Consider the following 57671-nt stretch of genomic DNA (forward strand, 5'->3'; position numbering starts at 1 on the left):
TGACCAAAAATATATTGATCGACAAACATATTATTCTTTTAAACCATTTCAAGTAAAAGTAAAACCATTTGAACCAATGAGTGATTTTGAATTGGGCGACGACAATATGCGAGCTTATCGTGCTCAACAATTTGATGCAGATAGGAATACAATAACATGTGACGCCATACCAACACAAATCAATGGAAAAGAAATTTATTATATAAAATTTGATGTATATAACCAAGATTGCACACAAATAACTTTAAATGCCCAAACAGTAGTAACTACAATTCAAAGTAAAGAAAATTTATATAAAATAACAATGAATTTCAGTGAAGATGTTAGCTTAACTCCACCTCCTCAAGAATTAAATGAAAATAGTCTTACTAACTTAGAAAAGAAAAAAGAAGAATTAAAAACTATTTCAGAAAAATTAAAAACAACAACAAACGAATTAAACCAAACTCAACAAGAAATGGAAGAGTTAATCAAACAAACGACTCCTGATAACACTTTACAAACAGAAGTTCAAACCAAAGAACAACATATCAAAGATTTAAAAAAAGAAATGGATGAATTAACTCTTAAAGAAAAAGGATTTCAAGCAGAAATTCAAACTTTAACAACAGAAAATGAAAATTTAAAAGCTAAATACCATCATGATTTAACAAAGGTTATTAATGAATTAGAAGAAACCAAAAAAGAAAACGCTCAATTAGAAGCGGATATGATTAACATTCAAGAAGAACTAAAAAATAATAATCAAGCTAATAATACTTTAATTAACATGTTAAACACAAAACAAGAACAAGTTAAAGGATTGAAAACTAAAATCAAAACTTTAGAAGAAAATGAAGTTAAATTAAAAGACATTATTAAAACTAAAGATGAAGAAATAGCTCAATTAGAAAAAACAGTCCAAGAACAAGCTCAAGAAATACAACGTTTAAATGCTGAAATCGAAAGACAGATTGAATTATATCAAGAACAAGGAAAACGTATTCAACAATTAGAAGGAACAATTAAAGGACTAGAAGACGCTAATACAGAATTAGGAAATAATAATCAAGCGTTATTATTAAGAATTAAAGAATTACAACAACAATTAGACGATGAGAAAAAAGCTCATGAGAAGACGAAGGAGAAATTGAATCAAAATATAAATGATTTGAAAAAACAAATTACAGACTTCAACAAAGAAAGCAATACATTACAAACTACAAAAACCACATGGGACAAAACTCAGGACAACTTAAAAATAGCTGGTGGTGTTTATGGTGCGACTGCTTCAGGAATGTCATTAGGTAGTGCTATTGGTAGCGTTGTTCCAGGAGTTGGAACATTGGCAGGAACAATTGTAGGAGGAGTTGGAGGAGCAATAGTAGGAACCTTGAGTCATTGGGATAAAATAAAAAATTGGTGGTAATTAAAAAAATATGGTAAAATAGAAAATATTATGTAATCTTAATAATTAATTTTCAAAAAGGAGAATTTTATTATGTTGTCAACTACTCAAATTATTATTTTAGTGGCTTTAACTCTTTTTTCTTTCACATTAGGACCTTATTTTATTATTCTTCGAGAAAAGAAATTAAATCAAAATCGAATTCAGAAAAAAAGTCCGAAAGGAAACATTATTTATTATTTATTTATTAGTGTTTTTAGTATATCATTTCTGGCTTTCACAATGTATGTCAATAATATATCAGAAGTTAAATACGAAAGTAAACCTGTTCCTGAACCTCAAATAGAAACAAAAGCTGAATATTATTATAAAAAAGGAGATAGATATGGCACTAAATATACTTTAACTGAAAAAGATAAACCATTTTTAAATTCTCAAGGGAAATGGATGTTGAATAATGTTGGTGAAATAGAAGAACCAGTAATAGAAAAAACATATAAATTTTTTGGTTTCAACGGTTTCGATCAATGTCAATACAAAGATAAAGTTCCTCAAGATTTAGCGCCTTTTATAAGAGAACCTTTTAATAATTGGTTTTATACAAATAAAATGCCTCCTTATAAAGGTCTTGGAGGTAGTGAAGTAGATTATTTTATGCCTTCACAGTTTTTTATAGATGTTTTAAGTACAGAAGATTCTAAATTTAACAATTCTTTTGTCAATATCGAACACACTATCGAAATGGAATACAAAGGTCCTAAATATTTATTAGAAGAAGATAAAGACTTTTACGTCAATGAAGTGAAATGTCCTTTACAACAAAATAAAAGATGGGAAGAAGGTAGAAACGCTACTTATTACCTCCACTTTAATCCAAAAAAACAATATATTACTTTATATACAGAGAAAATGAATACCAAAGAAAAATAAAAACAATTTACCACAAAAAGAGAGATGAAAAAAACAACTTTTAATCAAAAATTCCTTTATAATAAAAAAAGGATTTTTGATTTAAAATAGAATAGAGGCTTTTTGTGGTTTTACCATTAAAAAAAAAGAAATATTATGATTTTGAAACTAAATTAAAAGTTATTTTAGCTAGACAACAAGGTATATCTATTAAAATAATTCAAAAAAAATTTAAAATTGTCTCTGTAAAACAAATTTATCGTTGGGTCAAATGGTTTCATAATAAAGAATTTCATCGTTTACAACAAAAAAGAGGTCATAATTATAAACATAAAACAAGTATTAATTTAAATCCTCATAATAACGAAATCAAAGAAATAAAAAATAAAATCAAAACTATTTTTCAATTAAAAAAGCAAAATTTTAAAAATGCTTGTTTAAATATTATTTATCGATATCAAAATAAATTCTCTTTTAATAAAATAATTAAATGGTTAGGCATTTCCAAAAACTCTTATTATAGATGGTTAGAACAAAAAGAACAACCACCTTTTTTAACTAATTTAGATATTCAAATTCAAAAAATTTGTCTCCAAAATAAATATTACAATAATGCGGGAGAAAGTTTTTTTGTTTGGGGTTACCGTCGTGTTTATCAAGAACTTTTAAATCAAAATCTTAAAGTCAACCCTAAAACTGTTTATCTGAAAATGAAAGAAATGTATTTATTATGTCAAACACGAAAAAATCGTTATCTTAAACGTCATAATAAAAATAATTATATCCCTCTTTCTCAATTAAATCTTTTAAAAAATAATTTTCAAGCTACTCAACCTTATCAAAAATTGTGTGCGGATTTTACTTATTTACTTTATGAGAAAAATCAAATTCTTTATTTATCAGTGATTATGGATTTATATAATCGGGAAATTGTGAGTTATTATCTTTCTACCAAAAGAAACACCAATTTAGTTTTAATATCTTTAAACCAATTACCAAATTTAAAAAAACCCGCTCTTTTTCATTCGGACCAAGGCGCCGAATATACTGCAAAAATAATTCAAACTACTTTACAAGAAAAAAACTTGATTCCTAGTTTCTCAGAAAAAGGGAGTCCTTCTCAAAATGCTTGTATTGAAGCTTTTTTCGCTAATTTTAAATGTGAAACCGTTTATTTAGAAAAAAGCAAAAAATTAACCAAAAAACGTTTAACACAGATTGTTAATGCTTTTATTAAAAAATATAATTCTCAAAGAAGAATAAAATATTTAAATTATCTTTCTCCTTATCAATTTAAATATCAAAAAGAAAACCAACAAAACGCTCTCAAATAATAATGAGGGCTTGACTTGTTGGTTTTCTTTTTGAATACCTCATTGAAAAAAATATTCAGCCAAAACAAAAAAATTTAATTTAATTTTCATAAAAAATTTAGAAACAATAAAATAGAGGTTAAAATAAACTATAAATTCTCTCTATGAGAGGCAAAATAACTTAAATAAGACATTTTTTTTAATTTTAAGTAGAATACTATTACTAGATACTTTTTAATAAAGAATAGACACCTTTAAAGCTGTCATTTTTGATGATATCTTAAAATTAGACCGAACATTCCGCCATTTTTAATTATTTTGTTATTTATTTAATTTTTTTAATCAAATTTATATAAAAAAAATAAATTTATAAAATTTTTTAAAATCTTAAATCTTTAATTTTATTTTTTTATAAAATAAATTTATAAAATTTTTTAAAATCTTAAATCTTTAATCTTATTTTTTTATAAAATAAATTTATAAAATTTTTTAAAATCTTAAATCTTGAATCTTGTTTTTTTTTTTTTTTTAAATTTCTTTTAATAAAACACTTGACAAAATATAATTTTTTTGTATAATAAAAAAGAAATAAGATTAAAGATTTAAGATTTTAAAAATATATTATATATATGTTTTCTTTTTTTCTTTTTCTTTGGTTCTTTCTTTTTCTTTTTTTCTTTGTTTAGTTAAATTTTTTAAAATAAATTTATAAAATTTTTAATTTTTACTTGACATTTTATTTTTTTTATGTTACGATAATAGTAATTAATAAATAGTTTACTTTTTTAATTTTTGAACTTTCCAACTGGTTCTATTTTGATGGAACACAACCAATTGTTCTTTTTCTTCTTCCATACCATAAACATCTTGAAATGTTTTTTTCTTTTTCTTTTCTTCTAGAGGCGTATTTTCTTTGAAAGCTTTCATTTCTCTTTCAATTTTTTTAATTCTTTGATCAAAAGATAATAATTGTTGATCTAAAAATAATTGATATTTTTTTAATTTTTTAATTTCTTCATCATTATTTTCATTTTGAATTAATAAACTTTGAATTTGTTTTTTTTCCGCTTCATTATAATTCATGGCCTCAGTTAAAAGATTAATTTCTTCTTCAAAGTCTTTTAATTGAGTTACTTGAGTGAAAACTTTTTTTTGTTCCTTAATAGTTGTTTCATTTTCAGTTTTCTTTTGATGCAACGCTTTTCTTTCTTCGATTAAAGTCAAAGTTGCTTGATTTAATTGGTCTTTCTTAGTTTGAATGTCGGCATGTTGACTTTTTAAATCTTTCATTTTTTGTTCTAAAATTTTTTTCTCATCAACCGATAATAATTCTTTTTTAAGTTCTTCTTCTTGAGTTTGAATTGCTTTTTGTAAATAACCTAGTTGAACCATATAATCTCTTAATTGACCCATTTTTAAACGGATTTCTTCTGATAAAAGCTTATCTTGAGTATTAATTTGTTCTGCTTCATTTATTTTTTGTTGATTTTCCGCTTCTAAATCTTTTAATCTTTTTTCTAACAAAGATAAAGTTTCTTGATTTTCAACATTATTAAGAGGAGATGTATTCTTGTTAGTAACAACCTTGTTAGTATTTAACCCATAATAAAGACTCAATCCTATAATTAAAAAACTTAAAAAAATTAAAAAACTAAAATAAATTTTTTTCATAAGAGTCATATAAAGCCTCCTTTCTTTTTTGAATTATTCATCGACATCATAATATAAAGTTCGATGTTGTCCTGTTCTTTTCTCATATAAATCAATTTTTTTTAAAGATTTAATATGATTAGTATTCCATAAAACGCCTTCTTGTTCGTAATTATAAAAAGGAAATTTTAATTTAAAATCATAATTAAAGATGACGAAAGGTTCTTTAATTTTTTGATTAATCGGATAAACACCAAAAATCTTATCTTTTTGAATATCTTTAATAACGATTTTATCGATTGCCAAATAACTTGGTCCTCCAAAATTAGTTCCTTTATCATAAATAATTTCTAAATGGTAATTTTCAGGAATAAAAGGTATTGGTTGGGGAGAATAAGGTTTATTCATACTCCAAAAGAAATATAAATGAGAAGCTCCATTACCCATGTTCTTTAAATCTTCTAAAGTATACTTATCATTTTGACCCTCTCTACTTCCTCCTTCAAAATAAGCTAATAAAAATTTTTCAGGAGGAGGTTCTTTAATCCGAAAATTAAAAGATACTTGGTTATCAATATCAGAAGTATTATATAAAGCATAACTAAAATGAGTTTCAAATTTTTTATAAGGAAAAAAATATTTTAACCAACCCAAAACTTCTTTCATCCCTGTATTTTCACCTAAATAAACATCATAAACTTCTAAATGTTCTAAGTGTTCTTTTTTAATAGGTATAACGGATTGATAATAAAAACGATCAATTTCTGAAGAAGCTGGTTGAAAATTATTGTTTAAAAGTATTTCTTTTTCTTTTGAAATCTCAGAAAATACAGTTTTTGGAGATATTATTTTTTCTTGAGGAGATAAATAATAATAAGCAATTCCAATGCCTAAATAAAAACAGAAACATAAACTATAAAGAGACAACCAAAAAGAAAATTTGTTTTTCAATTAATTTAAAGTTTCTAATTGTTGTTGACAAATTTCTTTATGTTTGATAAAAAGTTGTTTTAAAGCTTCATCTTTTTCCATTTCTATGTCCTCTGTTAAAGCTTCAATTTTATTTTTTAATTGCATTTTAGTAATTAAATTATTAATTTCTTGATTGATTTCTATTATACGTTTTTCAATTTCTGTTTGTTTGGTTTCTAAAGGAGTTTTATCGGCAGGAGTTAAATTAGGTTTTTTTAATTTTTCTTTTAAATCTTTTAAAATATCATTTTGTAATTCATCTTTTTCAGTGAATAATTTTTGTTTTTCTTTTAAAGCTAAAAATTCTTTTTCTTTAGTTAATTTTTTTTCCGCCAGCTGATGTTTTTTAGCTAAAGAAGTTTCCTTTTTAACTTCATTTTCTTTTAATTCTTTTTCACATTCTTGAATATCAGTTTCTAAATGATTCATATAAGTTTGAAAAGTAATGAAATTTTTTAAATTTGTTTGTTTTTCTTGTTGTTTTTTCATAATTTGTTCTAAATTATTTTTAGTTTCAGGAGTTAAATTTTCTTTGTTTAATTCTTCTTGGAGAGTTTTCATTTTAATTTCTAAAGAAGTTAAATCCTTATTTTCTTGTTGACAAGGTATTATAAGATATTCGTTTCTATTTGAGGTTTGGTCGTCATGTAAAAATAACTTCCTAAAACGATAATTAAAAGACTACAAACACCTAAAAGGATGAATGAACCTTTTTTAGATATTCTTATTCTTTTTCTTTTCAGAGTATTATTGTTAATGTTTTGGATTGCCATATTTTTTTCTTTTTTTCCTTTACTTTTATTTATTTAATTATTTAATAACTTTTGTTTTCATGATTAATTACAGATAAATGATTATGGGCTTCTTTTTCCAGAATGATATCTTTTTTCAATTTCTCATTTTCTTTCTCTTTTTCATGTGGGTTAATATGAAGGTTTTTAATAGTTAATGATAAATCTTTTAATTGTTTATCTTTTTGATTAATTATTTTTTCAATGTCTTTTAAAAGATTTTTGTTTTTTATTTCAGGATGAGGACGATAGATTTTATTATCTAACCATTTAAGAATAAATAAATTAAAAACGCTGCCAAGAATAAACCCGAATGCAAAAGCTAAACCAATCATAAAAGACCAATTATTCATTCGCTTCTTCCTCCTCTCTTTCTTCCTGAAAAGGAGTTTTCTTGATCCTTATTTTCTTTTCTAATTTGATTATTTTGGCTGCTAATTTTTCTTTCTTTTGTTCTAATAATTGTTTTTTTAATTCCATTTTATCTTGTTTCTTTAATAATTTAGTAATGTTTTCTTGATAATAATGAACTGCTTTTTTTGGTTTGAAGAAACCTATCACAAACATTATTGGAAAAGATAAAATATTTTTTACTAAAAGAAAAAGAGGTTTAAAACCAATTAAAAAACTGGTAACTAAAATATTAGTGGCGATAAAATCTAATCTGCGATTTAAAATTTCCGCTACTGTAAACCCATGAAACCAATCTTTCATAAAAGTAAACATACCAAAAAAAGGAGTTAATAAAAGCCACATCATTAATTGTTTCCTTTGACTTATTTAATTTTTTTTAACAGTGATTGAATTTGTTCTACAATTAAATAATTTGTATTATTCACTTTTGGAGACAATATGTTTTTATTGTTTTTTGTTTTAGCTTTTTTTGGATTAGTTGTTTTTTTGTTTCGAATGTTCTTTGTTTTTGTTTTATGGTTTTTTTTAATAAAAGGCATTTTTTCCTTCTTTCTTTTTAACTTTTCCGCTTTATAAAAGAATATAAAGTCAAAAAGGAGATTTTTTTTAGTTTAAAAAAACCTTATATTCTTTTATAAAGCGGAAAAGTTAAATTATTTTGATTTATTTAAATTAAGTTAATTTAATTTTTTTAACCGCTTGTTTTAAAGTATTTGAAATTTTAAATTTGACAACTGTAGATTCAGGATAATAAATTTTTTTTCCTTTAACATTTGTTAATTTTCCAGCGGGCTGAGTTTTTAAGACAAATCTTCCTAAACCTACTGACAAAATTACTTTTGAATAGTTAGTAATCGCTTTGGTTAATTCTTGTTCGAAGATGTTATAAAAAGCTTCTGTTTCGGTAATGGTAACTCTACCTTCTTTAGCTATTTGTGTAATTAAATCAGCTTTCGTAAAACAAAATTTTTATTCTTTTTTTGGATAATGTTTTTTATTTTTTTTGTTTTTAATAGACATGGTTTAATTCCTTTTTTCTTTTCTTTTTCTTTTTTGTTTAAAATCTAGATTAAAAATTTGTATATAAGTTTGATAATCATATTCTTCGGTTTCCTGTAATATACGTTTATCATTATATTTATATTCGAATACTTTAGTTATTTTATTATTGTTGTATAAAAATTTTTTTAAAAGTAAGCTTTCAAAATAAAAATTCTCTTCTTTTTTAATAGTGTTTTGGTTATCTTCAAAAATAATTTCTAACATTGGCCCTATCATAATTTATTTTCAACTCCTTTTATTTTTATTATTTTCTTATTTATATTTTGTTTTGTGTTTGTCATCTTTAATCTTCTTTTCTGCTTTCATTAATGTTTGATATTGTTGTAAAATTTTTTGATATTCCTGAGCTTTAATTTTCATCTCTTCAATAAAAGAAGATTTTAAAAATACTTCTTGGAGATAATGTTCTTGAGGATTAAAGTACACTAAAAAAAAGGCACTTTTACTTTCGGAACAAAATAACCCACATTGGATTTGAGCCCAATAATAAGAAGGTATAATGTCTTTTTCAAAAAAATCTTTCCATGAAGAACTATTTTTATCCAAAGGACATTTTATTTCTAACATCGTCTCACTTTCTGCATGATATCCATCTAACGAAGCGGAAAAAATATCTCTGGTAAATACTGCGGGTTTATAATTTCTTTTTGTTTTCACTGAAAAAAATAAATTCGCTTTTGGTTCGGTTTTTTTACCATGTTCCATCGCGGGATTAGAAATAAAGGAACTACCAAATAATTTTTTTTTAATTAAGTCTTCTTTGGTTTCGTAAGGATTGAGACCCATAATGGTTCCTATTTCAGAAGCGTTCACAAAATTTTTACGATGTTGAAACCAGGCCCAACTATTCTGTTTTAAATTAATTTTCATTTTAAAACTCCTTTTTGAGATTGATTTAAATTATTATGAGTCAAATCTAAATTATAAAATTGGCACATTTTTTTGAGTTTATTAATGATACGAAGGGCTTTTAGAATTTGATTATTATCATTAGTAATTTTTAAATGTTCTGACAATTGTGAAGGATTTAAATTACTACTAATAAAAGTAATTAATCCTTTTTCTTGACGAGCGTTTAAAAGAGGATATAAAATATCATCGCGAAAATAAATGCTTAAATTTTCCGCTCCCAAATCATCTAAGAATAAATAAGGAATATTTCTTAAATGATCCATTTTGTTATTTAATTCTTCATCAAACCATCCTGGCTTAAATTGTCTAGGTAAATCTGGAAGGAAAAGAAACAAAAAATCTTTTTTTTCTTTAAGAAAATATTGCATTATTAATTTAAAGAAAAATGTTTTACCAGTATTAAAATCGCCATAAAGATATAAACTAGGTTTTGTTTGTTCACTTTCGAAATAATTCCAATATTTTTTAATAATCTTGTTATTTGTAAAATTGGCTATATTCATCGTTTTTAATTTTTCTAAATTCAAACTTTGATTAAATAAAGAATGGATTTTTTGAAGCTTATTTTGAAAATGATAAAATATAATTTGATCTGTCTCTTTATAAAACATCTGCATATATGATTTCTTTTTTAAAATCAATTGATAACCAAAAGGTGTTTCTTTTTTAGCTTTTAAATATTTTCCGATAGTGATTAAATCTTCTTCATGATAATCTTTACCATAAACCCAACCTTTTAATTCAAGTGAAGTTTTGATTTTATTTTTAATTTCTTCTTGATAAGAAAGAATGATTTGATTATTTTGTGTTTTTGTCATCAGATATCATTATCTCTCCAAAAAGTTTTTTTCGGTTTCTTTCAATTAAATCATCCCAACCATCTTCTTGAGGTGCTTCTCCAAAAACTTGTTGATATAATTTTTCATTTAAAGCGACCATTGTATTTATTTCAGGTTCTTGTTTTAAATATAAAATTTTCTTTTGAAGATCAAAAGTATATTTCTTAGTCATTTGTAAATTCATTTGAATTTTAAAAGGTGGACTTTTTATTTTTTTCAAAATTACCAGTATTTCATAAAGGTCAGCATAATTAAGATATAAAGTTTGGTTATTCACGTTATAATTAGTTTTTTGATTAAATAAACGAATTTTAAAATAATTTTGTTGAATTAAAAAATTAATGATTTCTTTTAAACCATATAAATATTTATTCATTTTTGAAATCTCCTTTTTCAGTTTGACTTATTTCGAAACAAAAAAAATAAGTCAAACTATTTTTTTAATAAATAGTTGACTTATTTTAACTTTCCAACTGGTTCCATTTTAGTGAAGCGGGACATTGATAATTTCATATCTTTTCAAACTAAGAAAACATTTTTTAATTTAAAAAAATATTTAAACTTTTCGAAATAATTTCTTATTTTTAAAAAATATTTATAAATTTTTTTTACCTCGTAACTTTATATAGGAAATTAAACAGAAATAAACGTTTTTTTTAAAATTAATGCGTAATTTTTTATTAAAAGATAATGAATTTCTACTAATTAATTATGTTTTTTTTTTTTTTTAATTTTAAAAAAATTTTCGAATAACTCTTTTCTTAATATTATCTGTTTTAAAGATTTTTATAAAAAATATGAAAATTATTTTTTGAATAATTAGTTTTAAAGATTTTTAAAAAAATATTAAAAGTTTTCAAAACCTAAATTTTTTTTAAAAATAAATGATTTGAATTTTTTCTTTGACATAAGATAAGATTAAAAAAAATTCAAAATTATTATTTAAAAAGCATATATAAATTGTTTTTTTTTTTTTTTGTTTAAAATTTTTACATGAAATAATAAAATAAAATTTAAAATTATTATTTTAAAAGTTAAAATTTTTTTTAACTTAAATAGAAATTAAGAAAGGTATTAAAATAAAATTTAAAATTATTATTTTAAAAGTTAAAATTTTTTTTAACTTAAATAGAAATTAAGAAAGGTATTAAAACCAAAATATGAAACTTCAAACAAAAAAAATATGTTTTCGGACATTCCACGCGATTATCATTATATTTTTTACATTAGGATATTGTTTTTTTAATAATTTAATAAATATCCAGGCGGATCCAACGCAAGATTCAACGCAAGCGGATCCAACGCAAGATTCAACGCAAGCGGGTCCAACGCAAGATTCAACGCAAGCGGGTCCAACGCAAGATTATATAAACAATATAAAAACAACAGAAGAGGCACGCAAGACATCAGAAACAAGCCAATTAAAAATAAAAGCACCTTATTATGTACCACCTTCACCTACTCAACCAGAATTATCTACTGATTTAAAAAATACAAACTTAGGTGAAATTGTAGATAAAGAAAAATCAACTATTGAAGCTAAAGTTAAACAACAAAATGCTAATTTACAAAACAAAAATATTCAAGCTACATCAATAAAAGATACAAAAGCTAAAATTACATCTGATAGTTATAAAGGTGAAGTAGAAGTTCAATTTACTGTTCAACCAGAATTATCTACTGATTTAAAAAATACAAACTTAGGTGAAATTGTAGATAAAGAAAAATCAACTATTGAAGCTAAAGTTAAACAACAAAATGCTAATTTACAAAACAAAAATATTCAAGCTACATCAATAGAAGATACAAAAGCTAAAATTACATCTGATAGTTATAAAGGTGAAGTAGAAGTTCAATTTACTGTTCAACCAGAATTATCTACTGATTTAAAAAATACAAACTTAGGTGAAATTGTAGATAAAGAAAAATCAACTATTGAAGCTAAAGTTAAACAACAAAATGCTAATTTACAAAACAAAAATATTCAAGCTACATCAATAAAAGATACAAAAGCTAAAATTACATCTGATAGTTATAAAGGTGAAGTAGAAGTTCAATTTACTGTTCAACCAGAATTATCTACTGATTTAAAAAATACAAACTTAGGTGAAATTGTAGATAAAGAAAAATCAACTATTGAAGCTAAAGTTAAACAACAAAATGCTAATTTACAAAACAAAAATATTCAAGCTACATCAATAAAAGATACAAAAGCTAAAATTACATCTGATAGTTATAAAGGTGAAGTAGAAGTTCAATTTACTGTTCAACCAGAATTATCTACTGATTTAAAAAATACAAACTTAGGTGAAATTGTAGATAAAGAAAAATCAACTATTGAAGCTAAAGTTAAACAACAAAATGCTAATTTACAAAACAAAAATATTCAAGCTACATCAATAGAAGATACAAAAGCTAAAATTACATCTGATAGTTATAAAGGTGAAGTAGAAGTTCAATTTACTGTTCAACCAGAATTATCTACTGATTTAAAAAATACAAACTTAGGTGAAATTGTAGATAAAGAAAAATCAACTATTGAAGCTAAAGTTAAACAACAAAATGCTAATTTACAAAACAAAAATATTCAAGCTACATCAATAAAAGATACAAAAGCTAAAATTACATCTGATAGTTATAAAGGTGAAGTAGAAGTTCAATTTACTGTTCAACCAGAATTATCTACTGATTTAAAAAATACAAACTTAGGTGAAATTGTAGATAAAGAAAAATCAACTATTGAAGCTAAAGTTAAACAACAAAATGCTAATTTACAAAACAAAAATATTCAAGCTACATCAATAAAAGATACAAAAGCTAAAATTACATCTGATAGTTATAAAGGTGAAGTAGAAGTTCAATTTACTGTTCGACCAGAATTATCTACTGATTTAAAAAATACAAACTTAGGTGAAATTATAGATAAAGAAAAATCAACTATTGAAGCTAAAGTTAAACAACAAAATGCTAATTTACAAAACAAAAATATTCAAGCTACATCAATAAAAGATACAAAAGCTAAAATTACATCTGATAGTTATAAAGGTGAAGTAGAAGTTCAATTTACTGTTCAACCAGAATTATCTACTGATTTAAAAAATACAAACTTAGGTGAAATTGTAGATAAAGAAAAATCAACTATTGAAGCTAAAGTTAAACAACAAAATGCTAATTTACAAAACAAAAATATTCAAGCTACATCAATAAAAGATACAAAAGCTAAAATTACATCTGATAGTTATAAAGGTGAAGTAGAAGTTCAATTTACTGTTCGACCAGAATTATCTACTGATTTAAAAAATACAAACTTAGGTGAAATTGTAGATAAAGAAAAATCAACTATTGAAGCTAAAGTTAAACAACAAAATGCTAATTTACAAAACAAAAATATTCAAGCTACATCAATAAAAGATACAAAAGCTAAAATTACATCTGATAGTTATAAAGGTGAAGTAGAAGTTCAATTTACTGTTCAACCAGAATTATCTACTGATTTAAAAAATACAAACTTAGGTGAAATTGTAGATAAAGAAAAATCAACTATTGAAGCTAAAGTTAAACAACAAAATGCTAATTTACAAAACAAAAATATTCAAGCTACATCAATAAAAGATACAAAAGCTAAAATTACATCTGATAGTTATAAAGGTGAAGTAGAAGTTCAATTTACTGTTCAACCAGAATTATCTACTGATTTAAAAAATACAAACTTAGGTGAAATTGTAGATAAAGAAAAATCAACTATTGAAGCTAAAGTTAAACAACAAAATGCTAATTTACAAAACAAAAATATTCAAGCTACATCAATAGAAGATACAAAAGCTAAAATTACATCTGATAGTTATAAAGGTGAAGTAGAAGTTCAATTTACTGTTCAACCAGAATTATCTACTGATTTAAAAAATACAAACTTAGGTGAAATTGTAGATAAAGAAAAATCAACTATTGAAGCTAAAGTTAAACAACAAAATGCTAATTTACAAAACAAAAATATTCAAGCTACATCAATAAAAGATACAAAAGCTAAAATTACATCTGATAGTTATAAAGGTGAAGTAGAAGTTCAATTTACTGTTCGACCAGAATTATCTACTGATTTAAAAAATACAAACTTAGGTGAAATTGTAGATAAAGAAAAATCAACTATTGAAGCTAAAGTTAAACAACAAAATGCTAATTTACAAAACAAAAATATTCAAGCTACATCAATAGAAGATACAAAAGCTAAAATTACATCTGATAGTTATAAAGGTGAAGTAGAAGTTCAATTTACTGTTCGACCAGAATTATCTACTGATTTAAAAAATACAAACTTAGGTGAAATTGTAGATAAAGAAAAATCAACTATTGAAGCTAAAGTTAAACAACAAAATGCTAATTTACAAAACAAAAATATTCAAGCTACATCAATAAAAGATACAAAAGCTAAAATTACATCTGATAGTTATAAAGGTGAAGTAGAAGTTCAATTTACTGTTCAACCAGAATTATCTACTGATTTAAAAAATACAAACTTAGGTGAAATTGTAGATAAAGAAAAATCAACTATTGAAGCTAAAGTTAAACAACAAAATGCTAATTTACAAAACAAAAATATTCAAGCTACATCAATAAAAGATACAAAAGCTAAAATTACATCTGATAGTTATAAAGGTGAAGTAGAAGTTCAATTTACTGTTCGACCAGAATTATCTACTGATTTAAAAAATACAAACTTAGGTGAAATTGTAGATAAAGAAAAATCAACTATTGAAGCTAAAGTTAAACAACAAAATGCTAATTTACAAAACAAAAATATTCAAGCTACATCAATAAAAGATACAAAAGCTAAAATTACATCTGATAGTTATAAAGGTGAAGTAGAAGTTCAATTTACTGTTCGACCAGAATTATCTACTGATTTAAAAAATACAAACTTAGGTGAAATTGTAGATAAAGAAAAATCAACTATTGAAGCTAAAGTTAAACAACAAAATGCTAATTTACAAAACAAAAATATTCAAGCTACATCAATAAAAGATACAAAAGCTAAAATTACATCTGATAGTTATAAAGGTGAAGTAGAAGTTCAATTTACTGTTCGACCAGAATTATCTACTGATTTAAAAAATACAAACTTAGGTGAAATTGTAGATAAAGAAAAATCAACTATTGAAGCTAAAGTTAAACAACAAAATGCTAATTTACAAAACAAAAATATTCAAGCTACATCAATAGAAGATACAAAAGCTAAAATTACATCTGATAGTTATAAAGGTGAAGTAGAAGTTCAATTTACTGTTCGACCAGAATTATCTACTGATTTAAAAAATACAAACTTAGGTGAAATTGTAGATAAAGAAAAATCAACTATTGAAGCTAAAGTTAAACAACAAAATGCTAATTTACAAAACAAAAATATTCAAGCTACATCAATAAAAGATACAAAAGCTAAAATTACATCTGATAGTTATAAAGGTGAAGTAGAAGTTCAATTTACTGTTCAACCAGAATTATCTACTGATTTAAAAAATACAAACTTAGGTGAAATTGTAGATAAAGAAAAATCAACTATTGAAGCTAAAGTTAAACAACAAAATGCTAATTTACAAAACAAAAATATTCAAGCTACATCAATAGAAGATACAAAAGCTAAAATTACATCTGATAGTTATAAAGGTGAAGTAGAAGTTCAATTTACTGTTCGACCAGAATTATCTACTGATTTAAAAAATACAAACTTAGGTGAAATTGTAGATAAAGAAAAATCAACTATTGAAGCTAAAGTTAAACAACAAAATGCTAATTTACAAAACAAAAATATTCAAGCTACATCAATAGAAGATACAAAAGCTAAAATTACATCTGATAGTTATAAAGGTGAAGTAGAAGTTCAATTTACTGTTCAACCAGAATTATCTACTGATTTAAAAAATACAAACTTAGGTGAAATTGTAGATAAAGAAAAATCAACTATTGAAGCTAAAGTTAAACAACAAAATGCTAATTTACAAAACAAAAATATTCAAGCTACATCAATAAAAGATACAAAAGCTAAAATTACATCTGATAGTTATAAAGGTGAAGTAGAAGTTCAATTTACTGTTCAACCAGAATTATCTACTGATTTAAAAAATACAAACTTAGGTGAAATTGTAGATAAAGAAAAATCAACTATTGAAGCTAAAGTTAAACAACAAAATGCTAATTTACAAAACAAAAATATTCAAGCTACATCAATAAAAGATACAAAAGCTAAAATTACATCTGATAGTTATAAAGGTGAAGTAGAAGTTCAATTTACTGTTCAACCAGAATTATCTACTGATTTAAAAAATACAAACTTAGGTGAAATTGTAGATAAAGAAAAATCAACTATTGAAGCTAAAGTTAAACAACAAAATGCTAATTTACAAAACAAAAATATTCAAGCTACATCAATAAAAGATACAAAAGCTAAAATTACATCTGATAGTTATAAAGGTGAAGTAGAAGTTCAATTTACTGTTCAACCAGAATTATCTACTGATTTAAAAAATACAAACTTAGGTGAAATTGTAGATAAAGAAAAATCAACTATTGAAGCTAAAGTTAAACAACAAAATGCTAATTTACAAAACAAAAATATTCAAGCTACATCAATAGAAGATACAAAAGCTAAAATTACATCTGATAGTTATAAAGGTGAAGTAGAAGTTCAATTTACTGTTCAACCAGAATTATCTACTGATTTAAAAAATACAAACTTAGGTGAAATTGTAGATAAAGAAAAATCAACTATTGAAGCTAAAGTTAAACAACAAAATGCTAATTTACAAAACAAAAATATTCAAGCTACATCAATAGAAGATACAAAAGCTAAAATTACATCTGATAGTTATAAAGGTGAAGTAGAAGTTCAATTTACTGTTCAACCACAACCACAAACAAAAGAAGATAAACCAGTTTATAAAGAACCATGGTTCTGGATAACATTAACAATTTCAATAATTGTGATTATATCAGTCATATTTGCCATTCGCAAAAAAAACCAAGCATCTAAATAAAAAAGACTTTTAAGTCTTTTTTATTTTTAAATTTTTAATTTTTAAAAAACATATTATAAATGATAAAATATATCATTAAAAAATAAAAAAACCAAAATTTAAAACCAAATCGTTTATAAAAAATAAACAATTTGGTTTTTTTATTTTATCTCAAAAATATAATCTAATTAAATAAAAAAAATTATCAAAAAAATAAATTTTAAATCTTAATTTTTAACAAAACAAAAATATTAAAAAATGATAAAATATTAATATTTTTGTATTTAAAGTGTCTTATTTTTAGCTTCTATTTATAATAGTTATAATAAAATTCCTAGTTTTATTTTAATTTGTCAAAAAAAATTAAAAAAGAAAAGTAATTTTTTTAAATTCAAATTTAACTCCCATAATTTTAATTTATCTTAAAACAATACATTTCAAAAATATCTTTTCAATATGAAAATAAATCTTCGGATTGAATTTAAATATTTAAAAAAAATTCAATTCATAATTTTTCATTTACATATATTTACATTAAAATTATATTTTTTGCTTTAAAATAATAATATAAAGCAAAAATTTTTAATTAATATATTAATATTCGACAATTATATATAGTGAGATTTGTATTAAAATGAAAAAACAAGAAAAAGAAAATAAAATTAGAAGATTCCTCAAAAAAACTAATATTAAAGATTTAAAAATTATTATTTTAAAAAATTGTAGTAAAAAAACACACCTTAAAAGAAATAATAATATTCTTTTTGTAAATGATAAAGTAAATCATTTAGTTCAAAAAGAATTACAAAAATTTAAATTAGAAAAAAAATAAAATTTTATTTATATATCCCAAAAATAAGTTTAATAAGTGTAATTATTAAACTTATTTATTGCATCGACGTTTTATATTATATAATGATAGATAGATGCTGTTTTTTAATTATTTTATGTTCGAAATCGTTTTTTAAGTAACTAATTTTAAATATTTACAATAATTAATGTAAAAATTTATTGATTCTAGGTTTTTTTATTTTATAATATAAAAGATGACCATAATAAATATTTTTTTTAAATATTAAAATTTAATTTCAAATAATATATTATTACTTATTAAAATGAAGTATTTTTCGTTAATTTTTGTTTTTTTGATATAATATATTATCACTCATAAATAATTTATATAAATTTTAAGTAAGGGGTTTTATTTAAAAATGTCTCGTTATACAAATCCAAGTTGGAAAGTTTCACGTCGTCTTGAATATTCTTTATCTGAAACAGGAAAAGAATTAGTAACGAAAAATAATAGTTTAATCAAAAATAGAAAAAAAAAAGATAAAGGTAATTTTAGTATTCAATTAAAAGAAAAACAAAAAGTTCGTTTTGTCTATGGTATTTCAGAAAAACAATTCAAAAGATTTTTTTATAATTCTGCTAAATTAAAAGGCGCTCATGGCGAAAATTTTTTAATTTCGTTAGAATCACGTTTAGATAATATTGTTTATCGTTTAAATTTGGCCAACACAAGAGCACAATCAAAACAATTAATTTCACATGGTCATATTTTGGTAGATTCTAAAAAAGTAGATATTTGTTCTTATTGTGTCAAACCTGGACAACAAATTTCTGTGAAAGAAAAATCTAAAAATTTAAAAATTATTAATTTTGCTTTAGAAAACAAATCTAATAAAAAATTCGAATATATTTGTTTAGATGAAAAAAATTTAACTGGTAAATATGTTAGATACCCAAGAAGAAGTGAATTTTTAACAGATATTAATGAACAATTAATTGTCGAATATTATACTAAATAAAAATATTAAATATTTTTTGTATAACTTAAAAAAATTAATAATTTTAATACTTATTTAAAATTATTAATTTTTTAAAAATTTCTATTTTTAATAATCCCTTAATTATTATTAAAAATAGAAATAAATTAATAAAATATATTAAATAATTTATTAAAAAAATAAAATAAACAGAATATTTTGATTTTTTTAATATAATGATTTTTTTATTTCATTCGAAAAATATTTTATTTTAATTTTTAAAGTAATTTTCATTTATTATAATCGCAAATAAATTTTTTTATTATAATGATTTTTTTACATCTATTTATCATTATATATTTATTTAAAAATATCAAAATACGAAACAATTCGGAAAAAGGCATTTAGAAATATGAATTGGATTAAATTTATTATTTTATTCTTTTTATGTTTATTTGTGATTTATATTTCTTTTAGAATTTTTTTTATTGATAAAAATGAATTTTTTAAAATTATTTATTTTTTTATTTTTGGATTTATTTTATTTAGTTTTTTGATCCAATCTAAATTATATAAATTATTGGTAGAATACATAGATTGCGATATCAAAATTCCTTTAATAAATTTTATTTTATTATCTCCTATTATTATCAGAGCTCCTAATTTAAGAATTTTTTTTAATAATTTGCATAAATTACGCAATAAAAATAAAAAATTCATCCTAGTGAATCGTAATACACAAGAACAAATTTTAGAAGCAATTTTAGAAATGTCTCAAAAAAAAATAGGCGCTTTAATTACTATTGAAAAACACAATTCTTTAGAACAATTTGCTAAAAAATCAATTTTAATTGACGCTCATATTTCGAAAGAATTATTAATGAATATTTTTATCCCTAATACTCCGTTACATGACGGAGCAGTTATAATTAGAGGAAATAGGATTTTATCCGCTGGCGCTTATTTTATGTTATCTGAGGGTCAATGTTTTCAAAAAACAACAGGTTCTAGACATCGTGCTGCTTTAGGTATTAGCGAAAACACTGATAGTATGACTATTGTAGTTTCAGAAGAAACTGGTAATATTTCGATCGCTTTAGAAAGTATCATGTTGCAAATGAAAGACGCTAATCAAATAAAAGAATATTTAATTACTTTCATATTTTAATTTTTTTATATTTTTTTGTTATAGCAATGAAGGAGTTTTATACAATATGAGTATAAAAAAAAAGAAAAAAATAGGTTTTGTAATAGATTCTACTATAGGAGATAATATAAATTTACCTTTTTCATCTGATATTTGCATCGTCCCTTTATCTATTATTTTAGATGGCAAAGAATACTCAGGAAAATCAGATAATAGATTTTTTTTAGATTGTTTGAAACAAAAAAGACAAATTACTACAAGTCAACCAAGTCCACAATTATTTGTGCAAGCTTTCGAAAAACAATTAAATGCAGGTTATGAACATGTAGTATGTTTAACAATATCCCAAAAATTAAGCGGGACTTTTAATAGCGCTTATAAAGCTAAAAAAATCGTAAATAATGAAAATATTACAGTTATTGATACAGGTAGTTTAGGGCCAGGATTTGTTTTCACTCTAAATAAAATTTATGAATATGTCTATAATACTAACTTAAGTTACAAAGAAATTTTTGATAAAGTTATCGAAGAACAAAAGTTAGGTAGTTTTTATTTTTCTTTAGATAATCTAAAACAATTAGTTATTAGCAAAAGAATTAGTAAATTTAAATTTCTTTTGGGCAGTTTATTCAAAATAAAACCTATTTTAAGATTTCAACAAGGAATCATCACTATTGAAAAAAATGTTCGAATTTGGAAAAATTGTTTTCTTTATTTAATAAAATGCATCTTGAATTTTAAAAATTTAGTCAATAAACTTGTTGAAGTAAAAATGTTATATGTCGAAGACGATGTTTATATGCAAGAATTAAAAAAAGAAATCGAAAAATTAAATGATCCTAATATAAAAATCTCTATTTATGGGCCTATTTCTCCAATAATTGCTATTCATTTAGGATCTAAAGGTTTCGGATTGTATCTAAATGTTTCAATATAAATAAATATTTAATGTTTTTTAATTTAAGTGAAAAAAAATAAAAAAATTATTTTTGTTCACTTATTTTTTTTTGAATTTCTTTTAAAATTTGTATTTTTTCTTTCTCTAATTCTAATAATTCTGTTGTCGCATATATTTCTTTTTTTTGTAAATTCGATTGTGTACTCGAATCATTTGTTTTTACAATTTTTTGATAAATATAAATTAATATTGTATATATTACAAGAGAAACTAAAAAAAATTCAAATAAATTTTGAAGAAAATTACCATAATTAATTGAAATATTATTATTTAAATTTATTTTCCAATCTCTAATAGAATGTCGGTTTAATAATAAATTTATAGGTGGCATTATGATATCTGTCGACAAAGAACTAATAACTTTAGTAAATAATTGCCCCATAATAAAAGCAACAATTAATTTAATAATATCTCCTTTAATTATAAATTCTTTAAAACCATTTCTAAATTTTTTTATATTTTCAAAATTCATTTTATTCATCCATACTTTTTTTAATTTTTTTTAAAAAATAAATTTTTTTTATTTCAATAAATTTCAACAAATTTATCATAATTTATTTATATGTTATAATTATAATGTATATTATATTTTTTTATAAAATATCATTTTTTATTATCAATAATAAAATTTCAAAAAATAATTGAAAAATATAAACTATTTTTATATTAAATAAATTTCGATTATTTAATATATATAAAAAAGGAGAAGTGTTGATATTGTTTGAAATATTTTCAGAAAAAATTGTGCCTTTTATAACATCACATTGGCTGTTATTTACTATAACATTTGTTCTATTAATTGGTCCTATTTTAATTTTAATAATAAAATTATGCCAAATATTATTTTTTATTATCAAATGTAATTGTAATTTTTTAATAAAAAATTTAAATCCAAAAAAGAATACACAAACTAAAGATAATGATTTTTCTGAACCATCTAACATTTCAATAAGTAATAATCATCCTTCACAAAATGAAAATTTAAGTTTAATTGAATTAAAAATTTTAGAAATGAAACAAAAAGAAAATAATAATCGACATCAAGAAAATAGTTTATTACGTTTGGAAATGAATCAGCAAATATATCAAAATAAATTGGAAGATAAGTTAGAAATACATAAATTAGAGCAAAAAATCTTTTTTTTAGAAAAAGAAATGCAAAGAATACAAAATAACGAAATTATAGACAAAAATAGAAAAGAAAATTTTTCTAAAAATTACGATAATAATTTTTCAGAAAAAGATAATTCTACAGAAGAAAATGATTTTGTTAAAAATCAAATTCCAGAAAGTTTAAATAAAATATTTGAAAAAATTTCAGATTTTGAAAATGTTCAATTATTAATGTTAAATAAAATGATGAATGATAAGTCTTATTATGATTCTGACAAAAATGTTTTATATATAAACCCTCAAGATATAAATTTTGTTAAAAATTTTTTAATAGGTAAACAAAAAAAAGAAAATATAAAATTAACTAATTAATTTTATTTTATTTTTGATCCAAAAAAAAATCAAATATTATAATAATATTTGATTTTTTATTTTTTTAAATTATTTCAATTCTAAATATTCTTTAGGTTTTGTTTCTTCTCTTTTTTTATTAATTTTTAAAATTAATAAACCATTTTCTAAATGACCTTGAATATCTTTAATGTTAAAATTTTCTCCTAAATTAAAACTACGTCTAATTATACCTGTTATTCTTTCTTTTTTAAGGTAATTAAACTCTTTTTTTGTTTCCTCTTTTTTTGAAGGAAAAGCTTCTAAAATTAAATAACCATTTTCTAAAGAAATTTTAATTTCTTCTTTTTTAAAACCCGGAATTTCAGTTATTAAAACATAGTGATCATTATATTCTTTGATATCAGATTTCATCAAAAAATTAGAAGTATTAAAAAAAGAATCATTTTTAAAATCTTCAAATAAATTTTCTAATAAATCTTGATTTCTATTAATTAATTCAACGACAGACATTTTGCTTATCTCCTCTCGATAAATATATTAATTTTTCTTTTTGTATAAATCTTATTCATTAAAAAACTTATTATCGAACGAAATCACTCAAAAAAATTCATTCTCAAATAAGTGCATTTTTATTATAGCATTTTTTTTAAAAATTTCAATAATTATTTTATTATATAAAAGAATTTTTAATTTTAATAATAGCCCAAAATAATGTATAATAATAAATGTTGTATTTTGTTAAAAAAAATGCTATAATTAATTTATAAAATTAAAATATAGTTATATATAATATATAATGTATAGTATATAATTCTATATTTTTAATAGATATAATGGCGGTTGTGGCGAAGTGGTTAACGCCGTGGCTTGTGGCGCCGCTATGCGTGGGTTCGATTCCCATCAACCGCCCCAATTATTTAATTATTAATTTTATATAAATATATTTTATCAATATAAAGGCTCATAGCCAAGTGGTAAGGCAACGGACTTTGACTCCGTCATTCGTTGGTTCGAATCCAGCTGGGCCTGCCAAATTTTATTTTTTTTTTTTTTATAAAGAGCGGGTGTGGCGGAATGGCAGACGCACTAGACTTAGGATCTAGCGCTTTTAGCGTGCAGGTTCAAGTCCTGTCACCCGTACCAATATTATTTTTGAAAAAGGGATATGATGTCAACGGTAGCATAACGGTCTCCAAAACCGCTTGTTCGGGTTCGAATCCTGATATCCCTGCCATTCATTAAATATTTATTAAAATAAGTAAAAAAATAATAAGCAAAAAAGAGTTATTATCTAAATAACTCTTTTTTATTTTATAATTAAATATTTAAAATTAATATAATATTTGTATTTAAAAAATAAAAATATTATATGTAAATTGAAAATCTTAAAACAAAACTTAAAAAAATCTAATAATAATTAAATATATTTAAAATTCGTATCAAAATTTCTATTAAGAATAATTCGTCTAAACATATTCTTGATTTTGTTAAATTTAGCTGTTATATAATGATTTTAGTTCTATAAAATTCAACACACAACAATAAAAGATTATTCATATTCTATAGTCTTTTTTTATTATTTTTTTTAAATTAAAATATCCAAAAAAATTTATGAATTTATCTAAAATAATTTAAAAATTAGAAAAATAAAAAAATAAATTTTATTTTAAATTGATTTATTATAATAAAAAATGGTTTTTATCATTTTTTTATTTTTTTAAACTTTATCTTTGTACAATGTTAAATTTGTAGTCACTAAATTAATTTTTGGGTTATCTGTATCAAGAAAATCATTTAATAATAATAATTCTGCATTAGATAATAATTGTACTTGAATATATGTTTTCTCACCCCAAAGACTTCGTTTTTTATTAATTTTTAATTTTAAATTTGGTTTATCTTTAAAATCATATAAATTTTGTTCTGTTCCTGATCCTTCTGATAATGATGTTTCTTTAAATAAATTAATATGAGAATTCGGTTGCAATTCTGTATTTTTTAAAGCGAAAGAAATCGGCTTATCTTTAAGTAAATTTAAAATATCTTTTGTATTCATTTTAAAATCTTCTTCTAATTTGGCATTTAAATTTAAGATTTTATAAAAACATTTTTGCGTTTCGGCATCTAAAATAATTTTTCGAAAAAAATCCGCTTCATTAGTCGCTTTATCGTAAGATTCTTGGATGTTTTGTTGTTTATCGTTTATCTGAGATTTATTATTGTCTGTTTCTGAAGAAATTGAAGTTGTCCCTTTTTCTTCTTTTGTTGACGTTTCTTCTTTGCTTAACATTTGCCAAATAAAAAAACTTAAAAAAAATAATATAATTATTAAACCTATTATTAATAAAACTCTTGATTTTTTTTGAGATGTCGCGTCATTTGCCATAATATATTAAATTACCTACCTATTTTATTTATATTAAAATAAAATTAAATTTAATAAAAAATGAACAAAAAAAACATAACAATTAATTAATAATAAATAGTAATAATTAAAATTACTATTAATAATAATTATATACAAAAAAAAGATAAAAAATGATGTTTTTTTATCTTTTTTTGATGAATTAATAATATAAAATATTAAAAAATTATTTAAAAAAGCTTAAACATTTTTTGAATTAAAATGTTTCCTTAGTTTAAAAAAATATGAAATTATCAACTTAATTTTTAGTCTTAAAGAATAATTTAACAATTAAAAATTGTGTTAAAACGAAAAAATCATAATATCGTAATTATTAATATCGGTGTTCAAATAATAAAAAATTATTTAAAAATTTTTATTATTTGAACACCGATAAAACCTCAAATAAATAAGTTTACACAAAACTTGTTTTTTATTTTTACAAACAAAAATAAAAATAAAGATATTTTTTATTTAATAAAAAGAAGAAAAATTTCGAAAAGTTTGTATTATTATTTAAAATAATACAATAGAAATATTGAAACAAAAAGAATATCGACTTATTAACATTAATTTAAACTATTTTAAAAATATTGAAATTTGAATTATTTTAATTAATCATTTTTGTATTTTTAATAACTTATAATTGAAAATAAAAATTTTAAGACCTTATTTTAGGGAAATTTTTATTAATAAAAAATAAAAAAATACTTAAAACAATTATTCAAAAATTTTTACAATCTTTATTTTTATTAAATTAATTAAAGTATAATATTAATATATTATAAGTATTTCAGTAATTGTAATTAAGTAAAAAAATAATATTTTATTATATGAAGGTATAAAAATGTGTTATCAGAAAAACTAAAAATGTTACCATCAGAACCAGGATGTTATCTCTTTCAAGATCAAAATAAAAGTATAATTTATGTAGGAAAAGCTAAAAATTTAAAAAATAGAATTAAAAGTTATTTTACATGTTCTCACAATAAAAAAACTAATCTTTTAGTATCTGAAACTACAGATATAGATTATATTTTAACAAATAATGAATTAGAAGCGCTCATTTTAGAATCAAATTTAATTAAAAAACACACTCCTAAATATAATTTTAAATTAACAAATGATACCAATTATCCTTATATCGAAATAACCAACGAAAAACATCCTAGACTAATCTTAGCTAGATATAAAATAGTCCCTAAAAATAAAAAAATATTCGGTCCTTATCCTAACAACGAAACTGTTAAAGAAACAATAAGCATATTATATCAAATATACCCCTTAAGAAAATGTCATCCTATAAATAAAAAGGCTTGTATTTATTATCATATTAAACAATGTATCGGACCTTGTAATAACCCTAATGTTGATTATCAAGAAAATATCGAAGCTATAACTAAATTTCTAAAAGGTGATAATAAAGAAATTATCAAAAAAATAAAAAATTACATGCAAGAAGCCAGTGAAAAATTAGAATTTGAACAAGCATTGGAATATAAAAAAATTTTATTTCATTTAAAAAAAATAACAGAAAAACAATTTGTTAGCAATATAATCAAAACTAAAAGTTCTGATATTATCGCTCATTATCATGACCAAAACGAAATTTCTATATATATACTAAGGTTAAATCAAGGTAATATTTTCGATCATCATCAGATAGTTTTTTCTTATGTAGGACTTATCGAAAGCAATATTATTACTTATTTAAATTTATATTACCAAGAACAAATGGTTCCCGAAGAAATTATTTTAGGAGAAGAATTAAAAAAAGAAATAAAAAATATTGAAAAATTACTAAAAACAAAAATTTCTATACCTTTTAAAAAAACAAAATTTCATTTATATCAATTATCTTTAAAAAATGCTAAAGAAAATCTTATTAAATATAATTTAATCCATAAATCTAAATTTCAACAAATGCAAGAATATATCGAACTCTTATCCGAATTTTTCCAAAAAAAAATCAATCATATTGAAGTTTTTGATAATTCACATTTATTTCAAAAATCTTTTGTATCAGCTATGATTGTTTTTAAAAATTTTCAATTTGATAAAAAATGTTATCGTAAATTTCATATAGACAAAGAATTTCAAGATGAATATCGTTCTTTTGAATATGTTTTACAAAAACGTTATAAAAAACTTGTAGAGATGAAAGCGCCTTTACCTGATTTAATTCTAATTGACGGCGGAAAAGGACAATTTAATACTTGTTACAAAACTTTAAAAAAAATGAATTTAGATATTGTATTAGGGGCGTTAAAAAAAAATAATAAACATCAATTAGAAGCTTTAATTACGAAAAAAGGAATTTTTTATTTCGAAAATAAAGATAAATTATTTCGTTTTTTATTACAATTAAGTACCGAAGTACATCGTTTTACCTTATTATTTCATCAAAAAACACAACAAAAAGAAACAAAAAAAATTTTATCTTATATCCCAAATTAGATTTAATAAAAATATCAAAAACTATTGAAAATTTGAAAAACAAAAAATTTTAAAAATTAAATATAATTTATGATATTTTTGTTAAATTCTTTATTAAACTAATAAAAAAATAAAATTTAAAATATAAGAAAGTACTATATTCAAATGAATAATAATCAAATAATAAAAATTAGAGGTGCTAAAGTTAATAACTTAAAAAATATTAATTTAGATATCCCTAAATTCAAATTTATTGTAGTAACTGGTATTTCAGGTTCTGGAAAATCTTCTTTAGTTTTTGACACTTTATACCAAGAAGGTAAAAGAAAATATATAGAATCTCTTAATTCTTATTCTAGACAATTTTTAGGAAATTTTGAAAAACCAGATGTCGATCAAATTGAAGGTTTATGTCCTGCGATTAATATTAAAAAAAGAATAATATCTTATAATCCGCGTTCTACTGTTGGAACTATGACCGAAATTTATGATTACTTAAGATTGCTTTATACTAATATTTCTGTTCCTCACCATCCCAAAACTAAACAGCCAATTAAAAATCAAAACTTAGAAGAAATTATGGAACAAATTTTAAAATTAAACCTGAATTCTAAAATTTTTATTTTAGCTCCAATTGTAGAAAAAGAAAAAGGAACACATCAAAAACTTTTCAAACAATTTTTAAAAAAAGGTTTCGATCGTTGTATTATTGATCAAAAAAAAATCTCATTAGAAAACGATTTGCCTTCACTAGAAAAAGATCAATATCATGATATTTATATCGTCATAGATCGTATGGAGATAAATAACAATAAAGAAAGATTATATGATTCTTTAAATTTGGCTTTTTCTTTAGTTCCTGATAAGGTTTTTATTTTACAAGATGGAAAAATTCACAAATTTTACCATAATTATTATTTTTCTGAAAAAGAATTTGTTATTCCTAAAAGAGAAATGCGTCTATTTTCTTTTAATAATACTCATGGAATTTGTACAAATTGTCAAGGACTAGGTGTAAAAAATAAATTAGATCCAAATTTGATTATTTGTTTAGATAAATCTATTAATGAAGGAGGTATCGTTCCTTATTTTTACTATCAAAATGTATATTCTCAAATTCATGATTTAAAAACTTTTTGTCAACATAATAATATCGATATGAATACACCTTTAAAAAAATTAAACCCTAAATTATTAAACATTCTTCTTTACAGAAAACAAGAAAACCTCAAAAATAATAATTTCGATTCACTTAATACAGGAGTTATCAATGTTTTAGAACATTTTTATCATCAAAAAAATGATCTTAATAATATCAATTGGTTTATTAATTTTTTTGTTTCAGAACAAAAATGTGACTCATGTTTAGGAGCTCGTTTGAATGAAAAAGCTTTACTTTTTAAAATTCAAAATCATAATATTTATGAATTAAGTAAATTATCTATAAAAGAATTATTAGATTTTTTTCTTAATTTAAAATTGACAGATGAAGAAAAACAAAAATCTGATTTAATTTTACAAGGAATAATAGATAGACTTAATTTTTTAAAAGATATTGGTTTAAATTATTTAACTTTAGAACGTTGTAGTGCAACTTTATCTGGTGGGGAAATACAAAGAATTAGATTAGCTAATCAAATCGGAGCTAAATTATCGGGTATTTTATATACATTAGACGAACCTTCTATTGGATTACATCCTAAAGATAATGAAAAACTAATTAAAGCTTTAAAAACAATTAGAAATTTAGGAAATACTTTATTAGTGATAGAAAATGATCCAAACACAATTTTATCCGCTGATTATTTAATAGAACTCGGACCTCAAGCAGGAGAACAAGGAGGTCAAATAATAGCCTATGGCACTCCTGAAGAAATTATTAAAAATAAAAAAAGTTTAACGGGACAATATTTATCTGGTAAAAAAATAATTAATGTTCCTGAAAAAAGAAATCCTATCAATCCTCAAAAAATAATCCAAATCAGAAATGTTTCCGAAAATAATCTTAAAAATATCGACATTGATTTTCCTTTAGAAATTTTAACAGTCATCACAGGAGTTTCAGGTTCTGGAAAATCAACTTTATTAAATCAAATTTTAAAATCCAATACTCTAGAAAAAATTTCTTATCACAAAAACGAAAATATTTCTAATACATTTTTGAATAAACATAATAGTATCAAAAAAATTATCAAAATTATTCCTTCTCCTATCGGAAAAAAAACTAAAAGTAATCTAATTACTTATACAAAAATTTTTGACTATATTAGAAATTTATTCGCCTCAACAAAAGAAGCTAAATTAAAAGGTTATACCAAAAGTCATTTTTCTTTTAATAACAAAAAAGGACGTTGCGAACATTGTTCTGGAGAAGGAATAACAAAAATTACTATGCATTTTCTTCCTGATGTCTCTATTAAATGTGTAAAATGTAAAGGTCAAAAATTCAATAAAGAAATATTAAAAATCAAATATAAAAATAAAAACATAGCCGAAATTTTAGATATGACCGTAAGCGAAGCTTTAATCTTTTTTAATAATTTTACTTTTATCAAAAATCATTTTCAAATTTTAAAAGAAATAGGTTTAGATTATATACGTTTGGGGCAAAATTTTAAAACTCTTTCGGATGGAGAATTACAAAAAATAAAATTAGCTAATGAATTTGTTAAAACAAATGTTCAAAATACCCTCTATATATTAGACGAACCTACTATAGGATTACACAGCGAAGATGTTCAAAAATTAATCAAAATAATTCATCATATAATTAAACAAAAAGCAACCGTAATTATGGTCGAACATAACTTAGATATAATTAAAAATGCTGATTATATTATCGATTTAGGACCAGAAGGCGGAAATAATGGTGGATATATTATCGCTAAAGGAACCCCTGAAGAAATTATGCAAAAACCGAAAAGTTACACAGGACAATATTTAAAAAAAATTTTAAATCTAAAATAAATAATAAGGTTGAAATTATATGACATTCAAAATTAAAACTGTATATAAACCAAGCGGCGATCAACCTAAAGCTATTGAACAAATATTAACTAATTTTAAAAAAAATATCAAAGAACAAATTATTTTAGGAGCTACAGGAACAGGTAAAACTTTCGCCATAGCTAATGTAATTCAAAAATTAAATCAAAACACTTTAATTATTGCTCATAACAAAACCTTAGCGGGTCAATTATATAATGAATTAAAAGAAATGTTTCCTGATAATAAAATAGAATATTTTATTTCTTATTATGATTATTATCGACCAGAAGCTTATGTCGTTTCTAATGATACTTATATTGAAAAAACTTCTAAAATTAACTCTGAAATAGATCAATTACGCCATAGAACAATTAATTCTTTAATTTACGGTAAAAATATCATCGTTGTTTCGTCTGTTTCTTGTATTTACGGTATCGGAGATATTAACGATTATAAACTTTCTGTTCTTTATTTAGAAAAAAACAAAATATATTCTTTTAAACAAATTTTAAAACAATTAGTTGAAATGCAATATAAAAGAAATGATATAACATTTGATAGAGGTACTTTTAGAGTTAGAGGTGGAACTTTGGACATTATTTTATCTGCTGAAACTCAACAAGGAATTAGAATCGTATTTGATAATGAAGAAATTGAAAAAATACAAATTTTTGATATTCTTGAAGGAAATATTATTGAAAATTTAAAAAATGTAAGTATCTTTCCTGCTTCTCTTTATGTTACTAATAAAAACAAATTAAAAGAAACTATTAAAAGAATTGAAGAAGAATTAGAAGAACGTATTGAATATTTTCAAAAAACAAATCAATTAATTGAAGCACAAAATATCGTAAAAAGAGTAACAAACGATATCGAAATGTTAAAACAAATCGGTTATTGTAATGGGATTGAAAATTATTCCCGTCATTTATCTCTTAAAAAAGAAGGAGAGCCACCCACAACTTTAATTGATTATTTTGGAAAAAATTTTTTGACTATCATTGATGAATCTCATGTTACTGTACCTCAAATAAAAGGAATGCATGCTGGTAATTATTCAAGAAAAAAAAATTTAATAGAGCATGGCTTTCGTTTGCCTAGTACTTTAGATAATAGACCTCTTACGTTTCCTGAATTTGAAAAAAAAATGGATAAAGTTATTTATTTATCAGCTACTCCAGGAAATTATGAAATAGACAAAAAAATTCCTATCATAGAACAAATTATTAGGCCTACTTTTATTTTAGATCCGATAATAGAATTAAGACCTACTAAAAATCAAATTGAAGATTTGTATTCAGAAATAAAAAAAAGAGCAGAAAAAAAAGAAAGAACTTTAGTTACGACAATAACTATAAATATGAGTGAAGAATTAACTAATTATCTTAAAAAAATAGGAATTAAAGTAGCTTATCTCCATAGTGAAATTAAATCTTTAGAAAGAATGATTATTTTAAAAAAACTTAGAACTGGTATTTATGATTGTTTAGTTGGAGTAAATTTATTAAGAGAAGGTCTAGATTTACCTGAAGTATCTTTAGTAGCTATTTTAGACGCCGATAAACCTGGTTTTTTAAGAAGTGAAAAAAGTTTAATCCAAACTATCGGAAGAGCCGCGAGAAATATCTACGGAAAAGTAATTATGTACAGTGATGAAATAACAAATGCAATGGAAACAGCTATTCAAGAAACTTTACGTCGTCGTCAAATCCAAGAAAATTATAATTTAAAAAATAATCTGAAACCAACTATTATTCATAAAAATATCAAACAAACAACAGATATTAACAAAGATAAAAATGAAAATATTGAATCGTTTTTATTTTCTGGAAAACAATCTCCCGAAAATTATAGTTTAAAAAAACTCCGATCTTTAATGAACAAAGCTTCTAAAAAGTTAGATTTCGAAAAGGCGATGTTTTATAGAAATTTAATTATCAAATTAGAAAAAGACAAAAAACAAACACAATAGAATTTTTACAAAAGTATATTCAAAAAATAAAATCATTTATTCATTTTTAGATATTATTGTCATTATTTATTAATATTAAACATATTAACAAAATTTTTTTGTTATAATAACTTGGTATAATAATCATAAAAATGAATATCAAAAAATTTTGATATAAAATTTTAAAATTTAAAGATTTAAAGGTTTCATAAATGAATAAAATAAATAAAAATAATCAAAATATCAAAATAGCTTCGACATCAACTAGTTGCTTAGATTATTCTCCATATAAAAATCATAATATTGATTTAATTAGAATTAAAATTTTTATCAATAATAAAGAATATATCGACGGCGAAACTATAACAGCTAAAGAATTTTATGATATATTAAATGAAAACACTAATGTAGATGTAAAAACTTCTCAACCTTCTATCGGAGAATTAATATGTTATTTCAGAAATTTAGTTAAAAAAGGTTATAAAAAAACTTTTGTCTTAACTATTTCTCAAAAATTAAGTGGGAGTTATAATGTTGTTTGTCAAGCTCAAAAGCAATTAAAAGACGAAATTGAAATTATCCCTTATAATACTAATACTGTTTGTTTTTCAGAAGGATATTTCGCTTTAGAAGCAGAACGTCTTTTTTCAGAAGGCGCCTCTGTTGAACAAGTTATAAAACATTTAGATTTTTTAAAAGAAAACAATACTATCTTTTTTATCGTTAATTCTTTAACACAATTAATTAAAAATGGACGTTTAAGCAAAACAAAAGGTTTTTTAGGTAGATTTTTTAGAATTAAGCCTATTTTACAAGTTAACAAAAATGGAGAAATTGTTTTAATTGAAAAAAAAATTTCTATGAAAAAAGCTTTTTTATCTATTAGCGATAAAATCAAAAAATACACACAAAATAAAAAATTTTTAATACATATTTTAAGTACTGGAAATAATCATATCAAAGACGAATTTAAAGTTTTTTTAGAAAAAGAATTACAATTAGAAAAAATTATAGAAGTTCCTTCTACCCCAGCCGTAGGTGCTCATGTAGGTAATGATGTTTTCGGAGTAGGAGTCATAATTTTAAATTCTTGATAAAAAAATATTAAAAAAAGGTGTTTTGATGCAATTTTGTAGCAAAAAAAATAATAAAATTGAAAAAGCACAAAAAATAATAAAAGAAATTAAAAAAAAAGGTTTCGAAGCTTTTATTGTTGGCGGAACTGTAAGAGATATAATTTTAAATATACCTATAAATGATGTTGATATAACTACTAATGGTCGTTACGAAGAAATTTCTAAATTCTTAATTTGCCATAAAAAAAATATCAAATATGGTTCTTTTCAAATTATCTTTGAAAAAGAAAAATTTGAAACTACTACTTATAGAAAAGAAGGACCTTATTTAGACCATAGAAATCCTTCTTTTGTCGAATTCATTTCAGATATTAAAGAAGATTTAAAAAGACGTGATTTCACTATTAATGGTTTTTTAATGAATGAAAATGGAGAAATCATTGATTATATTAATGGTTATAATGATTTAATCAAAAAACAAATAAAAACTATTGGAGAACCATACCAAAAATTAACAGAAGATGCTTTAAGAATGATGCGTATTTTCACTCTTCAAGCGAAATCTAATTTTGAAATCGAAATCGAAACTAAAAACATTTTAAGAAAAAATATTTTTTTATTAAACAAAATACCACCTCAAGAAATAATTAAAGAATTAAAAAAAATAACAAAACGAAAATTCTTTCTAAAAGCTCTTATATCTTTAAAAGAAACTAATGCTATTTCTTTTTTGACAGAATTTAAAGAAAGTATTCTCTTTATAATTAAAGAAAATTTAACAAAAATGAATCCAGAATTATTTTTAGATTTATCTTTTATTTTAAATCCTAATATAATCAATTCTTTTTCGTTCAGTAAAAAAGAAAAAAAAAGATTTAAAAAATTAATTTCATTATATCAATTCCCAAGGAAATATCCACTGTTAATAAATTAAAAATTTTATATTATTAAAAAGGTAACAAATTATGAATCAAAACTTATTTTTAAAAAATAAAAAAATAGGTGATAAAATTGAATTTATCGGCAAAATAACTAGTATTAATAAAGGAGAGCATTTTTTTAACATTAATCTTTTATTAATAGAAGATTTCGGCGTTAATATCAAAATAGATCCAACATTTCCGACACTCGAAAAAGAAAAAATTTATTTTTTTAAAACAAAATACAAAGAAAAAAATGAAAAAAATATTTTATTATGCGAAGAATATGATATCATTGAAAATATTTTAAATCTAGAACAAGTTTTTAATTATTATAAACACTTTTTTAAATGTTCTCCTCTTTCTTTCGATATAATCGATCAAAAAATAAATAATTTTTTATCTAAGATTGAAAATCCTGTTTTACAAAAAATAACTCATAATTTATACTCTAAACATAAGATAAAATTTTTAATTTCTCCAGCGGCTTGTAAAATGCATCATGATTATTATGGAGGTTTAAGTTATCATACTCTTAATATGTTAAACATGTCTCAACATTATGTCGAAATATACCCTTTTTTAAATCAAGATTTATTAAATTGCGGGATTATTCTTCATGATATGGCGAAAATAATAGAATTTGATTTTTTATCCAAAACTTATACAACAAAAGGAAAATTATTAGGGCATTTAATCTTAGGAGTTAATTATATTCATGAAGAAGCTCTTTTGTTAGGGTTGCAAGATAAAGAAGAAACTTTACTTTTAAAACATTTATTAATTTCACATCATGGTTTATTACAATATGGCGCCGCTAGAGAACCACAAATCGGAGAAGCTCTTTTATTATGGTATTTAGACGATATAGATGCCAAATTAAATACTTTAAATGAAAAAATAAAAGAAACCGAAAAAGGAGAATTTACTGAAAATTTATCTGTCATAAAAGGAAGATCATTTTATAAACCTAATTTATAATATATTTGTATACATTTTTTTATTAAAAAATATGTTTATTGTTTTATTTTCTATATTTTAAAAATTTTATAAAAAAAGAAGGGTTATAAAAATTAAAATGTCCCAAAATCAACCAAATATAGATTTAAAGTCTGTAATCAACCAAAATAAAATAGTTCTTGTCGACTTTTTTGCTCCTTGGTGCGGACCTTGTCAAAAATTAATGCCTGTTTTGAATAATTTTGAACAACAAAACCCTAATATAAAGGTAATCAAAATTAATGGTGATTTTAATAAAAATTTTCTTTATGAATATAATGTAAGAAGTTTTCCTACTTTAGTATTATTCAAAAACGGAGAAGAAATCAAAAGACAAACTGGTTATTGCACTCACGAGGATTTAATATCTTTTTGTCAAATAAGCTAAATAAAAATAATTTTTTTTAACTAAAAAAAGAAAGAAAATATAAATATTCTCATGAATGGTTTCTTTTTAATTAACAAAGAAAAAAATATGTCATCTCATGATGCTATTTATTTAATAAAAAAAAAATTAAATCTTAATAAAATAGGACATACAGGGATTTTAGATCCTATGGCAGAAGGTCTTTTAATTGTTTTGATAAATAAAGCTACAAAGTTAGCTTTTTTATTTGAAAATTTAGATAAAACATATCAAGGGAGTATTATTTTTAATAAAAATTTTGATACTTTAGACGTAACAGGGAAAATAATTGACACAAAAACAAATATTTTATCAATAGAAGAAATTGAAAAAAGTTTCCTTTTCTTTAGTAAAAAAAAATATTTACAAGTTCCTCCTATGTATTCGGCTATCAAAATTAAAGGAAAAAAAATGTATAATTTAGCAAGAAAAAATATACAAATTGACATTCCTCCTAGAAAAGTTAATATTAAAAATTTAAAAATAACATCTTCTTTCGAAAATGATTCAATCGATTTCGAAACCAAAGTATCAAAAGGAACGTATATAAGAAGCTTAGCTAGAGATATTGCGTCTCAAATGAATACCTACGGCGCATTAAAAAAATTAACAAGAACTAAAATAGGTTTATATAATTTAAAAAAAGCTCAAAATATTAATTCAGTCGATTTCAAAAATTTAATCGATGTTAAAATATTATTTAAAAAAACACAAAAAATTATTTTAAATGATTATTTAATTAAATTAGTTAAAAATGGCGTTTTATTAGATGAAAGACAAATTTCGACAACAAAATCATTTCTTGTCTTAGATAAAAATCAAAATTGGATTGCTTATTATGAACCAATACAAAAAAATAAATATTATCCCAAATATTTTTTTTGAAAAAATATATAAAAAATATTAAAATTTTATTACAAAAAACATGAATAAACATAAAAATTATTTAATTTATCGCACTGTTATAGAAAATTTAAATAATTTTATTTTTTTTAAGAATTTGACTTTTAAAGTTAAACTCTTTTTTTGCCTAAATTAAGAAGTTGTTGATATATGGATCTAAATATAAATATAACAAAGTTGTTTAAAATGATGTTTATATTTTAGAAGAAAAAAATTTATAAATTAAATAAAAACCTATTTATTTTGGAAAAAGAACTTATGATTATGTACTTGTTATTTTTTAGTTCCTTTTATTACTAATTTTATTTCCGAATGAAGAAACTAAATAAACATAAAAATCATCATCAAATTATTATTTTAAAAGTTGAAAAAAACTTTTTGAACTTAAATAAAATTAAGAAAGATACAAATTTCAAATATAAAACATCAAACCAAAAATATGTCTTTTAGTGGTCTTTGTTAGACATCGTGATTCAATAAATTTAAAAATAATATTAATTATTATTTTTATTTATATAATATAAATTATTAAAGATTATTTTTTAAATTTATTTAAATTTATTTAAATTTATTTAAATTTATTTAAATTTATTTAAATTTTAAAAGTAACTTTTATAAAACAAAACTTTTTAAAAAAAGATATGAAAGTGAAAGAGCTATTTAATAATAATTAAATAAAAACCAAATTAAAAGGATTATAAAATGAAAAATAATTTAACAAAAATATTTTATTATGAAGATAATAAAAGAATATACTCTATCTACGAATACAATCCATTTAATGGAAAACCAATCAAAAAAACTTTTTTTCAAATTGACGGAAAAACAATAAATAGTATCAATGAATATGATCCATCTACTGGAAATAAAATCAAAGAAACTGATTTTCAAAACGACGGAAAAATAATAGAATGCATCTCTGAATACAATCTATCTACTGGAAACTTAATCAAAGAAACTTGGTTCCAAGAAGACGGTGCAACAATAATTAACATCAATAAACATGATTCATCTACTGGAAACTTAAAAAGAACTTATTTCCAAGACGACGGCAAAACAATAAGCTATATCATGGAAGATGATCCATGTATTGTATTATTCGAACGCATCAAAACAACTTATTTTCGATCAGACGGGAAAACAATAAACTATATTACCGAATACGTTCCATATGATATTTTTCCATTTAGAGAAAATTATTACAAATCTGATGGTTCAACAATAGATTTTATTGAAGAATTTGATCCAGCTGATTTTTCGCCTATTAAAACAACTTATTACAATCCTGATGGCTCTATTTTAAAGGAAACAAATTTTGCAAATAATGAATATAACTATATCAAAGAATTTGATTTATATAACGAAAAATTAATTAAAAAAACTTATTACCTAGATGACGAAAAAACCATAAATAGTATCGGTAAATATGATCCGTCTACTAGAAAAATAATTGAAAAAACTTTTTACAATAACGACGGAAAAACAATAAAAGCTATTTGTAAATATGATCCATCTACTGAAAAAAAATTAAATACACTAGTTTCCGAACTAAAAGTAAAAAAATAAATTACATCAACGAATACAATCCATATACTGGAAAATTAATTAAAAAAACTTATTACCAAAGTGACGGAAAAACAATAGAAAACATCATTGATTACGATCTATGTAGTAGAAAAAAAATTAAAGAAACTCATTTCATATCTGATGGAAAAACAATAAACTATATCGAAGAATTCTTTCCATCTACTGGACATAAAATTAAAGAAACTTATTTCCGAAACGACGGTAAAACAATAAAATATATCAGTGAATATGATACATTTATTGAAAACTTCTTTATTGAAAACTTATTCGAAATCTTAATTAAAAAAACTTGGTTCCAAGATGACGGCCGAAAAATATGTTATATTGAAGAATTTAATCCATTGAAGGGGAATAAAATTAAATTAACTCAATTTCAATTCGATGGAAAAACAATAAGCTACATAACTGAATATGATCCATCTAATGACAACTGAATTTAATCAACTCATCGCAAATCAACAAAAAACTTTATCAATGAACACAATTAATCCAATAACAAATTTATTCGAAAAACTTATTTAAATCCTGCTGATTCCGTCTGAAAAGAAATAAAAAAGGCGAATCCGAAATATAGTATTTTAAATAACAAAATAGTCTAAATAAGAGACTATTTTTAATGTGAGGTAATAATTTTTATTAGAGTGTGGGTAAAATTCATATTAATAATTAGTTTTTTATGCTAAATAAAAACTCATATACGTTTATTTTGATAAATAAAATTTAATTAATTTAACGTTTTTATATTTTTATAATAACGGTTTTATTAAAAACTTTAATCAATACAAACAAAATGCATTTTTTTAATTTTTGTTAATATAATTTAATAATTTTGGTTATAAATCATATATGAAGAATTAAAATATTTTTTTATTTATACTCAATAAATTTAAAAAGTAACTTTTATAAAACAAAACTATTTAAAAAAGCTATAAAAGCGCAAAGATATAAAAATTAGTTTAAAATTTTTTTGTTTATTAATTCGCGCTGTATCCTGAAAATTAAAATAAAAATAAATCATTCAAACAAATAAGATCAACTTAAAGTCGGGATTGTTTGATTTTTTTGTTCAATTTATAAAAATGATAAGGTTTTGTCTTTTTGCGCACTTGCAAAACAAAATTTTATAAAATATTCTTCTTAGGTTTTGATTTTAGAGTGTATCTTTTAATCATTTAATAAAAAATTATTACAAAAAAAGATTAATAATATTATTATTTTTTTTCTTTTTTGTTATTTTTTTGATTTTTTGAATAATATTCATTAAATAAATTAGTAATATTATTAAATTCTTTTTGTAAATCAATAATATATTCTATTAATAATTTATTATTATATTTTTTACTTAAATTATTAAGAGATCCGATAAAGTTTTTGCTATTTTTTTCGATCTCTTTGTATAAATCATCAATATCTTTATCTTTTTTTGCATGATTTACATTATATTCAAGATCATAACAAGCAATATTGATCAACATATCAAAATCTGTTTTAGGGTTTTTTATTTTAATAACAAAAAAATTTTCGTTACATTTAAAATTTTTTATTTTTATTTTTTCTCCTTTATGAACTAATACCCAATTATTAATTTCTTTCAAAATTTTTTTAAATGTGTTAGGTTGTTTACCGTTAACTAATAAAACAATAGAGCCGCAGGAATAACGATAATAAACTCTACTTAATAATTGTTTATAGACAAAGTCTAAATCATGTAAACCGCAAAAATTTTTACATTCGATAATATAATCTTCGTTTTTATTTAAAGAAATTAAAACATCAACTTTGCCATGTCTTTTTAGAGTTTCATTAGTAGCTTTAAATTTATCTAAATTATTAAAAATACTAGCGATATGAGCGCTAATATAATTTTCATCAAAATTAGTAGAAGAATATTTTTTTAAAAATAACAAATTTTGTTCAAAATTTGTCATACATTTATCCAAAATTTTGATAATATACAAATAATTTTCATCATCTAAAATAGAAGATATAGAAGATATTTTTGTTTCTATCAAAAAATTATTCTCACTTTCATTAAATAAAAATTTTTAATTATTTTCTTTTAGAAAAATAATTATACAAAATTTTAGGAGTAATAACGCATTCAGACCAAGATTTATTAGGATCATAAACTGTTTTCCAAGGATCTTCTTCATGAGTTTTTTTACTTAATTCTTTACTATTTAGACCATAAAATTCATCATAAATTTGTTCTAATATTTCTTTTTGTTCTTTAGTTAAATTTTTATTTGTGGCTGATTTATCAAAATTTAAATTAGTATTTGGTTTCATTGTTTCTTGAAATAAAATTTCTGCATAAATAACAGGGATAACAGGTCCATAAATCCAAGCTTCAATTGTTTCATTAAACAAAACTGTATTATATTTGGCTAAAAAATATCCTTGTGAATAATAAAGTAATTTTTGTAATTTAGTTTTATTTATAGAAGAATCTTTATTTAAAAAATATTTTGCTATATCAAAAACATTAATTTCATCATTATTATTTTTTTGTTCCATTTTTGTAATCTCCCTTATTTTTATTCAAAATATTTAAATTATATCTAAATATATTAATTTGATTATTGTTTTTGATATTTTGAGAATATAAACAAAATAAATTCATTATATATTTTCGAAATTTTATTTCTATCCTGGAACAAATAACTTAAATTTAGAATTTAAATTTTTATAAAATTGTTAATTATCTTAATCAAAAATAAATATAAAATCTTCTAAAATTTTTTTATTTTAATTAATTAAAAAATTATGTGGCCGATTGGCAAAAATATAAAAATATTTGTAATTAAGAATAATTTATTTTTTTATTTTCCTGTTATTAAAGAATATAAGTATTTTTTCGATCCAAAATATTAATTATTTTTTTAATTTTTTAATATTTTTATTTAAATAAGAGATTATATATTTTTATATTTAATAAAGTGAATGTTTTTAAAATTTAAGCGATATTTTTAGAAATTAATACAGACAATAATATTTTGATATCATAATTTAAGTAATTTAGGTATTAGCGTGATTATCATATTTTAGTTATAGTCACAAAAATAAAAACAATTTCCGATTTTTATAATTACAAGTAACTATTAAAATAGAAACCAAACAAAATATCTTGTTAAATTTAATTAATTAAAAATAAAAAATAATAATATTAAAATAAGATAATTAATGAATAATTAATAAAAAACAATTTTATTTTTATTATTATTTTTTTTTAAAATGATTATTTTGATATTATGATTTACATTTTTTAACATAAATTTGATGTTACGTTATTTATCTTGTTTTTCATTGTTTAACTCCTTAGATTAAATAATTTATATAAAAAATATTATAATAAAATATTTAATAATTATAAAAATATTAATTTAAATTTTACTTGTTTACATTTTATATAGTACAATAATTATTTCGTTTTTTTAATTATTTTGTCAAAAAATTATATATTTTTCTGAATAATAAAAAAAGAAACTTCAAAAAAAGTTTCTTTTTTTATTATTGATTGAATATTTTAAAAACTTGTTAATTTTTCTATCTCTTCTTTATTAATAGTTTCTTTTTCTAATAATAAATTAACTATTTTATCTAATAAAGATTTATTTTCTTTAATCACTTTTTGACATTCTTGATAACATTGATCTATTATTTTTTTAATTTCTGTATCAATCGCTTTTTTATCAGAAAAATCAGAATCTTGAGAAACACCTAAATCACTCATTCCATATTTAGTCACCATTAAACTAGCTATTTTAGTAGCTTGTTTAAAATCCTCACAAGCTCCATTAGAAACATCGTCAAAAACTAATTCTTCAGCTACTCTACCGCCTAAATAAGAAATAATATTCGCTAACATTCTTTTTTTAGAAGAAAAGAAAGTTTCTTTTTCAGGTAACATTAAATTATAACCACCAGCTGAACCTCTTGGGATAATAGTAATCTTTTGAACTTTTTGAGCGTGTTCTAATTTTAAACCAATAACGGCGTGTCCAGCTTCATGGTAAGCCACCATTTTTCTTTCTTCTTCTGTATATTTAATTGATTTTTTGGCTGGACCCATTAAAACGCGATCAATCGCTTCTTCTAAATCTTCCATAGTAATCATTTCTTTTTGATTTCTTACTGTTAAAATAGAAGCTTCATTTAAAACTGCTTCTAATTGAGCGCCACTCATACCTGGAGTTTGTTTCGCTAATTGATTAAAATTAATATCAGGAGAAATATTTTTATTACGAACATGAACTTTTAAAATAGCTTCTCTAGCTTTAACATCAGGTAGACCAACTATAAATTTGCGATCGAATCTTCCTGGTCTTAATAAAGCTGAATCTAACATATCCGCTCTATTAGTAGCTCCGATGATAATGATTCCTTGTGTTGAAGTAAAACCATCCATTTCAGTTAAAAGTTGATTAAGAGTTTGATCTGTTTCTTGAGATCCTCCTGAAAAACCACCTCTTTTACTACCTAAAACATCTATTTCATCAATAAAAAGAATGCAAGGAGAATGATCTTTAGCTTCTTTAAATAATTCTCTGACACGAGAAGCACCGACACCGACATATTTTTCAACAAATTCAGAACCAGCTACAGCGTAAAAAGGAACTCCAGCTTCACCAGCTAAAGCTTTCGCTAATAAGGTTTTACCTGTTCCTGGCGGCCCTTCTAATAAAACACCTTTAGGTATTTTAGCTCCTACGGAAGCATACTTTTGAGGTCTTTTTAAAAAATCAATTAATTCCTTCATTTCTTCTTTTTCTTCTTCATTGCCAGCAACATCTTCGAAAGTAAAATAAGATTTTTGTTTGGATGAAACTAAAGATTTAGAATTAATTTTTGAATTTCTAGATAAAAAAGCCTCGCCCCAATAACCTAATAATAATAAAGTTTGTACAGGCGTCAAAAATTGATTTATTCTAGTTCTAATTTCTACTTTGATGAATATCATCATTTTATGAAATTTATAAAAACGATATATATTTTGATTGTATTGCGGATTTAATATATTTTCATTCAAAATTGTAAGTATAAAATCAACAACATAAAACATAAATAAAAAGAAAATGCAATTTCTTAAAGTTATTTTAGAAAAAATTTTTTTTAAATTCTTCATAATTAATTTGTACTTTCTATATTATGAACGCAAACAGGAATATTTAACATTTGTTCATGTAAAAGACATAATATTTTTTCGAATATTTCTTCAAAAGTTTTTTGTTTTAATTCTTTTATCTCTGACGATTCTTCTTGTTGAGATTGAGGTCCTAAACCCAATGAAGGGAATAATGTGCGAATGTTATTATCATACGTATCCCACAAATCAGTTATTTCACTTTCAAAAATACCTTGTGAGTTAATAACTAAATTTTCATTTTGTAAATACTTGATGGATAAATTATTAATTTGTTCGATATTTGTTGCATGAATAGAAGAATTTGAATCATTCACATTCCTTATCCCAAATAAATTATTTTCTATTGTTTGACCTTTATTTCTTTTATTTTCTAAATATTGTTTTATATGTGATAAATTTATAGAAATTTTAGAATCATCTTTAAAATGAAATATACTTCGTATAAAATGGAAATAATATTCTTCTTGATTATATTCATCTATTTCAGATGCAACACTTAATCTTATATCAAATGTACCTTTTTCAGTAATTTCTATTTTTAATTTATTTGAATCTAAATCTTTATTTGTTAAAAACTTTAGGAATAAATTATTAATTTGTGTGATAATTTTTTCTTGAATAGAAAAATTTATATCTGTTACGTCTTTATCTATTACGAATCTCAAAACATAATCTTTGTTTTTTTCTTCAGAATTTAAATTATTCCAAGCTTCTTCTAAACATTGTAAAGCTTTTGTTTCATTAAAACCATAATTTTTTAAATCTAAATCTTTATAAATGTTCATGCTGTCTTCATTATGTGGTAAAAAGGGTTTAGGAAAATATTTTGTATTATCTTGAAAAAAAGCTTTAGTAAATAAAAGCGAAAGAGGTTTTAAATTAGTCTCATTTTGAGTTATTTCTTGTCTATTTAAAACATAATACAAACTTTTTCGAAACTTGTATTGTTTCATCAAAGGCAAAATATCTTTATTTTTATTTTCGTCTGTAAACAATTCTATAAAAATCATATCTCCTTTATCAGGAATATTTTGTTTTAATTCTTCTGATAATTTATTTGTATAATTTTGTTCTTCTTTGTTTTTTTCTGAATTTTTTTGTTTTGTATTATTATAATCATAAACGAAATATATCGTAATTATTAATATAAATATTAAAAATATCGGTACTAAATATATAGATTTAAATTTTTTCATATTAACACTCTTTCATTTTGTTATTTATAAAACAATAAATAATAAAATTAAATTTAATAAAATTAAATTTAATTTTCTAATTATTAAAACCATTATATATTGAAAAAAAATTTAATACAAGTTTTATGTAAACTTGTTTTATAAGACATTAAACAAAATAATTAAAATGATATTTTATTTAATTCGAAAATTAATCAAATTTTAGTCAATTTATCTATTTGATAAAAGTTAAATTTTAACCAATTAGGAGAAAATTTTTATTTATTTTTTAAAATTTTGATACCATTTTCTTAGACATAAATAGGTTTTTCTATTTATGTAAGAAACAAATTAATTTAAATATAATATTTTATATAAAAAATGAATAATATAGAAAAATAATCACTTTTATAATTAATAATCTTTATTTTTTTAATAAATAATTAATATAAATCTTTTTATGATACAATTTAATATGTAAGATCGTATTTAATAATCAATTAAATTTAATTATTTTTAATTATTTTATTATTGTAATTTTAAATAAAATAATATATTCATAAAGGAAAAAAGCAAATAATAATATTATTTGGCAAAATAATTAATTAAAAAATAAATTTTATTATTAATTTTAGAAATTTAGATAAACGTTAAAAAATATTTTTTTAAAATTTGTTTTAATATAAAATATTTCAATATTATTATTTTCAATAATTATAAAAAGAATTTTTTTAATTTAGTTTATTTTACAGATATTAATTAATATTAAATAATTTTTTTAAATCGAAAAATATTAAAATCTTGAATATAATAAAGTTTCTTTTATATTAGGAAAAATAAAAATTTTAGATTTTATGACTAAATAAATTTTTCGTATATAAAAATTATTTTTTATTATTTAAAATGAGTAAAATGCGATTTATTTCGAAAATATGTTCCCAATAAACATTTAATATTTTTTCTAATTTACATTTTTGAAATAACGAATAATAAATTTTAAATAACGAATAATAAATTCGAATATTTTTTAAATAATCATTTTATTTAAAAAATTAATTTTCAAAAAAATTTATATCTAAACTTTTAATTTGGTTTTTGATTCGAAAATATAACCTAAAGAATCGTAAACAAATATTTTTTAAAAATTTAAAAAATAAAATCATATTTTTAGAACATCATTATATAAATTAGTCTTTTTTTATTATTAAATGCCAATTTATCATAAATAATTTTTTTATAAAATATGTAAAAATGAACATTTCTAAATATTTTTTTAATAAATAATATTAATATTTAATATTAATTAACTAATTTTGGTATATTTTTATTTTTTATACATAAATTGATGATTAAATTCATAGCAATATCTGTTGGAATAATTTAAGCAAGTTATTAATTCGAACAAACTTTTTGCATATTATTTATTATTAGTTTGTTTTTTTATTTCGATTGTAAAAATATTATTTTAATTATATCTTTCAAAATAATTTGAACAATAATTAATTTATAAAATCAAAAGCAAAAATTTTTAATTATTAAATAGAAATATTTAATAAAATTTAAATTATTCATATAATAATCTTTATTATTAGGATTATTTAAATAAAGTTTATTGTTGATTATTTTAAAATAACAAACTATATAACCTAACTAAGATTTTAAATATATTAAATTTATTCATATAAAAAAGTTATATTATTTAACTTTATTCTTTTTTTAAAAAATTTATGAAATAAAGATAAATTTTCTTTACTTAAGAAACTCCCAACATCTAGTATGAAAAAATATCCGATTTAAACTTATAATATATCAATTATACTTTGATAAGGTTCATCAATGCGATATTTTTTAATGGCAAAACAAAGTTTTTAATTTAATAATAATATTTTTTATGATCTTATTTCACTGCTTTCGAAAACATTTAATAAATGAAAATTATTATCATTTATTTTTTTTAATATATTAATTAGAAATTGATATGATATATGTTCATAAATAAAATTAAACAAAATTTTAATTCAATAATTATTTTTGTCTTATTAACAATATTTATATTTATTTTTTATATTTTTATATTATATTTTTCATTAGATATCAAACAAATAACAAATAAAACAATAGATAAAAATATTATTTTTAATAAATCTCAACAATTAATAGTTCCTCCAGAACAATATAATCCAAATGAAGATATTGATGTAACGAATGTAAATAATCCAGAATTATTGGCTGGGCAACTTTTAACAGCTTTAAAAAAAAAACATAAGAAATTATATTTGAAAAGTATACATGCTAACACATTAATTGATTATTTAAAAGATAGAGATCGACAAATACTAAAAATGAAAAATGATTTAAAAACAAAAAACGAAGAATTAACAACAGCTAAAAATGATTTCAGAACAAAAGAAGCAGAATTAACAAAAACCTTAACTAAAAAAAACGAAGAATTAACAACGGCTCAAAATGATTTAAGAACAAAAGAAGCAGAATTAACAAAAACCTTAACTAAAAAAAACGAAGAATTAACAACGGCTCAAAATGATTTAAGAACAAAAAACAAAGAATTAACAACGGCTCAAAATAATTTCAGAACAAAAGAAGCAGAATTAACAAAAACCTTAACTAAAAAAAACGAAGAATTAACAACGGCTCAAAATAATTTCAGAACAAAAGAAGCAGAATTAACAAAAACCTTAACTAAAAAAAACGAAGAATTAACAACGGCTCAAAATAATTTCAGAACAAAAGAAGCAGAATTAACAACGGCTCAAAATGATTTAAGAACAAAAAACGAAGAATTAACAACAGCTAAAAATGATTTCAGAACAAAAGAAGCAGAATTAACAAAAACCTTAACTAAAAAAAACGAAGAATTAACAACGGCTCAAAATAATTTCAGAAAAAAAGAAGCAGAATTAACAACGGCTCAAAATAATTTCAGAACAAAAGAAGCAGAATTAACAAAAACCTTAACTAAAAAAAACGAAGAATTAACAACAGCTAAAAATGATTTCAGAACAAAAGAAGCAGAATTAACAAAAACCTTAACTAAAAAAAACGAAGAATTAACAACGGCTCAAAATAATTTCAGAACAAAAGAAGCAGAATTAACAACGGCTCAAAATGATTTAAGAACAAAAAACGAAGAATTAACAACAGCTAAAAATGATTTCAGAACAAAAGAAGCAGAATTAACAAAAACCTTAACTAAAAAAAACGAAGAATTAACAACGGCTCAAAATAATTTCAGAAAAAAAGAAGCAGAATTAACAACGGCTCAAAATAATTTCAGAACAAAAGAAGCAGAATTAACAAAAACCTTAACTAAAAAAAACGAAGAATTAACAACAGCTAAAAATGATTTCAGAACAAAAGAAGCAGAATTAACAAAAACCTTAACTAAAAAAAACGAAGAATTAACAACGGCTCAAAATAATTTCAGAACAAAAGAAGCAGAATTAACAACGGCTCAAAATGATTTAAGAACAAAAAACGAAGAATTAACAACAGCTAAAAATGATTTCAGAACAAAAGAAGCAGAATTAACAAAAACCTTAACTAAAAAAAACGAAGAATTAACAACGGCTCAAAATGATTTAAGAACAAAAAACAAAGAATTAACAACGGCTCAAAATAATTTCAGAACAAAAGAAGCAGAATTAACAAAAACCTTAACTAAAAAAAACGAAGAATTAACAACAGCTAAAAATGATTTCAGAACAAAAGAAGCAGAATTAACAAAAACCTTAACTAAAAAAAACGAAGAATTAACAACGGCTCAAAATAATTTCAGAACAAAAGAAGCAGAATTAACAACGGCTCAAAATGATTTAAGAACAAAAAACGAAGAATTAACAACAGCTAAAAATGATTTCAGAACAAAAGAAGCAGAATTAACAAAAACCTTAACTAAAAAAAACGAAGAATTAACAACGGCTCAAAATGATTTAAGAACAAAAAACAAAGAATTAACAACGGCTCAAAATAATTTCAGAACAAAAGAAGCAGAATTAACAACGGCTCAAAATAATTTCAGAACAAAAGAAGCAGAATTAACAAAAACCTTAACTAAAAAAAACGAAGAATTAACAACGGCTCAAAATGATTTAAGAACAAAAAACAAAGAATTAACAACGGCTCAAAATAATTTCAGAACAAAAGAAGCAGAATTAACAACGGCTCAAAATAATTTCAGAACAAAAGAAGCAGAATTAACAAAAACCTTAACTAAAAAAAACGAAGAATTAACAACGGCTCAAAATGATTTAAGAACAAAAGAAGCAGAATTAACAACGGCTCAAAATGATTTCAGAACAAAAGAAGCAGAATTAACAAAAACCTTAACTAAAAAAAACGAAGAATTAACAACGGCTCAAAATGATTTAAGAACAAAAAACGAAGAATTAACAACAGCTAAAAATGATTTCAGAACAAAAGAAGCAGAATTAACAAAAACCTTAACTAAAAAAAACGAAGAATTAACAACGGCTCAAAATGATTTAAGAACAAAAGAAGCAGAATTAACAAAAACCTTAACTAAAAAAAACGAAGAATTAACAACGGCTCAAAATGATTTAAGAACAAAAGAAGCAGAATTAACAACAGCTAAAAATGATTTCAGAACAAAAGAAGCAGAATTAACAAAAACCTTAACTAAAAAAAACGAAGAATTAACAACGGCTCAAAATGATTTAAGAACAAAAAACGAAGAATTAACAACGGCTCAAAATGATTTAAGAACAAAAAACGAAGAATTAACAACGGCTCAAAATGATTTAAGAACAAAAAACGAAGAATTAACAACAGCTAAAAATGATTTCAGAACAAAAAAAGAAGAATGTAAAAAAATTCAAAGTGCTTTGACTCAACAAGTAAAAGATTCGATCAGTAATAAAAATATTTATCTTTTTATTATTATTCTATGTGTTTTTATAATAATCACTGTTTTTTTATTATTTTATTATTGAATAGTATAGTTTTAAAATAATTTTATATTATATTTATATATTTATTTAATTATAATTTTTCGTTTTAAATTATAATTAAAAGTTAAATGTTATTAAGAATGTCAAAAAGTTATTAAAGAAAATAAACCTTTATTATATAAATAGAATATTTTATTTATTTTATAAAAAGAAACTATTTGAAAAAAGAGGTAAATTTATTAACGAAATAAAATTATTAATAAATTTGACAAAAATAAAATTTTAAGATATTTTAAAAAAATAAAACTCAGTTATTACTAACTGAGTTTTATTTTTTTAAAGAACATTAAATATTCAAATTATTATCTAAAATTTTTAAAAAATAAATTTCAAAACTTTATATTTTTTATATATATTTTTGAAAAGATTTCAACTAAAAAATTGAATTGCATATAATGAAATTTAATCAATTAAATTTGATAAAACAAAGGAAACAAAATACTAGATAATATAACTATAATATCTCCTCCAATACGAGTAGATATTTGAGCATAAGGCATTAAGGCCATAGAATCTGACGCTTCTAAAATAGCCATATTTCCGGCTCCACCAATACTATTAGAACAAAGTCCCGCAGAAATAGCAGATTGAACAGGATAATAACCAAATTTATTTCCAAGAATAGCAGCTGTTAATGATGTAACAATAACACATAACATACAAGTTAATAAAAATTGTAAATTAGAAATAGAATCTGTTATTTTATTAATATTTGTTCCTATCCCGACTAAACATAAAATAGCGGACGTAAAATTATTTGTTATAAATTGAGAAGCTTGTTCGATACATTTTTCATAATAAAAAGAAATTAAATTTAAAAATTTTACTATTATAACTAATATAACCAAAAAAATTATAACAGGAGGCAAATAATTTTCAATATTTTTTAAAAAAGAAAACATTGAAAATACTTTTGATATCATTATCCTTAATACACTACTTAAAATATAAAAAGAAAAAATAGATATTAAACCAGTAGCTATATTTGAATAATTAATATTTAAATCTGTCTTTTTTATACCTTTATTTATATTTTTATCATCTTCTAAAATTTTAATATTTTTTTCTATTATTTTATTAGGACTACTATATTTACTTTTGCCGAAAAATTTCTTAATTAAACCAGATAAAATAACACTAAAAATACCGGCAATTAATAAAGAAGGTAAAATATGATCTTTGAAAGCATCTTCATACATTGCATTCCCTTGAGAAAAAATTTTAGTTAAAGGAATTATTCCGCAAGTAAAACCTCCACATGCTATCGGAGCAAAAATATAAAAAATAGAATCTAAAAAACCATTACGAGTGCTATTTTTAATATGACTTAATCCTTTTATAGGTTCTAAAATTAATCCTATTATTCCTACAAATAAAGCCGATATTATCAAAGTAATAATTACTAAAGGCAAAAATCTTTTTAACATTCTACCTAAAAATTCTTTTTTAATTCCTACAAGACTACCTACTACTAAAGATGTCACAAAGAAATCTAAAAAACCAATACCTCCTGCGTTTTTAGAAAAAAAAGAAGTTTGTTGAATAAATGTTTTTTGAAATTTTGTAAACATCGGAAATCCGAAATTATAATTAAAAATAAAAGCAGGAACTAAAATACATAAAATAGGCCCTCCGCCTATATTTTTTATAATAGGAATTTTAGAACCTATAAATTTTAAAATTCCAGATAAAACCATTACAAATAACAACATAGACATAAAATTATGCCAATTTTGAGAAATTATTTTGTCATTTTCTAAATCATAACTTAAAAATATATGAATTATAATCAAAAATAAAATCGTTATAATCGAAAATGCAGAAAAACCTAAAATATTTATTTTATTTTTTTCATTCTTTTTAAAAGAAATAATATCTAAATTATTCTTTTGTTTCATTAAAAAAATATCTTTCTAAAAAATGTATTTTATACATTAACTTTTTTTAAATTTATATAAATTATTTTATATTTTTTGTATTAAAAAAATTTTATTTAAATATTTTTTAAATAAAAATAGAAAGAAAACATCATTTATTTATAAAAAATTATTTTTTTATTTTATTTAATAAATGTTTTACAAAATCTAAAACTGTTTCAGAAGAACGTGATGTAACAAAAATATCACTAGTGACAGCTTTTTCATTAGGGCAATGATTACCTTTTATATATTTTTCATATCCTGGATAACAAGTAAAATTATGATTTTCTAATAAATTTAATTTACCTAAAAAAGAAGGCGCAGCGCAAATAGCCCCAATAATTTTTTTATTTTCAACAAAATGTTTTATAATTTGAAAAATTTTATTTAAAATTTCGCCATTTTCTTCTAACATTTTTTTTACATATGGACCGCCTGGAATGATTAAAAAATCATATTCAGATAATTGAACTTCATCAATATGTAAATCTGATTTTACTATTAATTTTTGCGAAGAAACAACTTCCAAATCAGTATTTGAAGTAAAAGTAATAATATCTAAATAATTTTTTTTTAAGAATGCCCTTGTAGCCAAAGCTTCGCAATCTTCGAAACCATTAGATAAAAATAATAAACCTTTTTTCATATAAAAAACTCTTTTCATTTAAGTTAATAAAAATTAAATTAATTAAATATTTAATTAATTTAATTTTTAATTGTATTAATATGATAATCAATCACCAAATTTATTTTATCATTATTTACTTTAATTTAAATATAACAATTTTGATAAATTATTAAATATGTTATAATTAATTGGATATTATTATTATTTTTCATAATAAATAATATCTGTTAGATAAAATAAATAATAAATAAAATAAATAATAAATAAAATAAATAATAAATAAAATAAATAATAAATAAAATAAATAATAAATAAAATAAATAATAAATAAAATAAATAATAAATAAAATAAATAATAAATAAAATAAATTGAATTAGAAAAGAGAATGAATAAAAATTCAATTATCAAACAAATATAATTTAACTAATAAAAAATTTTATTACTTGTTATATTATTTTATGTTCTTTATCACAATTAACCTTCTAAATTATCAAATTAAAGCAATAGAAATTAATAAAGAAGAAAAAAATAATAAAATTCATGAAGAAATTTTATTAAAAAAAAGAAATGCCGAAATAGAATTAAATATCGCTAAACAATTAAAAAATAAAGTCGACGAATCTTTTGAAAAAAATCTTTTATTAACAAAAGAAATAGAAATGATAGAAAATGAAAATGACGAAAATACAGCCATAAGTCAATTAAAAGCAGCAGAAAAACAATTTAAAGAAGAAAAAAATGAAAATATTTTAGAAAATATTTATGTTTTGTTAAATTCTTCTCTTCAAAATTATAAAAAAAGCATAACTAATATAAAAAAATATAAAGCTTTGGTTAATAAAGAAATACTAAAAAAAGAAATTATCAAAATCCAACAAATGATAGAAAAAACAGATGATTTTTTTTATGATAAAGAAAATGCTATTAATTTAAAAAAAGAAATACAAACAGAAATGGAAAATATACAAAAAGAAGGGACAGCTATTAATTTATCAAATAAAGCAAAATTAATATTAGAAGAAGCTGAAAATATTTATTTAACAAGTAGCAATAATGATGAAATTATAAATAATAAATATGATCGTGCGACTTTTTACTTTCAAGAATCTTTTGACAAATATCAAAATATAAAAATTAAATTAAAAAAATTTTTTATAGAAATATTTAAAGAAGAAAAAACAGAAGAAAAAAATCAAAATGAAGTCAAAAACGAAATAACAATTTCATCTCATGAGCAAAATAAATTAAAACAATGGCAAATTATTTTATTAATTTCAGGAATAAGCATTTTTTTATTAATTTTGATTTTATTAAAAATAAAAAATAAATATTCGAAAAATTTTTTCAAAAAAATTAAAAATAATGAATTTATGTTTTAATTTATAAAAAAGAGTTTATAAAAACTCTTTTTTTGTTTCGAATGAAAATTTATAATAAAATGACAAAAGCTAAGGCGTAGTTTTCAGTATGAGTAATAGAAATTATAATTTTTGAAGATGAATCAGAATGGATAACATAAGGAGCACCTGAATTCAAATCATTTAAAATAGACCAATCACGATAATTATTTTTTAAATTTCCTTTTTGATAAGCTTTAAAAATAGCTTCTTTAGCGGCCCATCTGCCTCCTAAAAAACTAAGTTTTCTTGATAAATGATTAATATCTTGATATATTAATTGCTCTGCATTAGATAAAATCCTATCAGCTATTTTTTCTATTCCTATTTTTTTAATTTTTTTTATTTCGACTAAATCAACTCCAATATTTTTCATTTATTTTTGTATTCCTTTTGAATATATCCGAATATTAAAAAAATAAATAACATATTCTTATAAATTGCGCATTATTTAATCGAATTTAAAATATTATTTAATTCGTTTTCATCCATTATTTTAATTTTTAATAAACGAGCTTTTTGTAATTTAGAACCGCTATTATCACCTTGAATTAAAAAATCCGTTTTAGAAGAAACATTTTTGATAATAGAAGCTCCATATTTTTCTAAAATATTAGTTAATTCATTTCTTGAATAATCATTAAAAGTACCAGTTAAAACTATTTTTTGATCTTTGAATATATTATTAATTGGAACATTTTTATATAAATAATCAAAATTAAGACCTTTAGATTTTAATAAATTAATTTCTTGAATATTTTCTTCTTTCCGAAAATACTCAATAACGCTATTAGATATTCTTGGACCTATTTCAGGAATTTCAGATAATTCCTCTAAATTAACTTTTTTTAGATTATTAATGTTTTTAAATTTCTTATTTAATAATTTAGCTATTTTAATTCCTACATGTTCAATTCCTAAACCGTATAAAATTCTATCAAAAGATTGGTTTTTACTTTGTTCTAAGGCATCTAAAATATTCATTATTTTTTTATCTTGAAAACCAGGTAATTTTTTTAATTGTTCGTATTTATCTTTTAAAGAATATAAATCAGAAATTTTTTTGATCAATCCTTCTTGAAAAAAAGTAAATAAAGTTTTTTTCCCTAAAACATTAATATCCATCGCTTCTCTCGAAACAAAATGAATAATTTTTTTTATTTTTTTTTCTTCACAATCATCATTTAAACAAAAATGATCGACTTCACCTTCTTTTTTAGTTAAAACACCATTGCAAAAAGGGCAATTTGAAATCATTTTAAAAGGAACTTGACTAGTTCTTTTATTTTTTAAAACTTCTAAAACTTCAGGAATAATAGAACCTGATTTATGTACTAATACAAAATCATTAATACGAATATCTTTTTTTTGAATATAATCATAATTATGAAGCGTTATTTTAGACAACAAACTGCCATCTACCATAACAGGCAAAATAGAAGCTACAGGAGTTAAAGAACCAGTTCTTCCTATTTGAAATTCAATATTTTGAATTATAGTTTCACCTTTTAAAGAATTTAATTTATAAGCGGTAGCCCACTTAGGACATTTAGAAGTATATCCAATGGAATTATGTAAAATTAATTCATTTACTTTGATTACAATTCCATCTATATCATAAGGCAATTTATCTTTCAATTCTTTATAATAATTAATTTTTTCTTTTAATTGTTCAAAGGAAAAAACAACATCATAATAAGGATTAACAGAAAAACCATTTTTTTTTAAAAAATCTAAAGCTTCCTTTTGCGTCTTAATAAAAAAAGGAGGGTCGATAATAGAATAAATAAAAGAAGATAAATTTCTTTGAGCAACTATCGAAGAGTTTAATTGTCTTAAGGTTCCAGAAGCTGCATTACGAGGGTTAGAAAATAAAATTTTATTTTTTTCTTTTTGTTCTTTATTCAATTTTTCAAATGAATCATGATCAAATAAAATTTCTCCTCTTACTTCTAAATCTATTTCTTCTTTAATTTTTAAAGGAATATTTTTAATAGTTCTAATATTTTCAGTTATTAATTCTCCAACATAACCATTTCCTCTTGTTGCAGCTTGGACTAAAATACCTTTTTCATATTTTAAACTAATTGCTACTCCATCTATCTTAGGTTCGATAATAAAACAAAAAGGAATATTTATTTTTAATAAACGATTACAAAATAATTTTAATTCATCAAAATTAAAAACATTACTCAAGGACAACATTGGAACAATATGTTCTACTTTTTTAAACTTCGAACTTAAAAAACCACCTACTTTCAAAGTAGGACTGTAAGATAATTTATATTCAGGATATTTTTTTTCTAACACGGACAATTCTTTTAATAAAGCGTCATATTGATAATCTGACAAATCTGTTTTACTCAAATTATAATAGTTATAATTAGCTTGATGAAGCGTATCTGTCAAACTTTTAATTTTTTTTTTAATTTCTAATGTCATTATTTATAACCTTATTCATTATAATTAATAATATTTTTTAAATTTATTATGATTTGACTGTAATTTTTAATAAAGTTTTTTCAAATTTCAAAATTTTTAATTATGATAAATTTTTATTAAATGTAAAATTATGTATGTTATAATTTTAACTGTTATTTATATATTTTATTCTTTAGAAATCAAAGATATCTTAAAATTATAAATTTTAAATTAAAATCAAATATTTAAATTTAACAAGACAAATCTGAAAAATTATAAAAAGGTATTTTTTTATGAAAAATTCAGTTAACAAAAAAATTTTTATAACAAATTTATTAATTTTAAACATTAGGGTTAATTAAAGGGATTTATAACAATCATTCTTTTTTATCTTTATATTTGTTTACGAGGCAAACTGTTTTATTAATTAATATCTATTTTATAATTTTATTTTTCTTTACAAATTTAAAAATAAATAAATATTTAAGTTTTATTTGTTTGTTTAATTGTTTATTGCTTTGCATTTATAATTTCAAGATCGAAAATAAAGAACTTTATAATCAAAGAAAATTATGGGAAATTTGGATTGCTCATTTAGAACATATAATTGTGCCTTTAATATTTTATTATTATTATTTTTTTATAGATAAAACTACATTAAAATTAAAAAATTTTTATATCGTTTTAATTCATCCTTTTATATATTTAATAACATGTTTTTTTCTAAAAAACACTCCATATAAATCTTTAAATTTGAAAAGGAATTTGAATAATTTGTTTTTTTATAGTATTTTTGTGTTATTGATTTCAGGAATGTCTTTGATATTAATTTTATTAAAAAGAAAAATATTAAAAAAATATTATAATTTAAATTTAAAAGAACTTAAAATTAATTAAGTTCTTTTTTTATTTTTAAAATTATAAATCAAAGTTTTTTAAAAAATGAAAAAATTTAAATCATCATAAAGAAATTAATTATAAAATAAATAATTTCTATTAAATAAAAAAATTATATATCCAAATTAAATAATTTTTTTGCATTTTTTGTGGTTTGTTCAGAAACATCTATTATATTAATTTTTCTTAAATCAGCTATTCTTTGAGCTATAATTTTAAGAAATTCGGGTTCATTTCTTTTACTTTTTCCCATAGGAAAAGGAGTTAAAAAAGGAGAATCTGTTTCTAACAGAATTTTGTCTAATGGGACTTTTTGGACTATTCGATGAGCTTCAAGAGCTTTTTCATAAGTAACAATTCCTCCTAAACCTACATAAAATCCTAATTCTAAAGCTTTTTCTAATTCGTCTAAATTACTAGTTAAGCAATGAAAAACTCCTTTGATTTTATCTTTGTAAGGAAGTAACATTTGATATATTTCTAAAAAAGATTCTCTTGCGTGTAAAATAATAGGCAAATTATATTTAATAGCTAATTTAATCTGAATTTGTAAATTCTTTTTTTGTATTTCTAAAGAACTTTTATCATGATATAAATCTAAGCCGATCTCGCCTACCGCTACTACTTGAGGGCATCTTAAATATTTTTCGATGCTAAAAGGATCTTCGTTTTCCCAATAACAAGGATGAATCCCTACAGTAGCTTTTATAAAAGGGTTTTGAATAGCTAATTCTATGGCTTTTTCATTTGTTTCTTTATTTACACCGGGGACAATAAAATATTTAACATCATTATTGTGCGCTCTTTCTATAACTTGTGTTAAATCTTTATTAAA

The 57671-nt window shown here is 21.7% G+C and carries 44 protein-coding genes, 4 tRNA genes and 1 pseudogene (2 of these 49 running past the window's edge); 25 read left to right on the forward strand and 24 right to left on the reverse strand.

From position 1 onward, the window contains the following. From CWO85_RS03320 to CWO85_RS03330, 3 genes are all read left to right on the forward strand, one after another. Positions 1–1408 carry the 3' portion of a coiled-coil domain-containing protein gene (locus CWO85_RS03320; protein WP_121464201.1) on the forward strand. Its footprint begins 371 nt before the window's first position, so the window shows 1408 of its 1779 coding nt (coding positions 372–1779); the start codon falls outside the window, past its left edge; it ends in the stop codon at positions 1406–1408. Between the two features lie 72 nt (positions 1409–1480). Next, a complete protein-coding gene (locus tag CWO85_RS03325) occupies positions 1481–2317 on the forward strand; it encodes a hypothetical protein (protein ID WP_121464202.1) in 837 nt (278 codons plus the stop codon). A 104-nt stretch (positions 2318–2421) separates the two neighbouring features. Then, entirely contained in the window at positions 2422–3630 is a 1209-nt protein-coding gene (locus tag CWO85_RS03330) for an IS3 family transposase (protein ID WP_121464203.1), read from the forward strand. A gap of 756 nt (positions 3631–4386) precedes the next feature. On the opposite strand, the gene CWO85_RS03335 is transcribed toward CWO85_RS03330, so the two are convergent. The 12 genes and pseudogenes from CWO85_RS03335 to CWO85_RS03380 all read right to left on the reverse strand — a co-directional run bounded on the left by CWO85_RS03335 (position 4387) and on the right by CWO85_RS03380 (position 10625). Further along, a complete protein-coding gene (locus tag CWO85_RS03335) occupies positions 4387–5289 on the reverse strand; it encodes a coiled-coil domain-containing protein (RefSeq protein WP_121464204.1) in 903 nt (300 codons plus the stop codon). Positions 5290–5313: 24 nt separating this feature from the next. Beyond that, complete coding sequence (locus CWO85_RS03340) at positions 5314–6210, reverse strand: hypothetical protein (protein ID WP_121463883.1); 897 nt, start codon at positions 6208–6210, stop codon at positions 5314–5316. Beyond that, the gene (locus CWO85_RS03345) at positions 6211–6792 is read right to left on the reverse strand and encodes a hypothetical protein (RefSeq protein WP_121463884.1); all 582 of its coding nucleotides are present in this window, start codon (positions 6790–6792) and stop codon (positions 6211–6213) included. A gap of 47 nt (positions 6793–6839) precedes the next feature. Further along, positions 6840–7004 carry a hypothetical protein gene (locus CWO85_RS03680; protein ID WP_161554973.1) on the reverse strand — a complete coding sequence of 55 codons (165 nt, stop codon included), beginning with the start codon at positions 7002–7004 and terminating at the stop codon, positions 6840–6842. A gap of 41 nt (positions 7005–7045) precedes the next feature. Beyond that, positions 7046–7375 carry a hypothetical protein gene (locus CWO85_RS03350; RefSeq protein ID WP_121463885.1) on the reverse strand — a complete coding sequence of 110 codons (330 nt, stop codon included), beginning with the start codon at positions 7373–7375 and terminating at the stop codon, positions 7046–7048. After that, entirely contained in the window at positions 7368–7781 is a 414-nt protein-coding gene (locus CWO85_RS03355) for a hypothetical protein (protein ID WP_152031102.1), read from the reverse strand. Before CWO85_RS03355 ends, CWO85_RS03350 begins: the two co-directional genes overlap by 8 nt. Positions 7782–7798: 17 nt before the next feature. Next, positions 7799–7975, reverse strand: coding sequence for a hypothetical protein (locus CWO85_RS03685; protein ID WP_161554974.1), 177 nt, complete (start codon positions 7973–7975; stop codon positions 7799–7801). A gap of 133 nt (positions 7976–8108) precedes the next feature. Then, positions 8109–8381, reverse strand: a pseudogene (locus CWO85_RS03360) (HU family DNA-binding protein); the annotation flags it as partial. 78 nt (positions 8382–8459) lie between these two features. Further along, the gene (locus CWO85_RS03365) at positions 8460–8714 is read right to left on the reverse strand and encodes a hypothetical protein (protein ID WP_121463888.1); all 255 of its coding nucleotides are present in this window, start codon (positions 8712–8714) and stop codon (positions 8460–8462) included. Positions 8715–8750: 36 nt separating this feature from the next. Continuing rightward, on the reverse strand, positions 8751–9368 hold the full coding sequence (locus tag CWO85_RS03370) for a lambda-exonuclease family protein (RefSeq protein ID WP_121463889.1): 618 nt from the start codon (positions 9366–9368) through the stop codon (positions 8751–8753). Then, positions 9365–10228 carry an ATP-binding protein gene (locus tag CWO85_RS03375; protein ID WP_121463890.1) on the reverse strand — a complete coding sequence of 288 codons (864 nt, stop codon included), beginning with the start codon at positions 10226–10228 and terminating at the stop codon, positions 9365–9367. The genes CWO85_RS03370 and CWO85_RS03375 overlap by 4 nt, the downstream gene beginning before the upstream one ends. Further along, on the reverse strand, positions 10209–10625 hold the full coding sequence (locus CWO85_RS03380; RefSeq protein WP_121463891.1) for a hypothetical protein: 417 nt from the start codon (positions 10623–10625) through the stop codon (positions 10209–10211). Before CWO85_RS03380 ends, CWO85_RS03375 begins: the two co-directional genes overlap by 20 nt. Positions 10626–11409: 784 nt before the next feature. Here CWO85_RS03380 and CWO85_RS03385 point away from each other — a divergent pair. The 5 genes from CWO85_RS03385 (at position 11410) to CWO85_RS03405 (ending at position 21106) form a co-directional block, all read left to right on the forward strand. After that, positions 11410–17274, forward strand: coding sequence for a hypothetical protein (locus tag CWO85_RS03385; protein WP_121464205.1), 5865 nt, complete (start codon positions 11410–11412; stop codon positions 17272–17274). Between the two features lie 613 nt (positions 17275–17887). Further along, entirely contained in the window at positions 17888–18085 is a 198-nt protein-coding gene (locus tag CWO85_RS03390) for a hypothetical protein (protein WP_121464206.1), read from the forward strand. Positions 18086–18464: 379 nt separating this feature from the next. Beyond that, on the forward strand, positions 18465–19064 hold the full coding sequence (gene rpsD, locus CWO85_RS03395) for a 30S ribosomal protein S4 (protein ID WP_121464207.1): 600 nt from the start codon (positions 18465–18467) through the stop codon (positions 19062–19064). A 370-nt stretch (positions 19065–19434) separates the two neighbouring features. Further along, a complete protein-coding gene (locus CWO85_RS03400) occupies positions 19435–20190 on the forward strand; it encodes a diadenylate cyclase (protein WP_121464208.1) in 756 nt (251 codons plus the stop codon). A 46-nt stretch (positions 20191–20236) separates the two neighbouring features. Further along, the gene (locus CWO85_RS03405) at positions 20237–21106 is read left to right on the forward strand and encodes a DegV family protein (RefSeq protein ID WP_121464209.1); all 870 of its coding nucleotides are present in this window, start codon (positions 20237–20239) and stop codon (positions 21104–21106) included. A 46-nt stretch (positions 21107–21152) separates the two neighbouring features. Here CWO85_RS03405 and mscL read toward each other — a convergent pair whose 3' ends face one another. After that, positions 21153–21599: a large conductance mechanosensitive channel protein MscL gene (gene mscL, locus CWO85_RS03410; RefSeq protein ID WP_161554995.1), complete on the reverse strand. Its 447-nt coding sequence runs from the start codon at positions 21597–21599 to the stop codon at positions 21153–21155. 245 nt (positions 21600–21844) lie between these two features. Here mscL and CWO85_RS03415 point away from each other — a divergent pair, with 245 nt between their 5' ends. Beyond that, entirely contained in the window at positions 21845–22612 is a 768-nt protein-coding gene (locus CWO85_RS03415) for a hypothetical protein (protein ID WP_121464211.1), read from the forward strand. A gap of 69 nt (positions 22613–22681) precedes the next feature. On the opposite strand, the gene CWO85_RS03420 is transcribed toward CWO85_RS03415, so the two are convergent. After that, positions 22682–23104 carry an Hsp20/alpha crystallin family protein gene (locus CWO85_RS03420; RefSeq protein WP_121464212.1) on the reverse strand — a complete coding sequence of 141 codons (423 nt, stop codon included), beginning with the start codon at positions 23102–23104 and terminating at the stop codon, positions 22682–22684. Positions 23105–23430: 326 nt separating this feature from the next. Here CWO85_RS03420 and CWO85_RS03425 point away from each other — a divergent pair. From CWO85_RS03425 to CWO85_RS03440, 4 genes are all read left to right on the forward strand, one after another. Further along, positions 23431–23506, forward strand: a tRNA-His gene (locus CWO85_RS03425). 45 nt (positions 23507–23551) lie between these two features. Continuing rightward, positions 23552–23626 (forward strand) — tRNA-Gln (locus tag CWO85_RS03430). Between the two features lie 28 nt (positions 23627–23654). Further along, positions 23655–23737 (forward strand) — tRNA-Leu (locus CWO85_RS03435). 16 nt (positions 23738–23753) lie between these two features. Next, positions 23754–23828 (forward strand) — tRNA-Trp (locus CWO85_RS03440). Positions 23829–24311: 483 nt separating this feature from the next. On the opposite strand, the gene CWO85_RS03445 is transcribed toward CWO85_RS03440, so the two are convergent. Then, positions 24312–24980: a hypothetical protein gene (locus CWO85_RS03445; RefSeq protein WP_121464213.1), complete on the reverse strand. Its 669-nt coding sequence runs from the start codon at positions 24978–24980 to the stop codon at positions 24312–24314. Between the two features lie 867 nt (positions 24981–25847). On the opposite strand from CWO85_RS03445, the gene uvrC reads away from it, so the two are divergent. From uvrC to CWO85_RS03895, 10 genes are all read left to right on the forward strand, one after another. Continuing rightward, a complete protein-coding gene (gene uvrC / locus CWO85_RS03450) occupies positions 25848–27455 on the forward strand; it encodes an excinuclease ABC subunit UvrC (protein WP_236628363.1) in 1608 nt (535 codons plus the stop codon). 144 nt (positions 27456–27599) lie between these two features. Further along, positions 27600–30401, forward strand: a complete 2802-nt coding sequence (gene uvrA / locus CWO85_RS03455) for an excinuclease ABC subunit UvrA (protein WP_121464214.1) — start codon at positions 27600–27602, stop codon at positions 30399–30401. A gap of 19 nt (positions 30402–30420) precedes the next feature. Further along, the gene (uvrB, locus tag CWO85_RS03460) at positions 30421–32394 is read left to right on the forward strand and encodes an excinuclease ABC subunit UvrB (RefSeq protein ID WP_121464215.1); all 1974 of its coding nucleotides are present in this window, start codon (positions 30421–30423) and stop codon (positions 32392–32394) included. A gap of 191 nt (positions 32395–32585) precedes the next feature. Further along, entirely contained in the window at positions 32586–33467 is an 882-nt protein-coding gene (locus CWO85_RS03465; RefSeq protein ID WP_121464216.1) for a DegV family protein, read from the forward strand. Between the two features lie 28 nt (positions 33468–33495). Further along, complete coding sequence (locus CWO85_RS03470; RefSeq protein ID WP_121464217.1) at positions 33496–34383, forward strand: CCA tRNA nucleotidyltransferase; 888 nt, start codon at positions 33496–33498, stop codon at positions 34381–34383. Positions 34384–34414: 31 nt separating this feature from the next. Continuing rightward, positions 34415–35350 carry an HD domain-containing protein gene (locus CWO85_RS03475; protein ID WP_121464218.1) on the forward strand — a complete coding sequence of 312 codons (936 nt, stop codon included), beginning with the start codon at positions 34415–34417 and terminating at the stop codon, positions 35348–35350. Positions 35351–35447: 97 nt separating this feature from the next. Further along, positions 35448–35756 (forward strand): thioredoxin family protein, encoded by a 309-nt coding sequence (locus CWO85_RS03480; RefSeq protein ID WP_121464219.1) that lies wholly within the window; start codon positions 35448–35450, stop codon positions 35754–35756. Positions 35757–35807: 51 nt separating this feature from the next. Continuing rightward, a complete protein-coding gene (gene truB / locus CWO85_RS03485; RefSeq protein ID WP_121464220.1) occupies positions 35808–36659 on the forward strand; it encodes a tRNA pseudouridine(55) synthase TruB in 852 nt (283 codons plus the stop codon). A gap of 720 nt (positions 36660–37379) precedes the next feature. Continuing rightward, complete coding sequence (locus CWO85_RS03490) at positions 37380–38243, forward strand: DUF2963 domain-containing protein (RefSeq protein ID WP_121464221.1); 864 nt, start codon at positions 37380–37382, stop codon at positions 38241–38243. Next, positions 38240–38698 (forward strand): DUF2963 domain-containing protein, encoded by a 459-nt coding sequence (locus CWO85_RS03895; RefSeq protein ID WP_420885405.1) that lies wholly within the window; start codon positions 38240–38242, stop codon positions 38696–38698. The genes CWO85_RS03490 and CWO85_RS03895 overlap by 4 nt, the downstream gene beginning before the upstream one ends. Positions 38699–39475: 777 nt before the next feature. Here the strand turns inward: CWO85_RS03895 and CWO85_RS03505 are convergent. The 4 genes from CWO85_RS03505 to CWO85_RS03520 all read right to left on the reverse strand — a co-directional run bounded on the left by CWO85_RS03505 (position 39476) and on the right by CWO85_RS03520 (position 44606). Next, a complete protein-coding gene (locus CWO85_RS03505) occupies positions 39476–40276 on the reverse strand; it encodes a hypothetical protein (protein ID WP_121464223.1) in 801 nt (266 codons plus the stop codon). A gap of 37 nt (positions 40277–40313) precedes the next feature. Further along, complete coding sequence (locus CWO85_RS03510) at positions 40314–40781, reverse strand: Panacea domain-containing protein (protein ID WP_121464224.1); 468 nt, start codon at positions 40779–40781, stop codon at positions 40314–40316. 1009 nt (positions 40782–41790) lie between these two features. Next, complete coding sequence (gene ftsH / locus CWO85_RS03515) at positions 41791–43389, reverse strand: ATP-dependent zinc metalloprotease FtsH (protein WP_121464225.1); 1599 nt, start codon at positions 43387–43389, stop codon at positions 41791–41793. Positions 43390–43391: 2 nt separating this feature from the next. Further along, a complete protein-coding gene (locus tag CWO85_RS03520; protein ID WP_121464226.1) occupies positions 43392–44606 on the reverse strand; it encodes a hypothetical protein in 1215 nt (404 codons plus the stop codon). Positions 44607–46570: 1964 nt separating this feature from the next. Here CWO85_RS03520 and CWO85_RS03525 point away from each other — a divergent pair. Beyond that, on the forward strand, positions 46571–49555 hold the full coding sequence (locus CWO85_RS03525; RefSeq protein ID WP_121464227.1) for a hypothetical protein: 2985 nt from the start codon (positions 46571–46573) through the stop codon (positions 49553–49555). Between the two features lie 428 nt (positions 49556–49983). Here the strand turns inward: CWO85_RS03525 and CWO85_RS03530 are convergent, their stop codons facing one another. Both CWO85_RS03530 and CWO85_RS03535 read right to left on the reverse strand, forming a co-directional pair. Next, positions 49984–51471: a 2-hydroxycarboxylate transporter family protein gene (locus CWO85_RS03530; RefSeq protein ID WP_121464228.1), complete on the reverse strand. Its 1488-nt coding sequence runs from the start codon at positions 51469–51471 to the stop codon at positions 49984–49986. A 148-nt stretch (positions 51472–51619) separates the two neighbouring features. Continuing rightward, positions 51620–52138 carry a DJ-1/PfpI family protein gene (locus CWO85_RS03535; protein ID WP_121464229.1) on the reverse strand — a complete coding sequence of 173 codons (519 nt, stop codon included), beginning with the start codon at positions 52136–52138 and terminating at the stop codon, positions 51620–51622. 441 nt (positions 52139–52579) lie between these two features. Between CWO85_RS03535 and CWO85_RS03545 the strand changes: the two genes are divergently transcribed. After that, a complete protein-coding gene (locus CWO85_RS03545; RefSeq protein ID WP_152031111.1) occupies positions 52580–53500 on the forward strand; it encodes a hypothetical protein in 921 nt (306 codons plus the stop codon). A gap of 49 nt (positions 53501–53549) precedes the next feature. On the opposite strand, the gene CWO85_RS03550 is transcribed toward CWO85_RS03545, so the two are convergent. The 3 genes from CWO85_RS03550 to CWO85_RS03565 all read right to left on the reverse strand — a co-directional run. Then, positions 53550–53894: a holo-ACP synthase gene (locus CWO85_RS03550; RefSeq protein WP_121464232.1), complete on the reverse strand. Its 345-nt coding sequence runs from the start codon at positions 53892–53894 to the stop codon at positions 53550–53552. A 71-nt stretch (positions 53895–53965) separates the two neighbouring features. After that, on the reverse strand, positions 53966–55960 hold the full coding sequence (ligA, locus tag CWO85_RS03555) for an NAD-dependent DNA ligase LigA (protein ID WP_121464233.1): 1995 nt from the start codon (positions 55958–55960) through the stop codon (positions 53966–53968). Positions 55961–56948: 988 nt separating this feature from the next. Further along, on the reverse strand, positions 56949–57671 hold the 3' portion of the coding sequence (locus CWO85_RS03565; protein ID WP_121464234.1) for a TatD family hydrolase. 39 nt of this gene lie beyond the right edge of the window; 723 of the gene's 762 nt are visible here — the last part of the coding sequence; the start codon falls outside the window, past its right edge; it ends in the stop codon at positions 56949–56951.

This window comes from Candidatus Phytoplasma ziziphi (assembly GCF_003640545.1).
GTDB classification, from domain to species: domain Bacteria; phylum Bacillota_I; class Bacilli_A; order Acholeplasmatales; family Acholeplasmataceae; genus Phytoplasma; species Phytoplasma ziziphi.

Excerpts from the sequence above, each read along its gene's own strand:
- CWO85_RS03475 (WP_121464218.1), top strand. The coding sequence starts at position 34,415 with ATGAATCAAAACTTATTTTTAAAAAATAAAAAAATAGGTGATAAAATT.
- CWO85_RS03525 (WP_121464227.1), top strand. The coding sequence starts at position 46,571 with ATGTTCATAAATAAAATTAAACAAAATTTTAATTCAATAATTATTTTT.
- CWO85_RS03685 (WP_161554974.1), bottom strand. The coding sequence starts at position 7,975 with ATGCCTTTTATTAAAAAAAACCATAAAACAAAAACAAAGAACATTCGA.
- CWO85_RS03445 (WP_121464213.1), bottom strand. The coding sequence starts at position 24,980 with ATGGCAAATGACGCGACATCTCAAAAAAAATCAAGAGTTTTATTAATA.
- CWO85_RS03530 (WP_121464228.1), bottom strand. The coding sequence starts at position 51,471 with ATGAAACAAAAGAATAATTTAGATATTATTTCTTTTAAAAAGAATGAA.
- CWO85_RS03550 (WP_121464232.1), bottom strand. The coding sequence starts at position 53,894 with ATGAAAAATATTGGAGTTGATTTAGTCGAAATAAAAAAAATTAAAAAA.
- CWO85_RS03335 (WP_121464204.1), bottom strand. The coding sequence starts at position 5,289 with ATGACTCTTATGAAAAAAATTTATTTTAGTTTTTTAATTTTTTTAAGT.
- CWO85_RS03370 (WP_121463889.1), bottom strand. The coding sequence starts at position 9,368 with ATGAAAATTAATTTAAAACAGAATAGTTGGGCCTGGTTTCAACATCGT.
- ligA (WP_121464233.1), bottom strand. The coding sequence starts at position 55,960 with ATGACATTAGAAATTAAAAAAAAAATTAAAAGTTTGACAGATACGCTT.
- CWO85_RS03680 (WP_161554973.1), bottom strand. The coding sequence starts at position 7,004 with ATGGCAATCCAAAACATTAACAATAATACTCTGAAAAGAAAAAGAATA.
- CWO85_RS03465 (WP_121464216.1), top strand. The coding sequence starts at position 32,586 with ATGAATAAAATAAATAAAAATAATCAAAATATCAAAATAGCTTCGACA.
- ftsH (WP_121464225.1), bottom strand. The coding sequence starts at position 43,389 with ATGAAGAATTTAAAAAAAATTTTTTCTAAAATAACTTTAAGAAATTGC.
- CWO85_RS03390 (WP_121464206.1), top strand. The coding sequence starts at position 17,888 with ATGAAAAAACAAGAAAAAGAAAATAAAATTAGAAGATTCCTCAAAAAA.
- CWO85_RS03545 (WP_152031111.1), top strand. The coding sequence starts at position 52,580 with ATGTTCTTTATCACAATTAACCTTCTAAATTATCAAATTAAAGCAATA.
- CWO85_RS03520 (WP_121464226.1), bottom strand. The coding sequence starts at position 44,606 with ATGAAAAAATTTAAATCTATATATTTAGTACCGATATTTTTAATATTT.
- CWO85_RS03380 (WP_121463891.1), bottom strand. The coding sequence starts at position 10,625 with ATGAATAAATATTTATATGGTTTAAAAGAAATCATTAATTTTTTAATT.
- mscL (WP_161554995.1), bottom strand. The coding sequence starts at position 21,599 with ATGAATTTTGAAAATATAAAAAAATTTAGAAATGGTTTTAAAGAATTT.
- CWO85_RS03405 (WP_121464209.1), top strand. The coding sequence starts at position 20,237 with ATGAGTATAAAAAAAAAGAAAAAAATAGGTTTTGTAATAGATTCTACT.
- CWO85_RS03345 (WP_121463884.1), bottom strand. The coding sequence starts at position 6,792 with ATGAAAACTCTCCAAGAAGAATTAAACAAAGAAAATTTAACTCCTGAA.
- CWO85_RS03355 (WP_152031102.1), bottom strand. The coding sequence starts at position 7,781 with ATGATGTGGCTTTTATTAACTCCTTTTTTTGGTATGTTTACTTTTATG.
- CWO85_RS03535 (WP_121464229.1), bottom strand. The coding sequence starts at position 52,138 with ATGAAAAAAGGTTTATTATTTTTATCTAATGGTTTCGAAGATTGCGAA.
- CWO85_RS03510 (WP_121464224.1), bottom strand. The coding sequence starts at position 40,781 with ATGGAACAAAAAAATAATAATGATGAAATTAATGTTTTTGATATAGCA.
- CWO85_RS03480 (WP_121464219.1), top strand. The coding sequence starts at position 35,448 with ATGTCCCAAAATCAACCAAATATAGATTTAAAGTCTGTAATCAACCAA.
- CWO85_RS03375 (WP_121463890.1), bottom strand. The coding sequence starts at position 10,228 with ATGACAAAAACACAAAATAATCAAATCATTCTTTCTTATCAAGAAGAA.
- uvrB (WP_121464215.1), top strand. The coding sequence starts at position 30,421 with ATGACATTCAAAATTAAAACTGTATATAAACCAAGCGGCGATCAACCT.
- CWO85_RS03385 (WP_121464205.1), top strand. The coding sequence starts at position 11,410 with ATGAAACTTCAAACAAAAAAAATATGTTTTCGGACATTCCACGCGATT.
- CWO85_RS03490 (WP_121464221.1), top strand. The coding sequence starts at position 37,380 with ATGAAAAATAATTTAACAAAAATATTTTATTATGAAGATAATAAAAGA.
- truB (WP_121464220.1), top strand. The coding sequence starts at position 35,808 with ATGAATGGTTTCTTTTTAATTAACAAAGAAAAAAATATGTCATCTCAT.
- CWO85_RS03470 (WP_121464217.1), top strand. The coding sequence starts at position 33,496 with ATGCAATTTTGTAGCAAAAAAAATAATAAAATTGAAAAAGCACAAAAA.
- CWO85_RS03420 (WP_121464212.1), bottom strand. The coding sequence starts at position 23,104 with ATGTCTGTCGTTGAATTAATTAATAGAAATCAAGATTTATTAGAAAAT.
- CWO85_RS03400 (WP_121464208.1), top strand. The coding sequence starts at position 19,435 with ATGAATTGGATTAAATTTATTATTTTATTCTTTTTATGTTTATTTGTG.
- uvrA (WP_121464214.1), top strand. The coding sequence starts at position 27,600 with ATGAATAATAATCAAATAATAAAAATTAGAGGTGCTAAAGTTAATAAC.
- CWO85_RS03325 (WP_121464202.1), top strand. The coding sequence starts at position 1,481 with ATGTTGTCAACTACTCAAATTATTATTTTAGTGGCTTTAACTCTTTTT.
- CWO85_RS03350 (WP_121463885.1), bottom strand. The coding sequence starts at position 7,375 with ATGAATAATTGGTCTTTTATGATTGGTTTAGCTTTTGCATTCGGGTTT.
- CWO85_RS03365 (WP_121463888.1), bottom strand. The coding sequence starts at position 8,714 with ATGATAGGGCCAATGTTAGAAATTATTTTTGAAGATAACCAAAACACT.
- rpsD (WP_121464207.1), top strand. The coding sequence starts at position 18,465 with ATGTCTCGTTATACAAATCCAAGTTGGAAAGTTTCACGTCGTCTTGAA.